General features: G+C 71.7%; 47 protein-coding genes and 1 pseudogene (1 of these 48 running past the window's edge). 20 read left to right on the top strand and 28 right to left on the bottom strand.

All coding sequences use genetic code 11. From position 1 onward, the window contains the following. Window positions 1–168: 168 nt before the first annotated feature. The 5 genes from ACFC09_RS06205 to ACFC09_RS06185 form a co-directional block, all read right to left on the bottom strand. The gene (locus ACFC09_RS06205) at window positions 169–3,477 is read right to left on the bottom strand and encodes a S8 family serine peptidase (RefSeq protein WP_376524315.1); all 3,309 of its coding nucleotides are present in this window, start codon (window positions 3,475–3,477) and stop codon (window positions 169–171) included. Window positions 3,478–3,726: 249 nt separating this feature from the next. Next, window positions 3,727–4,410 carry an ABC transporter ATP-binding protein gene (locus ACFC09_RS06200; RefSeq protein ID WP_376524313.1) on the bottom strand — a complete coding sequence of 228 codons (684 nt, stop codon included), beginning with the start codon at window positions 4,408–4,410 and terminating at the stop codon, window positions 3,727–3,729. A 66-nt stretch (window positions 4,411–4,476) separates the two neighbouring features. Continuing rightward, a complete protein-coding gene (locus ACFC09_RS06195) occupies window positions 4,477–5,934 on the bottom strand; it encodes an ABC transporter permease (RefSeq protein ID WP_376524311.1) in 1,458 nt (485 codons plus the stop codon). Between the two features lie 168 nt (window positions 5,935–6,102). Further along, a complete protein-coding gene (locus ACFC09_RS06190) occupies window positions 6,103–7,362 on the bottom strand; it encodes an Ig-like domain-containing protein (protein ID WP_376524415.1) in 1,260 nt (419 codons plus the stop codon). A gap of 202 nt (window positions 7,363–7,564) precedes the next feature. Next, window positions 7,565–7,909, bottom strand: a complete 345-nt coding sequence (locus tag ACFC09_RS06185; protein WP_376524310.1) for a hypothetical protein — start codon at window positions 7,907–7,909, stop codon at window positions 7,565–7,567. 109 nt (window positions 7,910–8,018) lie between these two features. On the opposite strand from ACFC09_RS06185, the gene ACFC09_RS06180 reads away from it, so the two are divergent. Then, entirely contained in the window at window positions 8,019–8,372 is a 354-nt protein-coding gene (locus tag ACFC09_RS06180; RefSeq protein WP_376524308.1) for an LAETG motif-containing sortase-dependent surface protein, read from the top strand. Window positions 8,373–8,447: 75 nt separating this feature from the next. Here ACFC09_RS06180 and hutH read toward each other — a convergent pair whose 3' ends face one another. The 3 genes from hutH to ACFC09_RS06165 form a co-directional block, all read right to left on the bottom strand. After that, the gene (gene hutH, locus ACFC09_RS06175) at window positions 8,448–10,025 is read right to left on the bottom strand and encodes a histidine ammonia-lyase (protein ID WP_376524414.1); all 1,578 of its coding nucleotides are present in this window, start codon (window positions 10,023–10,025) and stop codon (window positions 8,448–8,450) included. 120 nt (window positions 10,026–10,145) lie between these two features. Further along, window positions 10,146–11,288 carry a diguanylate cyclase domain-containing protein gene (locus ACFC09_RS06170; protein WP_376524307.1) on the bottom strand — a complete coding sequence of 381 codons (1,143 nt, stop codon included), beginning with the start codon at window positions 11,286–11,288 and terminating at the stop codon, window positions 10,146–10,148. A 109-nt stretch (window positions 11,289–11,397) separates the two neighbouring features. Continuing rightward, window positions 11,398–12,192 carry an enoyl-CoA hydratase/isomerase family protein gene (locus ACFC09_RS06165; protein WP_376524306.1) on the bottom strand — a complete coding sequence of 265 codons (795 nt, stop codon included), beginning with the start codon at window positions 12,190–12,192 and terminating at the stop codon, window positions 11,398–11,400. Between the two features lie 668 nt (window positions 12,193–12,860). Between ACFC09_RS06165 and ACFC09_RS06160 the strand changes: the two genes are divergently transcribed. Beyond that, window positions 12,861–13,430, top strand: coding sequence for a hypothetical protein (locus ACFC09_RS06160; RefSeq protein ID WP_376524305.1), 570 nt, complete (start codon window positions 12,861–12,863; stop codon window positions 13,428–13,430). Between the two features lie 12 nt (window positions 13,431–13,442). On the opposite strand, the gene ACFC09_RS06155 is transcribed toward ACFC09_RS06160, so the two are convergent. After that, window positions 13,443–14,480, bottom strand: coding sequence for an adenylate/guanylate cyclase domain-containing protein (locus ACFC09_RS06155; protein ID WP_376524412.1), 1,038 nt, complete (start codon window positions 14,478–14,480; stop codon window positions 13,443–13,445). 622 nt (window positions 14,481–15,102) lie between these two features. Beyond that, on the bottom strand, window positions 15,103–15,969 hold the full coding sequence (locus ACFC09_RS06150; RefSeq protein WP_376524304.1) for a biotin--[acetyl-CoA-carboxylase] ligase: 867 nt from the start codon (window positions 15,967–15,969) through the stop codon (window positions 15,103–15,105). Window positions 15,970–16,081: 112 nt separating this feature from the next. On the opposite strand from ACFC09_RS06150, the gene ACFC09_RS06145 reads away from it, so the two are divergent. The 4 genes from ACFC09_RS06145 (at window position 16,082) to ACFC09_RS06130 (ending at window position 19,039) form a co-directional block, all read left to right on the top strand. Next, entirely contained in the window at window positions 16,082–17,674 is a 1,593-nt protein-coding gene (locus ACFC09_RS06145; protein WP_376524303.1) for an acyl-CoA carboxylase subunit beta, read from the top strand. A 46-nt stretch (window positions 17,675–17,720) separates the two neighbouring features. After that, entirely contained in the window at window positions 17,721–17,930 is a 210-nt protein-coding gene (locus tag ACFC09_RS06140) for an acyl-CoA carboxylase subunit epsilon (protein ID WP_376524301.1), read from the top strand. Window positions 17,931–18,197: 267 nt separating this feature from the next. Continuing rightward, window positions 18,198–18,326 carry a morphogenic membrane protein MmpB gene (gene mmpB, locus ACFC09_RS06135; protein WP_376524299.1) on the top strand — a complete coding sequence of 43 codons (129 nt, stop codon included), beginning with the start codon at window positions 18,198–18,200 and terminating at the stop codon, window positions 18,324–18,326. 95 nt (window positions 18,327–18,421) lie between these two features. Continuing rightward, complete coding sequence (locus ACFC09_RS06130) at window positions 18,422–19,039, top strand: Maf family protein (RefSeq protein WP_376524298.1); 618 nt, start codon at window positions 18,422–18,424, stop codon at window positions 19,037–19,039. Window positions 19,040–19,154: 115 nt separating this feature from the next. Here ACFC09_RS06130 and ACFC09_RS06125 read toward each other — a convergent pair. Then, window positions 19,155–19,625 (bottom strand): annotated as a pseudogene (locus ACFC09_RS06125) (hypothetical protein); the annotation flags it as partial. Between the two features lie 373 nt (window positions 19,626–19,998). On the opposite strand from ACFC09_RS06125, the gene ACFC09_RS06120 reads away from it, so the two are divergent. Further along, a complete protein-coding gene (locus tag ACFC09_RS06120) occupies window positions 19,999–21,771 on the top strand; it encodes an acetyl/propionyl/methylcrotonyl-CoA carboxylase subunit alpha (protein ID WP_376524296.1) in 1,773 nt (590 codons plus the stop codon). Between the two features lie 346 nt (window positions 21,772–22,117). Further along, complete coding sequence (locus ACFC09_RS06115) at window positions 22,118–22,717, top strand: TetR/AcrR family transcriptional regulator (protein WP_376524295.1); 600 nt, start codon at window positions 22,118–22,120, stop codon at window positions 22,715–22,717. A 72-nt stretch (window positions 22,718–22,789) separates the two neighbouring features. Here the strand turns inward: ACFC09_RS06115 and ACFC09_RS06110 are convergent, their stop codons facing one another. Beyond that, window positions 22,790–23,710 carry a DeoR/GlpR family DNA-binding transcription regulator gene (locus tag ACFC09_RS06110; RefSeq protein WP_376524293.1) on the bottom strand — a complete coding sequence of 307 codons (921 nt, stop codon included), beginning with the start codon at window positions 23,708–23,710 and terminating at the stop codon, window positions 22,790–22,792. Between the two features lie 204 nt (window positions 23,711–23,914). Next, the gene (locus ACFC09_RS06105; protein WP_376524291.1) at window positions 23,915–25,363 is read right to left on the bottom strand and encodes an NAD(P)H-quinone dehydrogenase; all 1,449 of its coding nucleotides are present in this window, start codon (window positions 25,361–25,363) and stop codon (window positions 23,915–23,917) included. A gap of 312 nt (window positions 25,364–25,675) precedes the next feature. Here ACFC09_RS06105 and ACFC09_RS06100 point away from each other — a divergent pair, with 312 nt between their 5' ends. The 5 genes from ACFC09_RS06100 (at window position 25,676) to ACFC09_RS06080 (ending at window position 30,452) form a co-directional block, all read left to right on the top strand. After that, window positions 25,676–26,113, top strand: a complete 438-nt coding sequence (locus tag ACFC09_RS06100; RefSeq protein ID WP_376524289.1) for a gamma-glutamylcyclotransferase — start codon at window positions 25,676–25,678, stop codon at window positions 26,111–26,113. 139 nt (window positions 26,114–26,252) lie between these two features. Next, the gene (locus ACFC09_RS06095; RefSeq protein WP_376524288.1) at window positions 26,253–26,486 is read left to right on the top strand and encodes a hypothetical protein; all 234 of its coding nucleotides are present in this window, start codon (window positions 26,253–26,255) and stop codon (window positions 26,484–26,486) included. Beyond that, window positions 26,483–27,307 carry a purine-nucleoside phosphorylase gene (locus ACFC09_RS06090; RefSeq protein ID WP_376524286.1) on the top strand — a complete coding sequence of 275 codons (825 nt, stop codon included), beginning with the start codon at window positions 26,483–26,485 and terminating at the stop codon, window positions 27,305–27,307. Before ACFC09_RS06095 ends, ACFC09_RS06090 begins: the two co-directional genes overlap by 4 nt. A 168-nt stretch (window positions 27,308–27,475) precedes the next feature. Beyond that, entirely contained in the window at window positions 27,476–29,107 is a 1,632-nt protein-coding gene (locus ACFC09_RS06085) for a phospho-sugar mutase (protein WP_376524284.1), read from the top strand. A 151-nt stretch (window positions 29,108–29,258) separates the two neighbouring features. Beyond that, window positions 29,259–30,452, top strand: coding sequence for a hypothetical protein (locus ACFC09_RS06080; RefSeq protein WP_376524283.1), 1,194 nt, complete (start codon window positions 29,259–29,261; stop codon window positions 30,450–30,452). 180 nt (window positions 30,453–30,632) lie between these two features. On the opposite strand, the gene ACFC09_RS06075 is transcribed toward ACFC09_RS06080, so the two are convergent. The 13 genes from ACFC09_RS06075 to ACFC09_RS06015 form a co-directional block, all read right to left on the bottom strand. Next, window positions 30,633–31,448, bottom strand: coding sequence for a hypothetical protein (locus tag ACFC09_RS06075; protein ID WP_376524282.1), 816 nt, complete (start codon window positions 31,446–31,448; stop codon window positions 30,633–30,635). Then, on the bottom strand, window positions 31,445–32,323 hold the full coding sequence (locus ACFC09_RS06070) for a phosphate ABC transporter ATP-binding protein (protein ID WP_376524280.1): 879 nt from the start codon (window positions 32,321–32,323) through the stop codon (window positions 31,445–31,447). The genes ACFC09_RS06075 and ACFC09_RS06070 overlap by 4 nt, the downstream gene beginning before the upstream one ends. 47 nt (window positions 32,324–32,370) lie before the next feature. After that, complete coding sequence (locus ACFC09_RS06065) at window positions 32,371–33,333, bottom strand: sortase (RefSeq protein ID WP_376524279.1); 963 nt, start codon at window positions 33,331–33,333, stop codon at window positions 32,371–32,373. Between the two features lie 316 nt (window positions 33,334–33,649). Next, window positions 33,650–35,356, bottom strand: coding sequence for a hypothetical protein (locus tag ACFC09_RS06060; RefSeq protein WP_376524278.1), 1,707 nt, complete (start codon window positions 35,354–35,356; stop codon window positions 33,650–33,652). Between the two features lie 43 nt (window positions 35,357–35,399). Further along, window positions 35,400–36,326, bottom strand: coding sequence for a hypothetical protein (locus ACFC09_RS06055; protein ID WP_376524277.1), 927 nt, complete (start codon window positions 36,324–36,326; stop codon window positions 35,400–35,402). A gap of 87 nt (window positions 36,327–36,413) precedes the next feature. Continuing rightward, window positions 36,414–37,343 (bottom strand): hypothetical protein, encoded by a 930-nt coding sequence (locus tag ACFC09_RS06050; RefSeq protein ID WP_376524275.1) that lies wholly within the window; start codon window positions 37,341–37,343, stop codon window positions 36,414–36,416. A gap of 87 nt (window positions 37,344–37,430) precedes the next feature. Then, entirely contained in the window at window positions 37,431–38,363 is a 933-nt protein-coding gene (locus ACFC09_RS06045) for a substrate-binding domain-containing protein (protein WP_376524274.1), read from the bottom strand. Between the two features lie 249 nt (window positions 38,364–38,612). Then, a complete protein-coding gene (locus ACFC09_RS06040; RefSeq protein ID WP_376524273.1) occupies window positions 38,613–41,084 on the bottom strand; it encodes a hypothetical protein in 2,472 nt (823 codons plus the stop codon). Next, window positions 41,084–42,787, bottom strand: coding sequence for a phosphate ABC transporter substrate-binding protein PstS (pstS, locus tag ACFC09_RS06035; RefSeq protein WP_376524272.1), 1,704 nt, complete (start codon window positions 42,785–42,787; stop codon window positions 41,084–41,086). The genes ACFC09_RS06040 and pstS overlap by 1 nt, the downstream gene beginning before the upstream one ends. Beyond that, window positions 42,784–44,046: a phosphate ABC transporter permease PstA gene (pstA, locus tag ACFC09_RS06030; protein ID WP_376524271.1), complete on the bottom strand. Its 1,263-nt coding sequence runs from the start codon at window positions 44,044–44,046 to the stop codon at window positions 42,784–42,786. The genes pstS and pstA overlap by 4 nt, the downstream gene beginning before the upstream one ends. Window positions 44,047–44,125: 79 nt before the next feature. After that, window positions 44,126–45,142, bottom strand: a complete 1,017-nt coding sequence (pstC, locus tag ACFC09_RS06025; protein WP_376524410.1) for a phosphate ABC transporter permease subunit PstC — start codon at window positions 45,140–45,142, stop codon at window positions 44,126–44,128. Window positions 45,143–45,638: 496 nt separating this feature from the next. After that, the gene (locus tag ACFC09_RS06020) at window positions 45,639–45,983 is read right to left on the bottom strand and encodes a hypothetical protein (RefSeq protein ID WP_376524270.1); all 345 of its coding nucleotides are present in this window, start codon (window positions 45,981–45,983) and stop codon (window positions 45,639–45,641) included. Window positions 45,984–46,281: 298 nt separating this feature from the next. Next, complete coding sequence (locus tag ACFC09_RS06015; protein WP_376524269.1) at window positions 46,282–47,028, bottom strand: PH domain-containing protein; 747 nt, start codon at window positions 47,026–47,028, stop codon at window positions 46,282–46,284. 219 nt (window positions 47,029–47,247) lie between these two features. Between ACFC09_RS06015 and deoC the strand changes: the two genes are divergently transcribed. The 4 genes from deoC to ACFC09_RS05995 all read left to right on the top strand — a co-directional run bounded on the left by deoC (window position 47,248) and on the right by ACFC09_RS05995 (window position 53,191). After that, complete coding sequence (gene deoC / locus ACFC09_RS06010) at window positions 47,248–48,213, top strand: deoxyribose-phosphate aldolase (protein ID WP_376524409.1); 966 nt, start codon at window positions 47,248–47,250, stop codon at window positions 48,211–48,213. 3 nt (window positions 48,214–48,216) lie between these two features. Beyond that, window positions 48,217–49,647, top strand: coding sequence for an aldehyde dehydrogenase family protein (locus tag ACFC09_RS06005; protein WP_376524268.1), 1,431 nt, complete (start codon window positions 48,217–48,219; stop codon window positions 49,645–49,647). Then, window positions 49,640–50,629 (top strand): aldehyde dehydrogenase family protein, encoded by a 990-nt coding sequence (locus ACFC09_RS06000; RefSeq protein WP_376524267.1) that lies wholly within the window; start codon window positions 49,640–49,642, stop codon window positions 50,627–50,629. The genes ACFC09_RS06005 and ACFC09_RS06000 overlap by 8 nt, the downstream gene beginning before the upstream one ends. Window positions 50,630–50,908: 279 nt before the next feature. After that, window positions 50,909–53,191 (top strand): FlgD immunoglobulin-like domain containing protein, encoded by a 2,283-nt coding sequence (locus ACFC09_RS05995; RefSeq protein ID WP_376524266.1) that lies wholly within the window; start codon window positions 50,909–50,911, stop codon window positions 53,189–53,191. Window positions 53,192–53,271: 80 nt separating this feature from the next. Here the strand turns inward: ACFC09_RS05995 and ACFC09_RS05990 are convergent, their stop codons facing one another. After that, on the bottom strand, window positions 53,272–53,682 hold the full coding sequence (locus ACFC09_RS05990; RefSeq protein WP_376524265.1) for a hypothetical protein: 411 nt from the start codon (window positions 53,680–53,682) through the stop codon (window positions 53,272–53,274). A 128-nt stretch (window positions 53,683–53,810) separates the two neighbouring features. Here ACFC09_RS05990 and ACFC09_RS05985 point away from each other — a divergent pair, with 128 nt between their 5' ends. Continuing rightward, window positions 53,811–54,488 (top strand): uridine kinase, encoded by a 678-nt coding sequence (locus ACFC09_RS05985; protein ID WP_376524264.1) that lies wholly within the window; start codon window positions 53,811–53,813, stop codon window positions 54,486–54,488. Window positions 54,489–54,772: 284 nt separating this feature from the next. Here the strand turns inward: ACFC09_RS05985 and ACFC09_RS05980 are convergent, their stop codons facing one another. Beyond that, window positions 54,773–55,543 (bottom strand): SigE family RNA polymerase sigma factor, encoded by a 771-nt coding sequence (locus ACFC09_RS05980; RefSeq protein WP_376524263.1) that lies wholly within the window; start codon window positions 55,541–55,543, stop codon window positions 54,773–54,775. A 227-nt stretch (window positions 55,544–55,770) separates the two neighbouring features. On the opposite strand from ACFC09_RS05980, the gene afsQ1 reads away from it, so the two are divergent. After that, entirely contained in the window at window positions 55,771–56,448 is a 678-nt protein-coding gene (afsQ1, locus tag ACFC09_RS05975) for a two-component system response regulator AfsQ1 (protein WP_376524262.1), read from the top strand. Further along, a protein-coding gene (locus ACFC09_RS05970) for an ATP-binding protein (protein WP_376524261.1) crosses the window boundary here: on the top strand, window positions 56,445–57,671 show its 5' portion. It continues 411 nt past the right edge of the window; 1,227 of the gene's 1,638 nt are visible here — the first part of the coding sequence; the start codon lies at window positions 56,445–56,447; the stop codon falls past the right edge of the window. Before afsQ1 ends, ACFC09_RS05970 begins: the two co-directional genes overlap by 4 nt.

The raw sequence follows: 57,671 nt of genomic DNA, 5'->3' as shown, positions 1-57,671 counted from the left end.
CGTGAGGGCACGTACCCGTGAGGCGCGCCCCCGTGAGACACGCCCCCGTGAGGGGGCTCCCGTCTCGTGACGCCGGAGAGGGGCGTGGCGGACCGGATCCGCCACGCCCCTCGGGCGTACTGGGTACCTGCGTGCCTGAGTACCTGGGTACCTGTCGTCGGCGCTCGGCTACTTGCCGTAGTACGCGTTGTAGATCGACAACGCCGACTTGTTGCCCTTCTTGTCCGTGATGTCGGCGCGGAAGGAGATCGCCTTGGCCTTCGCCGGGTTCTTCACGGTGATCTTGCCCTGCCTGACGGTCGTCTTCTTCCAGGTCCTGCCGGAGTCGTACGACACGTACACCGTCAGCGACTTGAGGTTGGCGCCCGCGGCGGCACCCTCGACGGTGACCGGGAAGGTGACCGTGCGGCCCGCCGGTACCTTGCTGTCCAGGCCGGTCCTGGCCTTGAAGCGGAGGGTGGAGACCGGGAGCCTGGCCGCCTCGTTGACGGTCGGCTTCTTCGAGCGGAAGGTCCAGCTCGCCGTGATCCGGGTGGAGGCCGCCGCGACCTTGGTGCTGCGCTGCACCGAGGTGGTCAGCTTGTACGCGGCGTCACCCGCGGGGACCTTGAACGTCTCCAGGCCGAACAGCGGGTCGTGGTTGGAGCCCACCTTGGTGCTGCCCCGGTACAGGGTCGTGGTCACCGCGGTGAAGTCCGAGGAACCGGCGTTCTGGGCGCCGTCGGTGAACAGCGGCACCATGCCGTAGATCTCGTTGCCGTCGCGGAACACGCCGTAGTCGGCGTTGAGGTGCGGCCCGAAGACCGCGGTGTTGACGGTCTTCGTGTAGGTCTGGCCGGCCTTGAACGTCTGCGCCGCGCCCAGCGTGACCAGGGCGTCCGTGATCGGGAAGCCGTCCGCGTCGACGCCGCTGATCTGGTCGAAGCCCAGTTCCCACTTGGCGCCGCCCACCGCGGACAGGTGCAGGGTGCGGGTGCCCGGAGTGCGCTGCGGCACGCCGATGGTGAAGGCGTCGGAGCTGCCGGGCAGCCAGCCGTACGCGCTGACCGCGCCCTTCTTGCCGCTCGCCGACGCGCCCATGCCGATCTTCACCGTGGCCAGCTCGGCGGCCTTGTAGTGCTTGGTGTAGCCGGTGGCGAGCTGCTTGACGGTGCTGCCGGCGGTGACGTCGTACTGCTCCGTGCCGCCCTTGCTCCCGTGCGCTTCCCAGTGCTGGTAGAGCGAGCCGTCGGTGATCTGCGGGCCGAGGCCGGCGGTGCGGAAGTTGTCGTACGAGTCCAGGATCCAGCCGTAGGCGTAGTCGCCGCCGCCCGTCATGATGTCGAACGAGCCCACGGCGAGTTCCGGCTTGACGGTGGCGGGCACCGTGATGTCCACCGGCTTGGCCGTGCGCGCGTCCAGGGTGATCGTCTGGTCCTTGGTGACGCTCAGCTTCGGCTGGGCGATCCAGTCGACGCCCTTGGTGAAGTCCTCCGGGTTCACGTAGACCGCGGAGTTGAGGATGTACGTGCCCTTGGGCACGCGCGCCGTCACCGTGCCGGAGGCGTCGTACGGGTGGAACGACTTCTGCGCGGCCAGGCCGGCGACGCCGTCCAGGCCCGCCTCGTAGTACGGGGCCGGCTTGCCGTCCCGTCCGACGGCCTTCAGCGTGACGTCGTACGACTCGACCTCGCGCTGCACCGCGGCGGCCGTGCGCACGTTCTGGCCGCCGCCGGTCGCCGTCACGTAGGCGGAGTAGGCGCCGTCGAGGGTGCCGCCCAGTTTGGTGTCGGCGGTGAGGTCGACGGCCGCCCTGCCGCCCGCGGGGACGGTCACCTGGGTCGCGCCGAGGGTGAAGAAGCCCGCCGGGGCCGGCCGGCCCTTGGGGTCGGTGGCGGTGACGGACAGGTCGAGCGTGACGTCCTTGTCGCCGAGGTTGCGGTACGTCACCTGCTTGGTGACCGGCTGGTCGTCGGTGTGCGGCCACTGCTGGGTGGGGAAGCCCACCGACACCGGGTCGGCGATCACCGACTGCCCGATGGCCTTGTCCACCTGGATGCGGCCAGAACCCTGCTCGAACGGCGTGTAGTTGCCGCCCTTCGTGGAGCCGGTCAGGGCGCCCTTCAGCTCGGCGTAGCCCCAGTCGGGGTGCTGCTGCTTGAGGAGCGCGGCGGCGCCCGCCACGTGCGGGGTGGCCATCGACGTACCGGAGATGGTCAGGTAGCCCGGCGGATTCTCGCCGACCTCCTTGTCGATGACGCTGCCCGGGGCCGCGGCGGCGGTGATGTCGACGCCGGGCGCGGTGACGTCGGGCTTGATGGCGCCGTCGCCGACCCGCGGCCCGGTGGAGGAGAAGTCGGCCAGCGCGTCCTTGTCGTCGACGGCGCCCACGGTGAGCGCGGCGTCCGCGCTGCCCGGCGAACCGATGGACTCGGGGCCCTCGTTGCCCGCGGCGATCGCGAACAGGATGCCCTTCTGCTCGGAGAGCTTGTCGACCTCGGCTTCGAGCGGGTCGATGCCGGGGCTGTCGGGGCCGCCGAGGCTCAGGTTGACGATGTCGGCGCCCTGCTGGGCCGCCCACTCCATACCGGCCAGGATGCCGGAGTCGTCGCCGAAGCCGCTGTCGTCGAGCACCTTGCCGTTGAGGATCCGGGCGTCGGGCGCGACGCCCTTGTACTTACCGCCGGACTTGCTGCCGGTGCCGGCCACGATGGACGCGACGTGCGTGCCGTGGCCGAAGTGGTCGGTGGCGTCGGCGGCGGCGCTGAAGTTGGCGGACGTGACGACCTGGCTCTTGAGGTCCGGGTGGCTGGTGTCGACGCCGGTGTCCAGGACGGCGACCTTGACGCCCTTGCCGGTGTAGCCGGCCGCCCACGCGGTGGGGGCGCCGATCTGCGGCACGGACTTGTCGAGGCTGGCCTCGCGGACGCCGTCGAGCCAGACGTGGGAGATGCCGGAGGCGGACCGGTCGCCGTCGGTGATCGCGTCCCACAGCCGCGGGACGGCCGCGAGCGTGGTCTGCACGGCGTCCGCGTCGAGAGCCTTGAGGCTGTGCCGCAGGGTGCCCGCGTCACGGACGTCGGCCTTGGCGGCGGTTGCCGCGCCGCGGTAGCCGACGATGACCTTCAGGCCCTTCCGCTGCGCCTTGCGGGTGGCGGCCCTGTCGAGTTCGGTCACGTCGAACAGCCGCTGGTCCAGCGTGCCGGAGGCGACCAGGCGGGCCGCGTCGGCGGGCACCACGAGGGTGTGCCCGGCGGCCTTGCGGATCTCGTACGGTATGTGCTCGCGTCCCTTGGCCCGGTCCAGTCCGACGACCCGGCCCTTGGCGTCGAGGGCGACCCGGTCGCCGGTGATCAGGGTGACGCGGTGCTCGGCCGTGAACGAGCCGGCGGCGGCCCGCTGCTGACCGGGCTTCGCCGACGCCGGGTTGGTCATTCCCGCGGCGAGGGCGACGGCGGCGGCGGCGGCGGCCACGGTGGCCACCGCCGCCCTTTTCATGTGTCTGCGCAAGACTCCCCCTGGGAGATGGAGTACCGGGTGAATTCCCCGTTCACCCGTCCGGGGGTATTTCCGTACGCATGTGCGTCACCCCCCGGCATACGGAGTATGACGGGGGGTGATCAGCGCGCTCAAGAGATGAAAGAAGGATGAGAAAACCGCGCGGAAAATGTTACGCCGCGGCCGGAACACCGTTACGAAACCGCGTGGTTGACGGGCCGTCATCGGTGTTAGGCGGCCGTCGTGCGGTCAGGCGCCGGCATTCTCCTTGACGGTGATCTTCCCCTTGCGGATGGTCGCCAGGCGCGGGGCCTTCTTCGCGATCGACGAGTCGTGGGTGACCATGATGAAGGTCAGCCCGTGCTCCTTCCACGTGCGTTCGAGCACGTCCATGATCTCGTCGCGCATGCTCTCGTCGAGGTTGCCGGTGGGTTCGTCGGCGAGCAGCACCTTCGGCTGCTTGACGAGCGCCCGCGCGATGGCGACGCGCTGCTGCTGGCCGCCGGACATCTCGGAGGGCAGGTGGCCGAGCCGTTCGCCGAGGCCGACCGACGCCAGCGCCTCGGCGGCCCGCTCCCGCCGGTCCTTCGTGTTCACGCCGAGCGGGACGAGGGCGGTCTCGACGTTCTCCTGCGCGGTCAGCGTCGGGATCAGGTTGAACGCCTGGAAGACGAAGCCGATGTTCTCGCTGCGCACCTTCGTCAGCTTGGCCTCGGACAGCTTGCCGAGGTCGACGCCGTCCAGGATCACCTCGCCGGAGGTGGGCCGGTCGAGGGCGCCGAGCATCTGCAGCAGCGTCGACTTGCCGCCGCCGGTGGGGCCCTGGATGACCAGGCGGTCTCCGTCCCCGATGGTCAGGTCGACGCCCTGGAGGGCGTGCACGGTGTCCTTGCCGCGCGTGTAGCGCTTGGTGACGTCTCTGAGTTCGTACATGGTGGGACAACTCCTGGAAAACGGGTGGGGGTTGGGTCGAGGGCGGGGCGCCGGCCTGCGGTTCGCCTACTCGACCCGGCGCAGCGCGTCCGCGGGACGCAGCCGCGACGCCCGCCATCCGCCGAACCCGCCCGCGATCAGTCCGCCGGCCACGGCGAGGCCGACCGCGACGACGATGGTGGTGACGCTGACCGGCGCGGTGAGGGCGACCTCCAGGGACTTCGAGGCGGTCTGCCGGGCCCCGCCGAAGCCGCCGCCGCCACCGCCGGGACCGCCGCCCGCGTTGCTGGTGGTGCTGCCGAGCTGTGCCTTCAGGGTCGGGCTGATCGCGTTGACCACCTCGGCGCCCGCGATACCGATCACGATGCCGAGGACACCGCCGACCAGTCCGTTGACGATGGCCTCGCCGACCACCTGCCGGGTCACCCGGCTCGACTTCCAGCCCAGCGCCTTCAGCGTGCCGAACTCGCGCACCCGCCGTGAGACGGCGGACGAGGTGAGCAGACCGGCCACCAGGAACGCGGCGATGAGCACGGCGATCGACAGCCACTTGCCGACGCTGGTGGCGAGGCTGGAGGCGGTGGACAGCGAACCGGAGACGGTCTTGGCCATGTCGGCGGAGGTGGTGACCGTCGTACCCGAGACGTTCTTCTGGATGTCGCTCTTGACGGCGTCGATCTGCTTGGAGTCGGCCGACTTGACGTAGATCGTGGTGACCTTGTTCTTCTCGTCGGACAGCGTCTGGGCCTGCTTGAGCGGGATGTACAGGTTGGCCGCCGAGTCGCCGCTGTCGGCGGTCGCGATGCCGATGATCTCGTACTTGGTGTCCTTGACGGTGACGGTGCTGCCGACCTTGTAGTCCTTCTCCTTGGCGTAGGCCGAGTCGGCCACGGCCACCTTGGCATCGGTCTCGGAGGTCTTGAAGGTCCGGCCGCTGGTGATCTTCGAGGAGGTCAGCGGGCCGAGAGCGGTCTGGGTGACGTCGGTGCCGTAGACCGAGTACGAGTTGATGTCGAAGTTGGCTCCGCCGCCCTGGACCGAGCCGCCACCGCCGCCGGCGCCGCCGCGCATGCCACCGCCGCCGCCACCGCCGCCGTTCTCCTGGAACTGGCCGCGGGTGAACTGGCCGCTGACCTTCATCACGTTGAGGTTGAGACCGCCCACGGCGTTCGAGACGCCCTTCTGGTCCTTGACCTTGGTGATGGTCGAGTCGGACAGGGTGGTGAAGCCCTGCACCATGACCCGGTCACTGCTCTGGGTCTTGTCGGAGCCGCTGTCCTGGGCGTCGAAGTTGAAGCGCGGGCGCTGCGAGTCGCCGGTGCTGGGGTCCGATGCCTTGGTGACGGTCATGTCGGTGCCGAGGCCGTAGAGCGACTGGAGCACCTTGTCCTGTGCCTTCCCCATGCCGTTGGACACGGAGTTGACCACGATGACGAGCGCGATGCCCAGCGCGAGCCCGGAGGCGACGACGAGGGCCGCCTTTCTGCGGCGGCGCAGTTCGCGCCTCAGGTAGGTGAAGAACATGCCCGCAAAGTAGGGACGGACCGTGATGGCAGCATAAGGCCGAAATAAAAGAAGGATGAGAACACCGCCGTCGCGGTTCCAAACCCCTTGACTTTGCCCGGACATGACTGATGCCACCCCGGAGGGTGGCATCGGTCACTGGACGGTCGGCTGCCGCGGCGCCCGGCCTCAGACGGCCGAGCCCGCCTTCCACTGCGCCCAGTCCATGTTCCAGCCGTTGAGGCCGTTGTCCGGGGCGACCGTCTTGTCGCCGGTGTTCTGGACGACCACGACGTCACCGAGGATCGAGTGGTTGTAGAACCACGAAGCGGGCGTGTTCGGGTCGTTCGCGCCCTTGGTGTCGGACAGGCCGACACAGCCGTGGCTGGTGTTCACCGAGCCGAAGATCGACTTCGCGCCCCAGTAGTTGCCGTGCACGAAGGTGCCGGAGTTGGTGAGCCGGATGGCGTGCGGCACGTCCTTGATGTCGTACTCGCCCTTGCCGTCGTCGTCGGTGAAGCCCACGGTCGCGCCGTTCATGCGCGTTTCCTTGTACTTCTCCGACATCACCATGATGCCTTCGTACGTCTTGTTGTCGGGCGAACCGGCGGAGATCGGGATGGTCTTGACGGTCTTGCCGTCCTGCGTGATCTTCATCTGCTTCGTCTGCGCGTCGACGTAGGAGATCTGGTTGCGGCCGACGTGGAAGGTGACCGTCTTCTGCTGCACGCCGAAGACGCCGTTCGCACCCTCGACGCCGTCGAGGGCGAGCTTCAGGGTGACGGTGGAGTTCTCGGCCCAGTAGTCCTGCGGGCGGCAGTCCATGCGGTTGGCGTTGAACCAGTGGCAGGCGACCTCCTGGCCGCTGCTGGTGGAGACCGTGATGCCCTTCTGGACGGCAGCCTCGTTGGTGATCGCCTTGTCGAAGTTGATCGACACGGGCATGCCGACACCGACGGTGGAGCCGTTCTCCGGCGTGAAGCTTCCTATGAAGCTGTTGCCCGGGGAGACCGTGCTGAAGGAGGCGTTCTCGTGGGCGACGCGGCCCTCGGTGTCCTTGGCCTCGGCGGCGACCTTGTAGGTGGTGGAGCGCTCCAGCTGGGCGCTGGGCTCCCAGCTCGTCCGGTCGGCGGAGAGCTGCCCCTTGACGTCGGTGCCGTCGGCCGTCGTCACCGTCACCCCGGTGAGCGTGCCCTTCGTCACCTTGACGATGCCGGAGTTGTTGATGGAGGCGTTGTTCGAGCCGTCCTTGGGCGTGATCGCGATCTGGGCCTCGGACGTCTTCTTGGCCGCGGCCTCGTCGACCTTGGCCTGCGAGGTGTCCTGGTTGCCGTCGGCGCTGGCGTTGCTGCCGGAGCATCCCGAGAGCACCAGCACACTGCCCAGCACAGCGGACGCGGCCATCAGGCCCCTGCGCCGCTTACTGTCCGTCATCACACGCTTCTCCATCATTGCCGATTCCGCGAAAACCCCGAGAGCTCCATGAGAGCTTTTAACGCTACGACCGGTTCGTCCCGTTCCACACCCTTCGCGGGTGTGGGGCACACCACGTTCGCCGGAGCCAGCGGTGCCGTACCGGTCCGCGCGCTCCTTGAGACGACAAAACCCCGGACGGCGGTTGCCGTCCGGGGTTACGAATTCCCCCGAACGCTCAGCCGATACGGTCCTCTTCGTCGTCCTCCCCACCATCATCCTCGTCGAGGTCCCACTCGGGCGAATCCGGGTCGTACTCGATCCGCTCGCTCGACCAGGACGCCTGCTGGAGTTCGACCCCGGGCACCTCATTGACCAGGTCGAACGGATCCACGAGATACGCAAGGGCCTCCGCCGTGTCTTCCGTCACAGCGCTCTCGGCCTGCGTGCGCTCGTCGTCCGGCAGCTCCGGATCCTCCGCGACCCGGCGCACGGCGGCCTTGGTCACCGCGTCCGCGTCCTCCACTTCGAGGACCAGCTCCACCCGAAGGCGCACAAAACGTGATGTCTCTGGAGTGCTCATGACGGGAGGGTACGGCCGAAACCTCCCGTGACTTTCCCGTGACCCGCCACTTTCACTAACATCGCTCCGCACGGCCAATTCGCCAGCGCCACAAGGGGATCGATATTCCGTGTCATCCGCTCGCCGTTCGCTGCTGACCGCCACTGCCGCGGGCACCCTCCTGGGGGCCCTGTGGTTCGTCCCGTCCGCCACCGCCACGCCGGACACCCCGGCGCGCGCCGACTTCGCGACGACGCAGGTCACCCAGCAGGCCAGAGCCGTGTCCGCGGCGGACACCCGGACCGCGGACGGGACCGGGGACGGGGCCGCGGCCGGGACCGGCGAGCAGACCGGGGACGGCGTCCGGCTGGCCGACACCGGAAGCTTCGACACCACCCCGTACGTGGCCGCGGGCGCCGCGCTCCTCGTCGTGGGCGCGGGCTTCGTGGGCTACTCGATACGGCGTGAACGGCTCGATTTCTGAACCCGCTTGACGCCGCACCGGCAGCGGGGCGGGGGCCGGGAGCCCGCACGCCGGCACCCGGCCCCCGCCCGTCGGCTACTGCAACGGCCCGGTGACCGTCTCCACCGCGGCGACCAGCCCCCCGCTCCGTACGAACGCGTCCGCGGCGGCCAGGTCGGGCGCGAGGAACCGGTCCGGGCCGGGCCCCTGCACCCCCGCCGCCCGCACCGCCTCGACGACCGCCTGCGACGCGGGCGCCGGGACCGCCCCCTCGCGCAGTTCTATGGCCCGGGTCGCGGCGTACAGCTCGACGGCGATGATCCGGGAGAGGTTGTCGACGGCGGTACGCAGCTTGCGCGCGGCCGACCAGCCCATGGACACGTGGTCCTCCTGCATGGCGGAGGACGGGATGGAGTCCGTGGAGGCCGGCACGGCGAGCCGCTTCATCTCGCTGACCAGGGCCGCCTGGGTGTACTGGGCGATCATCAGCCCGGAGTCGACACCGGCGTCGTCCGCGAGGAACGGCGGCAGGCCGTGGCTGCGGTTCTTGTCGAGCAGCCGGTCGGTGCGGCGCTCGGCGATGGAACCGAGGTCGGCGGCGGCGATGGCGAGGAAGTCGAGGACGTAGCCGACCGGGGCGCCGTGGAAGTTGCCGTTCGACTCGACGCGCCCTTCGGGCAGCACGACGGGGTTGTCGACCGCCGAGGCCAGCTCCCGCTCGGCGACCAGCCGCGCGTGCGCGACGGTGTCCCGTCCGGCGCCCGCGACCTGCGGGGCGCAGCGCACGGAGTAGGCGTCCTGGACCCGGGGCGCCTCGTACGGGATGGAGCTGCCGCCGGTACGGGCGGCGCCGGCCGTCCGGGGGAGGCCGGTGAGCTGGGAGCCCTTGAGCACGGCGAGCATGTTGGCGGCGCTCGCGGCCTGGCCGGGGTGCGGCCGGATGGCGTGCAGTTCGGGCGCGAGCACCCGGTCCGTGCCGAGCAGGGCCTCCAGGGACAGGGCCGCGGTGACGTCGGCGGACTTGTAGAGGGTGTCGAGGTCGGCGAGGGCCATGAGCAGCATGCCGAGCATGCCGTCGGTGCCGTTGAGGAGGGCGAGGCCCTCCTTCTCGCGCAGTTCGACGGGCCGGATGCCGTGCTCGGCGAGCAGTTCGCCGGCCGGCCGGACACTCCCGTCGGGGCCCTCGGCGTCGCCCTCGCCCATCAAGGTCAGCGCGCAGTGCGACAGCGGGGCCAGATCGCCGGAGCAGCCCAGTGAGCCGTACTCGTGGACGACCGGGGTGATCCGCGCGTTCAGCACGTCGGCCATGGTCCGGGCGACCTCGGGCCGCACGCCCGTGTGCCCCGTGCAGAGGGTACGCAGCCGCAGGAACATCAGGGCCCGTACGACCTCGCGCTCCACCCGCGGACCCATGCCCGCGGCGTGCGAGCGGACGATGTTGCGCTGTAGCCGGCCGCGCAGTTCGGGGCCGATGTGCCGGGTCGCCAGGGCGCCGAAGCCGGTGCTCACGCCGTAGACCGGGTCCGGTTCGGCCGCCAGCGCGTCCACGATCTCGCGCGCCGCCGCGAGGGCCGCCACCGCCTCCGGCGACAGCTCCACCCGAGCGTCGGCGCGCGCCACGGCGAGAACGTCGGACGCGGTCACGCCGGACGTCCCCACCACCACAGTATGCATATCCATATTCAGGAGCGTACGCATTGAATGCCATGGTGTCACTAGTGGTGGACAGGTTCACCCCTTACCGCGGGACGCCCCGCGGGAGGAGTCGGCGCCGCCGTGCCGCCCGCTCACGGCCTACGGCCTGCGCCCGCGGAAACGGCGCCGCTCGGCCCGCGCGGGCGACGGCTCGTCGGCGAGGCGGACGACCGGGTCGTCCGGACCCTCCCCGCCGGCGACGACCGGCCGGTCCGCCCGCACCGCCTTGGCCCGGTACTGGGCCGCGTCGGCGAGCCGGAACAGCCGGCGCGCGGACCGCACCGGGCCTATGGCGTGCGCGGTCGAGGCGACCCCGCACGCGACCCCCTCCCCCAGTTCCAGTTCGGCGGCGCGGCGGCACAGTTCGTCGGCGGCCTTCACCACGTCGTCGGCGGGCGGCCCGACCGCCAGCAGACAGAACTCGTCGCCGCCCAGCCGGGCCACGAGGGTGCCCGGCAGTATCGCCCCGCACAGCGACAGCACGGAGCCGAAGCGTTCGAGGAGACGGTCCCCGACGGCGTGCCCCTGGGTGTCGTTGACCCGCTTGAGCCCGTTGAGGTCGCAGACGACGAGGCTGACCACGACGCCCTCCGCGCGATGCCGCTCGATGGCCTCGTCCATGCGCATGTCCACCGCCCGGCGGTTGGCGAGCCCGGTGAGCGCGTCGGTGTACGCCAGCCGCTGAGCCTCCTCCAGCCGCTCGGTCTGCGCGATCCCGGCGGCGACGACCGCCGCCAGCACGGTGGCGAAACCGGCGTCGGACCGGTCGAAGACCGCCGCCCCGACGGCGCGGGCCACGTACAACTCGCCCCAGGCGCGGCCGTGCAGCACGACCGGCGCGACCACACAGCAGCCGCGCCCGCGGCGGCGCAGCGCGGTGACCCGCTGGTGGTGGTGGCCGGGGCGGCCGGCCGCGGTCCCCTCGGCGGTCTCCACCCAGGCGTGCGGGCCGCCGCCGAGCGCCCAGCGCTCGTGCAGGAACTCGGTGATCTCCGGGAACTGGTGGACGGGGTAGGTCTCGTTCTCCGGGAACTCCTCCTCGTCCGGGGCCCGCTCCCCCACGTTCACGAGGACCCGCAGCCGGCCGCGTTCGCGCTCCCACACCGACAGTGCGGCGAAGCTCCCGTCCAGCGCCCGGCACGCGCCGCCCGCCGCGGCCCGCCAGGACTCCGCCGGGGTGTGCGCCGCCGCCATCCCCTGGGCCAGCGCCACGACGGCCGCGAGCCGCTTGTCCTCACCCATCACTCCAGGTTAGGGACGTTTGGTATGAATGGGGACATCGGAGTGCCGAACAGGTGTCTTCAAGAGGCGCCGTCCCGTCGGCCCGCCACCCGGCCGCTCCCCACGCCGCTCACTCGCCCGGCCACCTGGGCGTCCGCTTCTCGTTGAACGCCGCGACCCCCTCCGCCCGGTCCCCGGAGAACGCCACCGAGCGCCAGGCCGCGTCCTCGACCTCCAGCCCGGCCCGCAGGTCGAGACCGTGCCCGAGCCGCAGCGCCCGCTTGGCCGCGCGCAGGCCGACCGGCGAGTTGCCCGCGATCCGGGCCGCCAGGGCCAGCGCCTCCGCGCGGTCCTGACCCTCGTCCACCAGCTGGTCCACCAGCCCCAGCGCACGGGCCTCGGCCGCCGCCACCCGCCGCGCCGAGAAGATCAGCTCGGCCGCCCGCGCCGCACCGACCCGGCGCGGCAGCAGCTGGGTCCCGCCGCCACCCGGAATCACCCCGACGGACACCTCGGGCAGCCCGACCACGGCCGTGGCGTCGGCCACGATCAGATCGCAGGACAGCGCCAGCTCGAAGCCCCCGCCGAGCGCGAAACCGTGCACGGCGGCGATCGTCGGCACGGGCAGCTCCAGTACGCCGGTGTAGGCGCCCCGCGCGACCGGCCGCTGCCGCACCAGGTCCGCGTCGCTGAAGGAGTTCCGCTCCTTGAGGTCGGCCCCGACGCAGAACGCGCGCTCGTGCGACGACGTCAGCACCACCACCCGTACGTCCCGGTCGGAGGCGAGCGCCGCGCAGGCGCCCGCGAGGGAGCGGGCCATCTCCGTCGAGACGGCGTTCATGGCCTTGGGCCGGTCCAGTACCAGCTCCGCGACGTGTTCGTGCCGCCGCACCAGCACGAACTGCCCGAACCGCTCCTCGCTCATGACACCCTCCGGTTAACGCGGGTTAACTCCTCGACGCACCGATCATCGCAGTCTGCCCCCGCCGGGGAAAGAGGCGGCCCCGGCTCCTCGTTCGAGTGACAATCCGCCCGACTCCGCCTCGACCGCCCAGGGGAGCGCATAGCGTGCGCTCCGCCACGGCGCATCGGGGGCGCGAGCGGGGAGGGATCGCGATGACGCAGACGCACACGGGTGCGCACACGGACGACACAGACGACACGGCCGCCATACCCGGGGCAACGGTCGCTCCGACGGGGCCGGAGACCACCGCCGAGACCGAGACCCAGACCCAGACCGAGACGGGTGTCGACGTCGATACCGCCACCGATACCGATACCGATACCGATACCGACGACGATGACGGCGACGGCGACGGGGACGGCGACGGCGACGGCGACGGCGACGGCGACGGCGACGGCGACACGGTCCCTCCGGACGGACCGGATGATCCGGCCGGTCCCGCCGAACCGGCGGGGTCGGGCGTGGCTGGAAGGCCGGGCGGGCTGCCCGAAAGGCCGGAAGGACCGGGGAAGGGCCCAGGGGGCTCAGGAGGATCAGGGGGCCCAGGAGACCCAGGAGACCCAGGGGTATCAGGGGGATCAGGAGGTGCGAATGGACCGGGCGTCAAGGGTGGGGTCCGCCCCCTGCTCGTGACCCGGCGCGGGCGCCACCGGCGGCCCCGCCGCCGGCCGCTCCTGCTCGCCGTCGCAAGTCTCGCGCTGGCCGTCGGCGTGCTGGGCCTCGTACGGGTCGCGCCCGAGCCACCGCCCGGCGGTCCGGTCACCGCGCAGGCGGAGTCCCGGCCGGGTAGGGCCGCCACCGCCGAACGGCCACCGCACGAGTCCGCCCCCGGGGTCGGCACCATCCCGACGGACCCGGCCGCGACCTCCGCTCAGGGCCTGGCCGACGGTGCCCGCGTCCCGGCCGCCACATCCGGCGCTCCGGTGGGCCCCGCTGCGGGCCGGGAGTCGATCCCGGCACCAGGCACCATCCCGCGGGCGGATCCGTCCGGCACCGCGTCCGACACCTCTACGTCCCCCACCGCCCCGTCGCAGTCGCCGACGACCGCTCCGAGTTCGCCGCACCGGCCCGCACCGGCGCCGAGCCGGACGACCGCCGCCCCGGCTCCGGCCCCGAGTCCCAGGCCGAGCCGACCGGGCGGCGTGTGCGTGCCGATCATCGGCCTGTGCATCGACGCGCCGCTGCCCGGGAGGCGGTGACAGCGGCTCCGGTCAGCCTTCGCCGTCGCGCCGGTTGAGCAGCCAGGGCTCGACCACACCGAGCCCGCGGACCGGGCGCTGCCACATCGGCTGGAGCGCGAAGCGGTACGCCGGCGGTTCCTCGCCCTCCTTCTCGGCGGTCGCCGCCACCTCGGCCGCCTCCGCCTCCGAGGCGGGCGCCTCGGAAGTGCGGATCAGTTCCTCGGCGAACGCGCTGTCGACGAGGACCGCGTCACGCGGCGCTATCGAGGTCAGCCGGGAGGCGAGGTTCACCGTCGTACCGAAGACGTCGCCCATGCGGGTGGTGACCGTGCCGAACGCCATGCCGACGCGCAACTCGGGCATGGTCTCGTCGTTGGCCATCGTCTCGATGAGACGCAGGGCGATCTCGGCGGCGGTGCCCGCGTCGTCGGCGGCGTACAGCACCTCGTCGCCGAGGGTCTTGATGAGCCGGCCGCCGCGGGCGGCGACCAGGTCGGCGGCGGTGGTCTCGAAGGCTTCGACGAGTTCGCCGAGTTCCTCCTCCTCCATCCGCCGGGTCAGGCGGGTGAACCCGACGAGGTCGGCGAAGGCGACCGCGAGCCGCCGGTCCACCATCTCCTCGTCGTCGCCGGCCTGCACGACCCGGCCGGTGGCGGCGGCGAGCTGCCGGCGCCAGACGTAGACCAGGAACTCCTCCAGTTCGGGCAGGAGCAGCTCGACCAGTGGATACGTGACCTCGGTGCGGGTCATGCCGGGCTCGGGCGGTTCGGTCAGCCCCTCCAGGAAGGAGTCGATCTGCCACTCGGCGAGCCGCGCGGTGGTCTGCCCGGTGGACCGGGCCACCTGCACGGCCATGGCCTCGCTGAGCAGGCCCGCCTCGACGAGGCCGGCGAGCCGGCGCAGCGCCAGGACGTCGGCCTCGGTCAGGGCCTTGGCCTGGCCGATGTCGGCGAAGCCCATGGCCCGCCAGAAGCGCGAGGCCAGCTCCATCGAGACACCGGCGCTGCGGGCCGCCTGAAAGGGGGTGTAGCGCCGCTCGGCCCCCAGGATGAGTGTTTCCAGCCGCAGGGTGAGCGGGTCCTCGCCTGCGCCGAGGTGCTGGGGTTCCCCCCGGTCGAGAGCGGCCGGGGCCGGCTGGTCGTCCTCCCGGTCGAGCGAAACCGGGCGGGAGCCCTCCCGGTCGAGCGGGGCCGGGCGGGTTTCCTCCCGGTCGAGTCGAGCCGGGTGGGAGTTCTCCCGGTCGAGCGAAACCGGGCAGGAGTCCTCCCGGTCGAGTGGAACCGGGTGGGAGTCCTCCCGGTCGAGTGCAGCCGAGACCGCGGGCGGATCCACCCGGCGGCCCGCGTCCGCACCGGAGCCCGTGTCGTCGACGGTCACGCCTGCTGCCCTTCTGATCTGCCGCGGTCACGTATCGACCGGCCTCAACTCTACGGCAGGTGTGCGCCAGCTCACTCCGTCAGGTTCCGCGGGATGGCACACCGCCCGGTGCCGCGTTGTCGGGTCCGGACCTGTGGTGGACGCCCACCGGGGCTCGCAGCCCCCAGGCCCCCCGCCATCAGTCTGAGGGCACTGGCCGCCGTACGCAGCCGCAGGCCCGTCGTGGCCGTTCGCGCGGTTCCCCGCGCCCCTTCGAAGGCGGCCGACCGCCCATGCGGAAGGGGCGGCCTGCCCTCGTCGTCGTTCGGCCGTGTCAGGCCGGCCGCAGGTGCACGATGTCCCCGGCGCCGACCGGCTCCTGCACACCCGCCGCCGTCGCGATCACCAGGCGGCCGTCACCGTCCACCGCCACGGCCTCGCCCGTGATCGCCCGGTCGCCGGGCAGCTCCGCCCGCACGGTGCGGCCCAGCGTCGCGCAGCCCGCCGCATAGGTCTCCTGGAGGCCGGCGGCAGCGGGATCGCCGCCTGCCGCGCGCCAGCGGCCGTACCAGTCCTCCAGGGAGCGCAGCACGGCCCGCAGCAGCGGGTCCCGGTCCGTGCTCACCGCCCCGGCCAGCGCCAGCGACCCGGCCTGCGGCACCGGAAGCTCCGCGGCCCGCAGGGTGACGTTGATGCCGACGCCGACGACCACGCCGTCGTCCCCGGCCCGCTCGGCGAGGATGCCGCCGGCCTTGCGCTCCTCGCCGCCCACCGTCACCAGCAGGTCGTTGGGCCACTTCAGCGCCGTGTCGACGCCCGCGGCGCGGGCCAGTCCGGTGGCCACGGCGACGCCCGTGAGCAGCGGCAGCCAGCCCCAGCGGGCCACCGGCACCTCGGCGGGCCGCAGCAGCACCGAGAAGAACAGGCCGGAGCGGGCGGGCGCGGTCCACCGGCGGTCCAGCCGGCCCCGGCCCTGCGTCTGCTCCTCGGCGACGAGCACCGTGCCCTCCGCCAGGCCGCCCGCCGTGGCTCGGGCCGCCAGGTCGCTGTTGGTGGAACCGGTGCGCTGCACGACCTCCAGGTCGGTCCACAGACCGCCCGCGCGCAGCAGTCCGCGCCGCAGCGCCGTGCCGTTCAGGGGCGGGCGGTCGAGGTCGGACCACCGGTTGTCGTTCGCGTCTGCTGGGTCTCGCGGCGTCATGCAAGCCACCCTAGGTGTGGTAAACACCGCACTGCCGACCGGTAGGGCCACCACTACGCTACGGATGAGTAGCCGTCCTCACTCTTTTGAGCAGGCAGGGAGCCGCATCCCGATGTCCGAGCCGGAAGCGCGTCAAGAGATCGACATTCATACGACCGCCGGGAAGATCTCGGATCTCAGGCGCCGTATCAAGGAGGCGACGCACGCCGGCTCCGCTCGCGCCGTCGAGAAGCAGCACGCCAAGGGGAAGCTGACGGCCCGTGAGCGGATCGAGCTGCTGCTGGACGAGGGCTCGTTCGTCGAACTGGACGAGTTCGCCCGGCACCGCTCCACCAACTTCGGTCTCGACCAGAACCGGCCGTACGGGGACGGCGTCGTCACCGGCTACGGAACCGTGGACGGACGCCCCGTCGCCGTCTTCTCCCAGGACTTCACCGTCTTCGGCGGGGCGCTGGGCGAGGTCTACGGCCAGAAGATCGTCAAGGTGATGGACTTCGCCCTGAAGACCGGGTGCCCGGTCATCGGGATCAACGACTCCGGGGGCGCGCGGATCCAGGAGGGGGTCGCCTCCCTCGGGGCCTACGGCGAGATCTTCCGCCGCAACACCCACGCCTCCGGGGTGATCCCGCAGATCAGCCTGGTCGTCGGTCCGTGCGCGGGCGGCGCCGTCTACTCCCCCGCGATCACCGACTTCACGGTCATGGTCGACCAGACCTCGCACATGTTCATCACCGGCCCGGACGTCATCAAGACGGTCACCGGCGAGGACGTCGGCTTCGAGGAGCTGGGCGGGGCCCGCACCCACAACACCGCCTCGGGCGTCGCCCACCACATGGCCGGTGAGGAGAAGGACGCCTTCGAGTACGTCAAGCAGCTGCTGTCGTACCTGCCGTCCAACAACCTCAGCGAGCCCCCGGTCTTCCCGGAGGAGGCGGACCTCTCCGTCACCGACGAGGACCGCGAGCTGGACACGCTGGTGCCGGACAGCGCCAACCAGCCGTACGACATGCACACGGTGATCGAGCACGTCCTGGACGACGCCGAGTTCTTCGAGACGCAGGCGATGTTCGCGCCGAACATCCTCACCGGGTTCGGCCGGGTCGAGGGGCGGCCGGTCGGCATCGTCGCCAACCAGCCGATGCAGTTCGCGGGCTGCCTCGACATCGACGCGAGCGAGAAGGCCGCGCGGTTCGTGCGCACCTGCGACGCCTTCAACGTCCCGGTCATCACCTTCGTCGACGTACCGGGCTTCCTGCCGGGCGTGGACCAGGAGCACACGGGCATCATCCGGCGCGGCGCCAAGCTGATCTACGCCTACGCGGAGGCGACGGTACCGCTGATCACCGTGATCACCCGCAAGGCGTTCGGCGGGGCCTACGACGTCATGGGCTCCAAGCACCTCGGCGCGGACATCAACCTGGCCTGGCCGACCGCCCAGATCGCGGTGATGGGCGCGCAGGGCGCCGTCAACATCCTGCACCGCCGCACCATCGCCGAGGCGGAGGACGCCGAGGCGACCCGGGCGCGGCTCCTCCAGGAGTACGAGGACACCCTGCTCAACCCGTACGTCGCGGCCGAACGCGGCTATGTCGACTCGGTGATCCTGCCGTCCGACACGCGCCGCCACATCGTGCGCGGGCTGCGTCAACTGCGTACCAAGCGGGAATCCCTGCCCCCGAAGAAGCACGGCAACATTCCGCTGTAGAGATCCATCCTCTCCAGATTCCCCTCTGGACCCGTTGGGAGGCGGCATGAACATCAAGGTCGTACGGGGCAATCCGACCCCGGAGGAGCTGGCCGCCGCACTGGCGGTGGTCCAGGCCCGCGCCGCGGCGGCAGCCGCCGAACCGTCCGGCGCGGCAGCCCACGGGGACGCGTGGTCCGACCCGTCCCGCATCACCACCACCCACGTCCCCCACCCCGGCCCCACGTCCTGGACCCGTACGTACTGGCCGTCCTAGAGAGCCCCCGGCTCCGGAGGGGTCGCGGGGCCCGTCGCGCGGGCCGCGCGACCCCTCGGGAGGCGCGAGGAACCGCGCACAGCACCCCGACACCGGCCACCACTTCCCCACCTCCAAGGGGCGCGAGGAACCGCGCACGGCCCGGCAACCCCGCCGACCGGCCAAGCGCCCCCGGCCCACACACCCAGCAGCCCAGCGGCCCAGCGGCCCAGCGATTGAGTACCCGTACTCAGGCGCCCGCCCCGCCCCGGCCCCACGCTTGGTGGCATGCTGTGGTCCGACCCGGAGAACGAACCGCCCGAGGAACTGCGTCGCACGCAGGCCATGCTGCGGCGGCTCGGTCTCCTCGTGGCGCTGGCGATGGTGCTCGCGATGCTCGTGGCGGGCCTGAGATGACCTGTCCGGGCCCGTCCGGACCGGCGAGAGCACGCCTGTCCGGGCCCGTCCGGACCGGCGGGAGCGCGCCGGATCCACGCCGTTACGCTGACCGCATGACAGACCACCCGCGCCGTCGGCTCGTACTCGCCTCCCAGTCCCCCGCCCGGCTCGGTCTGCTCAGGCAGGCCGGGTTCGACCCCGAGGTGATCGTCAGCGGCGTGGACGAGGACGCGCTCAGCGCGCCGACCCCCGCCGAGCTGGCGCTCGCCCTGGCCGAGGCGAAGGCGTCCGTGGTGGCGGCCCGGCCGGAGGCCCAGGGCGCGCTGGTGATCGGCTGCGATTCGGTGCTGGAGCTGGACGGCCGGGCGCTCGGCAAGCCCGCGGACACCGAGGAGGCCACCGCCCGCTGGAAGTCGATGCGCGGGCGGACCGGGATCCTTCAGACGGGGCACTGCGTCTGGGACACGACGAGCAAGCGGTACGTGTCGGCGACCGCGTCCACGGTCGTACGGTTCGGCGAGCCGACGGACGCCGAGGTCGCCGCCTACGTCGCGTCGGGCGAACCGCTGCACGTCGCCGGGGCGTTCACCCTGGACGGCCGTTCGGCCCCGTTCATCGACGGGATCGACGGCGACCACGGCAACGTGATCGGCATCAGCCTGCCCCTGGTACGCCGGCTGCTGTCCGAACTGGGCGTCAGCATCACGGAGTTGTGGGCGCCCACGCGGTGACGCCGGAGGCGGCCGAGGCGGGCACGTCGTCCTGCGGCTCGGGCTCCACGGCGTCCTGTGGGCGTCCGGCCCCGGCCGCCGGGTCCGCGGTCCCGGTCGCCGGCTCCCCGGCCCCCGCCCGCGGGCCGTCCACGGCCCGCGGCGCGCCACCGCCGTCGCCGGGATCGCCGCCGCCCGCCGGCCGCGCCGGACCGGGCAGTCCGTCGTGCGTCATCAGCAGCAGTACGACCAGTGCCAGCACGAGCACCATCAGCAGGAACGCCGCCACGCCCAGCAGCCCCCAGACGACCGCACCGAGCAGCCCGTGCACCACGGCGACGCTGACCAGCAGGGCGCGGCCGAGGCCGGACGGGGCCCGGTCGCGGACCGCGACGAGCAGGGCGACCAGGCCGCACAGCGCGAAGTAGACGGCGAAGACCACTCCGCCGATCTTCGAGGAGGTCACCATCACGTCCGGGTCGAGGCCGGCCAGGGACATGTCCTGGCGGTCGACGACCACCGCCAGGATCCAGTTGAGCGCCACGACGGACAACGCCTCGACGAAGAGGACGACCGCCACGATCCACGCCACCGGTCGGCGTACCACCGGCCCCACCCACTTTCGGCCCACCCGGGCAAGAATTGCTGTTACCTGGAGTACGTCCGGGACCTCGCGAACGCTACTCACCGGTAAACCGGGGCACAAGGGTTCTGCCGACGCCAGTAAACCGTTGGGCCATTCGTAGGGACTCCACAAAGAAACGAAGTGCGCCGCAGCACGCTCTCACAGAGACCTTGACCACATGACAGGACTAGGGTTTTCCGGTGGAGTCCTGCGTACCGCGGTGCGACTAGGGCTTTCGCGGGTCGAGCGGGCCTCGTATCACGCTCCGTGTGGGCAAGCTCACCAGTGGGGACGGGTCGAAGTGCCGTGTCGGCAGTCCCTAAACTCGGCTTGTTTCAAGGAGGGAGCCTCAATCGTGCGCAAGGTGCTCATCGCCAACCGTGGCGAAATCGCTGTCCGCGTGGCCCGGGCCTGCCGGGATGCCGGGATCGCGAGCGTGGCCGTCTACGCGGACCCGGACCGTGACGCTCTGCATGTCCGCGCCGCGGATGAGGCATTCGCCCTGGGCGGTGACACCCCGGCCACCAGCTACCTGGACATCGCGAAGGTCCTGAACGCGGCGCGCGAGTCGGGCGCGGACGCCGTCCACCCGGGCTACGGCTTCCTCTCCGAGAACGCCGAGTTCGCCCAGGCGGTCCTGGACGCGGACCTGATCTGGATCGGCCCGCCGCCGCAGGCCATCCGCGACCTGGGCGACAAGGTGGCCGCCCGGCACATCGCACAGCGCGCGGGCGCCCCGCTGGTCGCCGGTACGCCCGACCCGGTGAACGGCGCCGACGAGGTCGTCGCCTTCGCCGAGGAGCACGGGCTGCCCATCGCGATCAAGGCGGCCTTCGGCGGTGGCGGACGCGGCCTGAAGGTCGCCCGGACCCTCGAAGAGGTGCCCGAGCTGTACGACAGCGCGGTGCGCGAGGCGGTCGCCGCCTTCGGCCGGGGCGAGTGCTTCGTGGAGCGCTACCTGGACAAGCCGCGGCACGTGGAGACCCAGTGCCTGGCCGACCGGCACGGCAACGTGGTCGTCGTGTCGACGCGTGACTGCTCCCTCCAGCGCCGCCACCAGAAGCTGGTCGAGGAGGCCCCCGCGCCGTTCCTGTCGGACGCCCAGCTCGCGGAGCTGTACTCGTCGTCCAAGGCGATCCTCAAGGAGGCCGGCTACGTCGGCGCCGGCACCGTGGAGTTCCTGGTCGGCGCGGACGGCACGATCTCCTTCCTGGAGGTCAACACCCGCCTCCAGGTCGAGCACCCGGTCACCGAGGAGGTCGCCGGCATCGACCTGGTACGGGAGATGTTCCGCATCGCCGACGGCGAGGAACTGGGCTACGGCGACCCGGAGCTGCGCGGCCATTCCTTCGAGTTCCGTATCAACGGCGAGGACCCGGGCCGGGGCTTTTTGCCCGCGCCGGGCACCGTCACCCGTTTCGACCCGCCGGCCGGTCCCGGTGTCCGCCTGGACGCCGGGGTCGAGGCGGGCTCGGTCATCGGCCCCGCCTGGGACTCGCTGCTCGCCAAGCTGGTCATCACCGGCCGTACCCGCAAGGAGGCCCTGGAGCGGGCCGCCCGCGCCCTGGACGAGTTCCAGGTCGAGGGCATGGCGACGGCGATCCCGTTCCACCGCGCGGTGGTCAGGGACCCGGCGTTCGGCCCCGAGCTGACCGGCTCCGCCGCGCCGTTCACCGTCCACACCCGGTGGATCGAGACGGAGTTCGTCAACGAGATCAAACCGTTCGCGGCGCCCGCCGACGTGGAGGCGGAGGAGGACGGCGCCCGCGAGACCGTCGTCGTCGAGGTCGGCGGCAAGCGCCTTGAGGTGTCGCTGCCCGTCTCGCTCGGCATGAGCCTGGCCCGTACGGGTCTGGCCGCGGGCGCCAAGCCCAAGCGCCGGGCGGCGAAGAAGTCCGGGCCGGTGGCCTCCGGCGACGCCCTCGCCTCCCCGATGCAGGGCACGATCGTCAAGATCGCGGTCGAGGAGGGCCAGGAGGTCAAGGAGGGCGACCTGGTCGTGGTCCTTGAGGCGATGAAGATGGAGCAGCCGCTGAATGCGCACAAGGCGGGGACCATCAAGGGGTTGAGCGCCGAGGTCGGTGGGTCTCTTACCTCTGGTGCGGTGATCTGCGAGATCAAGGACTGAGCGGCTGCGCGACTGCGCGACTGCGCGTCCGCGCGGTTGCGGTTGTGCGTACGCCCCACGGACCGATCCCATCGGTCCGTGGGGCGATTCCACTCCGTGGGGGTGGTGGGTACGAGCGGGTGGGTGGGGGCTTGTCGCGCAGTTCCCCGCGCCCCTTAAGAGGTGGTGGGTACGTGCGGGTGCGTGGGGGGTAGTCGCGCAGTTCCCCGCGCCCCTTAAGAGGTGGTGGGTACGTGCGGGTGCGTGGGGGGTAGTCGCGCAGTTCCCCGCGCCCCCTAAGGGGGGCTGGGGTGGTGGGGCGGTGGCATGCTGGGGGGAGTTTTGGGGTGGGGAAAGGGAGGGTGGCATGGCGGGTGTGATCGTTCAGGAGGGCGGTGGAGCCCCGCGCGCCATGCGTGCCGATGCCCGACGCAACTACGAGCGGCTGCTGACGCAGGCCCGTGCCGCGTTCGCCGAGCACGGTACGGACGCGTCGCTGGAGGACGTCGCCCGGCGCGCGGGGGTCGGGATCGGCACGCTGTACCGGCACTTCCCGAACCGGCACGCGTTGCTGAGCGCGGTCTTCGAGGACGCGGTGGGCGAACTCGTCGCCCGCGCGCGTGAGCTGCTGCACGCCCCCGAGCCCTGTTCGGCCCTGGTGACGTGGTTGCGCGAGGTGGTCGCGCACGCCGGGGCGTACCGCGGTCTCTCGCTGGCGCTGATGTCGGTGTCGTCCGACTCCGCCGACTCCGGTTCGGCGCTCGCCCGTTGTGGCGGGCCGATCCGTGAGGCGGGTGGCGCGCTGCTCGCCCGAGCCCGGGATGCGGGCGCCGTACGAGCCGAGGTCACCATCGGTGACCTGCTCCAGCTCACCCATGCGATCGGGCTCGCGGCGGCGGAGTCGCCGGGAGACCCGGCCCTGGCGGACCGGCTCCTGCGGCTGACGCTGCGCGGCCTGACGCAGTAGGAGGACATCGGCCGCGCGCCGCGAGCGGCGGCGGCCCGGTGGTGGGGCTCGGCACCCGGGCCGAGCCGTGGTTCAGCGTCGGCGCAGGTCCGCGACGCGGGCGCGGTCCGCGGCCGTCGGCGCTTCACCGCCGAGCACGGCGGCCGTACGCAGCCCGGGGGCCGGGACCTGACCGCGCCGCTGGCCTGGCAGGGGCACGTCCCGGCGCTGCTGGCGCGCCGGGACCTGGTCACCCCCCGGGCTTCCCGACGCCCCGGCCACGGCGATCTGCACCCCCTGGTCGGCCAGGGCCTGGAGTTCGGTGCCGGCCCGGTCGTCGTGGGCCGGGGGCTCGTCGGTGACCAGGCGGGTGATGACGTCGGTCGGCACCGTCTGGAACATCGTGTCCGTACCCAGCTTGGTGTGGTCGGCCAGCACCACGACCTCCGCCGCGGCCTGCACCAGTGCGCGGTCGACGGACGCCGACAGCATGTTGGACGTGGACAGTCCCCGTTCGGCGGTCAGACCGCTGCCGGAGAGGAATGCCTTGGAGACCCTGAGCCCTTGCAGCGACTGCTCGGCACCGGAGCCGACGAGGGCGTAGTTGGAACCGCGCAGGGTACCGCCGGTCATCACGACCTCCACGCGGTTGGCGTGCGCCAGCGCCTGGGCGACCAGCAGCGAGTTGGTGACGACGGTCAGTCCGGGCACCCGGGCGAGCCGACGGGCCAGCTCCTGCGTGGTGGTCCCGGCGCCGACCACGATGGCCTCGCCCTCTTCGACGAGTCCTGCGGCGAGATCGGCGATGGCCGTCTTCTCGGCGGTCGCGAGATGTGATTTCTGCGGAAAGCCGGACTCCCGCGTGAATCCGCCCGGCAATACCGCACCGCCGTGCCGGCGGTCTAGGAGTCCTTCTGCCTCCAGTGCGCGCACGTCCCGTCGTACGGTCACTTCGGAGGTCTGGACGACGCGGGCGAGTTCACGGAGCGACACGGCTCCGTTCGCTCGCACCATTTCAAGGATCAATTGGCGACGTTCTGCAGCGAACACGAAACTGACAGTAACCCCAACGACCGTCTGCTTTCAGCAGTTTGCGCCGAATAACAGAAGTTGTTCGCAACACAGGTCGCGAGGTGGTATAAGCCCTGTCAGCACCGACTATGCCGTACGCATGTCCGCCAACTCCCCGTGACCAGCGGGGAGTCGGGCCGCCCGGCGTCAGCCCTCGCCGGTCTCCTTGCGGGTGTGGAGCTGGCGGGCCACCTCGGCGATCGAACCCGAAAGTGACGGGTACACCGTGAAGGCGTTCGCGATCTGCTCGACCGTCAGATTGTTGTCGACGGCGATCGAGATGGGATGGATCAGCTCCGAGGCGCGCGGCGCCACCACCACACCGCCCACCACGATGCCGGTGCCGGGGCGGCAGAAGATCTTGACGAAGCCGTCCCTGATGCCCTGCATCTTGGCGCGCGGGTTGCGCAGCAGCGGGAGTTTCACGGCTCGGGCGTCGATCTTGCCGGCGTCGACGTCGGCCTGGGTGTAGCCGACGGTGGCGATCTCCGGGTCGGTGAAGACGTTGGAGGAGACCGTCTTCAGGTCCAGCGGGGCCACCGCGTCGCCCAGGAAGTGGTACATGGCGATCCGCCCCTGCATGGCGGCGACGGAGGCGAGGGCGAAGACGCCCGTGACGTCACCGGCCGCGTACACGCCGGGGGCGGTCGTGCGGGACACCTTGTCGGTCCAGATGTGCCCGGACTCGCTCAGTTTGACGCCCGCCCCCTCCAGGCCGAGTCCGGCGCTGTTCGGGATGGCGCCGACGGCCATCAGGCAGTGGGTGCCGCTGATGACCCGGCCGTCCGCGAGGGTGACCTCGACGACGTCGCCGACCCGCTTGGCGGCGGCGGCGCGGGAGCGGGCCAGGACGTTCATGCCGCGGCGGCGGAAGACGTCCTCCAGGACGGCGGCGGCGTCCGGGTCCTCGCCGGGCAGCACCCGGTCGCGGGAGGAGACGAGGGTGACCCGGGAACCGAGGGCCTGGTAGGCGCCGGCGAACTCGGCGCCGGTGACGCCGGAACCGACCACGATCAGTTCCTTCGGCAGTTCGGTGAGGTCGTAGACCTGGGTCCAGTTCAGGATGCGCTCGCCGTCGGGCCGGGCGTCGGGCAGCTCGCGCGGGTGACCGCCGGTCGCGATGAGCACGGCGTCCGCGGTGAGCGTCTCCTCGCTGCCGTCGGCGGCGGTGACGACGACCTTGCGGGAGCCGTCGAGGGCCTGCATGCCCTCAAGGCGGCCCCGGCCGCGCATGACCCGGGCGCCGGCCCGGGTGACGGACGCGGTGATGTCGTGGGACTGGGCGAGCGCGAGCCGCTTGACCCGGCGGTTGACCTTGCCGAGGTCGACGCCGACCACCCGGGCGGCCTGTTCCAGCGGCGGGGTGTCGTCGGCGACGATGATCCCCAGCTCCTCGTAGGAGGAGTCGAAGGTGGTCATCACCTCGGCGGTGGCGATCAGGGTCTTGGACGGCACGCAGTCGGTCAGCACCGACGCGCCGCCCAGGCCGTCGCAGTCGACGACGGTCACCTCCGCGCCGAGCTGCGCGGCCACCAGCGCCGCTTCGTATCCGCCGGGTCCGCCACCGATGATCACGATCCGAGTCACGTACCCCATTGTTCCGCACCCATCAAAGGAGTACGGGCCGGGGGCGGCGGTGGTGTGCGTTCCGTTATCTGGGGCGCGGTGGTACGGGGCGGAGGGGGACGGCCCGCGGGGAGGCGACCGCTCCGCGCCCGGCCCGGCTGCGGGCGGCACCGAGCGACGACATCATGCACGGAAGCCTACGGTCCGGCGGCCGAGGGACGTCATCCACCGGTTCACGGGCGTCATGGGGCGCGCGCGGGTCGAAGAAAGCATCAGAAACAGGTACAGAAGGGACACCCGGGACTCGCGGGACGGATGTTTCCGCTGCCGTACCCTCGACCCATGTCGCTCTATGCCGCATACGCCGGCAATCTCGACGCGCGGCTGATGTCCCGCCGCGCCCCGCACTCGCCGCTGCGCGCCACCGGCTGGCTGAACGGCTGGCGGCTGACCTTCGGCGGCGAGCAACTCGGCTGGGAGGGTGCGCTGGCGACGATCGTCGAGGATCCGCTGTGCCAGGTCTTCGTCGGCCTGTACGACATCGCGCCCATGGACGAGGAGCCCATGGACCGGTGGGAGGGCGTGGGGCTCGGCATCTACCGGCGGCTGCGGCTGAGGGCGCACACGCTGGACGGGGAGGAGATGGCGTGGGGGTACGTGCTCAACGGGTACGAGGGCGGGCTGCCCGCGGCCCGCTATCTGGGTGAGATCGCCGACGCGGCGGAGTCCGCGGGCGCGCCCCACGACTACGTGATGGAGCTGCGGAAACGCCCGTGCTGAGGGCGGACCGCACGGTCCGGCTCGCGCAGAACATCCGGCTCGCCCAGGACAGCCGACCCGCCCAGGACAGCTGACTCGCCCAGGGCATCTGGCGGAGTACACGGTCAGCCGCGGACGTCCGCCGGTCTGCGTCGTCGGCGTGTTCGGCGCGTTCGGCGTGTTCGGCGTGTTCGGCGTGTTCGGCGTGTTCGGCGTGTACGACGTCCGCGTGCTCGGCGTGTTCGGCGTGTTCGGCGACGAGGGCGTCCTCGTCACGGGCGTCCGAGCCGCCCCGCACAGTGTTTTCGTTGGAAACGACAAGACAACGATCGCCATTCTCACGCACCCTTCATCTACGCGCGTAGGCCCGAACCGGCTACCCTCGTCCGCGTGAACGCATCTCTTCCTACGGACGACATCCAGGGCGACCCGCACGCCGCCGCCGACGCCGCCGCCACGCGCCTGCGTGAACTCACCGGCGCCGAGACCCACGACGTCGTCCTCGTGATGGGCTCCGGCTGGGGTCCCGCCGTCGCCGCCCTGGGCGCTCCCGACGCCGAGTTCCCGGTCACCGAACTGCCCGGCTTCCCGCCGCCGGCGGTCGCGGGACACAGCGGCAAGGTCCTCTCGTACGCCGTCGGGAACCGGCGGGCGCTGGTCTTCCTGGGCCGTACCCACTACTACGAGGGCCGGGGCGTGGCCGCCGTGGCGCACGGGGTGCGCACGGCCGTCGCGGCGGGCTGCAAGACGGTGGTGCTCACCAACGGCTGCGGCGGGCTGCGCGAGGGCATGCGGCCGGGGCAGCCGGTGCTGATCAGCGACCACATCAACCTGACGGCGGCCTCCCCGATCGTCGGAGCGAACTTCGTCGACCTGACCGATCTGTACTCGCCCCGGCTACGGGCCCTGTGCAAGGAGATCGACCCGACTCTGGAGGAAGGGGTCTACGCGCAGTTCCCCGGCCCGCACTACGAGACGCCGGCCGAGATCCGGATGGCCCGGGTGATCGGGGCGGACCTGGTGGGGATGTCGACGGCCCTGGAGGCCATCGCGGCGCGCGAGGCGGGCGCCGAGGTGCTGGGCGTCTCGCTGGTGACGAACCTCGCGGCGGGCATGACCGGGGAACCCCTCAACCACGAGGAGGTCCTCCAGGCCGGCCGGGACAGCGCGACCCGGATGGGTTCGCTGCTGACGCAGGTGCTGGGCCGGCTGTAGGGCGGCAGGAGCGGGTCGCGGCGGGCGTCCGGGGCGGGCGGGGCCCCGGACGCCCGCCGCGGCCCGCACGCCCCCGTCGGCAAGACGCCCCCGGCTCGCCGAGCGGGGGTACCCCGATGTGCCGGACCCGTTCGACCGGCATGCACGAGCAACGGAGGTTGACCGACCGTGCACGACGAACTCCTCGCGCGGGCCCGAGCGTGGCTGGCCGAGGACCCCGACCCGGACACCCGCGCGGAACTCGCCCGGCTCATCGACGCCGGTGACCACGCGGAGCTGGCCGCCCGCTTCAGCGGCACCCTCCAGTTCGGCACCGCTGGCCTGCGCGGAGAGCTGGGCGCCGGTCCGCAGCGGATGAACCGCTCGGTCGTCATCCGTGCCGCCGCCGGTCTCGCCGCGTACCTGAAGAAGCAGGGCCGAACCGGCGGGCTCGTCGTCATCGGCTACGACGCCCGGCACAAGTCCGCCGACTTCGCCCGCGACACCGCGGCCGTGGTGACCGGCGCCGGGCTGCGCGCGGCCGTGCTGCCGCGGCCCCTGCCCACCCCCGTCCTCGCCTTCGCGATCCGGCACCTGGGCGCCGTCGCCGGCGTGGAGGTCACCGCCAGCCACAACCCGCCCCGGGACAACGGCTACAAGGTGTACCTGGGGGACGGCTCGCAGATCGTGCCGCCCGCCGACAGCGGGATCGCCGCCGAGATCGACGCGATCGTCTCCCTCGCGGACGTCCCGCGCCCCGAGGCGGGCTGGGAGATCCTCGACGACTCCGTCCTGGACGCCTATCTGGCCCGTACGGCCGCCGTGCTCACCGACGGCTCGCCGCGCACCGCGCGCACCGTCCACACGGCCCTGCACGGCGTCGGCACCGAGGTGCTGTGCGCCGCCTTCGCCCGCGCCGGTTTCCCGGCCCCCGTCCTCGTCGCCGAACAGGCGGAGCCCGACCCGGACTTCCCGACGGTCGCCTTCCCCAACCCGGAGGAGCCCGGCGCGATGGACCTGGCCTTCGCCGCGGCCCGCGCGAGCGAACCGGACCTGGTCATCGCCAACGACCCGGACGCCGACCGGCTCGCCGTCGCCGTCCGGGACGGCGGCGCGTGGCGCATGCTGCGCGGTGACGAGGTCGGCGCCCTGCTGGCCGCGCACCTGGTACGGCACGGCGCCACCGGCACCTTCGCCGAGTCCATCGTGTCCTCCTCGCTGCTCGGCAGGATCGCCGGGCGGGCCGGGCTGCCGTACGAGGAGACCCTGACCGGGTTCAAGTGGATCGCCCGGGTGGCCGGTCTGCGCTACGGCTACGAAGAGGCCCTCGGCTACTGCGTCGACCCGGAGGGCGTGCGGGACAAGGACGGCATCACCGCCGCCCTGCTCGTCGCGGAACTGGCCTCGGAACTCAAGGAGCAGGGGCGGACCCTGCCGGACCTCCTCGACGACCTGGCCGTGGAGCACGGGCTGCACGCCACCGACCAGCTCTCGGTCCGGGTGCGGGACCTGTCGGTCATCGCCGACGCCATGGCGCGGCTGCGCGCGCACCCGCCGACCGGTCTCGGCGGCCTCGCCGTCACCCGGGCCGAGGACCTGTCCCGGGGCACGGACCGGCTGCCGCCCACCGACGGCCTGCGGTACACCCTGGACGGCGCCCGGATCGTCGTACGGCCCAGCGGCACGGAGCCCAAGCTGAAGTGCTACCTGGAGGTCGTCGTCCCGGTCGCCGACCGCGCCGGGCTGCCGGACGCCCGTGCCCGCGCGGCCGGGCTGCTGGCCGGTCTCAAGCGGGACCTGTCCGCGGCCGCCGGCATCTGAGGCACCGGTCGTCCCTTTCGGGGTGCGCCGGGGACCGGGGGGCACCCCAAAGGGTGATTTCGGGGCTACGGCTGCTGCACCGGCCGCACTCCGGCGCGCTCTGCGGGAACGGTGAACCGTACCGCCGCCCGCCGAGTACTGGAGCCGCCGCGTGTCCTCCACCGCCCCCGAAACCGCCCCCAGCGGACACATCCCGGGCACCCGGCGGCCCCCCGTCCCGGCCGGCGCGCCCTCCCGGGCGCTGCTGCGCGGGCTGCGGCGCGCGGCGCCGGCGCTGGCTGCCTTCCTCGCCGTGCACGTCGCGGGGCTGCTGTTCCTGGCCGTCTGGGCGCACGAGCGGGGGCGCGGCGTGTGGCCGATGCTGGCGACGGAGTGGGACTCCCGCTGGTACCTGGGGATCGCCGGCCACGGGTACACGCACGAGCTGGGCGTCGCGTTCGACCACAACAACCTGGCGTTCTTCCCGCTCTACCCGCTGCTGGTGCGGGCCGTCGCCGTCGTCACGCCGGGCAGCCTCGCCAGCACCGGGCTGGGGATCGCCGTGCTGGCGTCGCTGGTCGCGGCCTGGGGTGTGTTCGCCGTCGGTGACCGGCTGGCCGGGCGGACGGCCGGGTTCCTGCTCACCACGCTGTGGGCGGCGCTGCCGGTCGGCCTGGTGGAGTGGATGGGGTACACCGAGTCGCTGTTCACGGCCTTCGCGGCGTGGACGCTGGTCGCGATCCTCGACGAGCGCTGGCTGTGGGCGGCCGCGGGCGCGTGTCTGGCCGGGCTGACCCGGCCCACCGGGATCGCGCTGGCCGCCGCGGTCTCCGTGGCCGCCCTGCTCTCGCTGCGCCGCCGGTTCTCGGGCCGGGCCCTGGCCGCCGCGCTGCTGGCTCCGGCCGGCTGGTGCGCGTACCTCGGCTGGGTGGGGCTGCGGCTCGGCCGCTGGGACGGCTACTTCGCCGTGCAGCGGATGTGGCACAACGAGCTGGACGGCGGCCACGAGACCCTGCGCCGGCTGCGCGAGCTGTTCAGCCACCAGTCGCGGCCGGAGCTGTTCCTGATCGTGGTCACCCTGACGATGCTGGTGTCGGTGGTGCTGTTCGCGCTGACGGTGTGGGACCGGCAGCCGCTGCCGCTGCTGGTGTTCACCGGGGTGCTGCTGGTGATCGTCCTGTTCAGCGGCGGCGTGTACTTCCCGCGCGCCCGCTTCCTGCTGCCCGGTTTCCCGCTGCTGCTGCCGCTGGCCGTGCATCTGGCACGGGCCTCCGACCGGTACCGGGCGCTGGTGCTGGCGACGGCCGTGGCGGGTTCGGCGTACTGCGGCGCGTACATGCTGCTGGTGTGGCCGAGCGCGCCCTGATCCACGGCAGGGGCGGGGGCGGGGCCGCGGCGGGGCCGCCGACGGGCCGGGTTTCGCCCGGGTGGCCGAGTCCCGGCGCTCCGGAGCCACGGCGTCCGCCGGACACGCTCGGGCCCTCGTCCTGCCGCGCCCCGGCCGCTCGCCGGCGCGGCCGACGCGGCCGGGCCGGACACCGCGGGCTCAGAGGCGTACGAGGTAGCTGAAACCGGTGTCAGGACCCACGCAAGACTGAAGGGTCAGGTCCCCCCAGTACAGGCCCGCGGCGGGGGCGCCCCGGCCGGGGGTGAGGTAGCTGGCGTACACCTCGTAGGTCCAGGTCCCGTGGACGGTGCTGAGCGTGATCCGGGTGCCCTTCGGCAGCGTGGCGAAGCGGTCGAAGCCGTTGCAGTAGTCGTGGCCGACGATCACCACGGTGCTCATCTCGTACCCGTCCTCGGTGCCGACCTCCGGTCCGGTCCACTGCACGGCGTCCCGGCAGGCGTCCACCTCGTCCTGGCCGCCGCGCATGACGTACGAGGACCAGTCGCCGATCCGCAGAACGGCACGGCCCGGTGTCGGGGCCGGGCCGGCGGCGGCGCGCTTCGGGGCGGTGGACGGCGACGGCGACCGGGAGGGCGGCCGGGAGAGGTCGGGGCCCTTGGTCCGGCCGGTGGCGGCGGGGGCCGGCACCGGGGGTGTGCGGGTGCCGGCCGGGTCCGGTGCGGGCGGGCGCGCGCTGCCGGTGGGACGCGTCGGGCGCGGGGCGGGCACGGACCCGGTGGCGGGCGCGGTCGGGGCCGGCCCGCTCCGCCGGCCGGCAGCGCCGGAGGCGTCGGCGGAGGCGTCGGCGGCGAGGCCCGGCGGGACGCCGGTGGCCTGCGCCCGCGCGGCCGGGACCCCGGGCGGGCTGCCGCCCTGGCCGCAGGCCGCGAGCGGGACGGCGGCGAGCAGCCCGGCCAGCGCCAGCAGGACGGGACGGCGCCGGGTGCGGGAGGTACGACGGTGCGGGCCCGTCACCCGAACCGTCCGTTCACGTAGTCGGAGGTCCGCTCGTCCCGCGGGGCGTTGAACATCGCGTCCGTGTCCCCGTGTTCGACGATCACGCCGGGCGTGCCGTGCGAGGCGAGGAAGAAGGCGCAGCTGTCCGAGACGCGGGCGGCCTGCTGCATGTTGTGGGTGACGATGACGATGGTGACCTCGGACTTGAGTTCCGCGATGGTCTCCTCGATGCGCCGGGTGGAGGTCGGGTCGAGGGCCGAGCAGGGCTCGTCCATGAGCAGCACCCGGGGGCGCACCGCCAGCGACCGGGCGATGCACAGGCGCTGCTGCTGTCCGCCGGAGAGCGCGCCGCCGGGCTGCCGGAGCCGGTCCTTCACCTCCTTCCACAGGCCCGCCTTGGTGAGGCACTCCTCGACCAGGTCGTCCTTGCCGTCGCGGGTGGCCCTGATGGCGTTGAGCTTGAGGCCGGCCAGCACGTTGTCGTAGATCGACATGGCCGGGAAGGGGTTGGGCTTCTGGAAGACCATGCCGATCTGGCGGCGGGCGTGGGTGATGCGCCGCCCGCGGTCGTAGATGTCCTCCTCGTCGAGCAGCACCCGGCCGGCCAGCGAGGCCGTGCCGATCAGCTCGTGCATGCGGTTGAGGATGCGCAGGAAGGTCGACTTGCCGCAGCCGGAGGGGCCGATGAGCGCGGTGACCTCGCGGGCGGGCATGGTGAGCGAGACCCGGTCGAGGACCTTGTGGTCGCCGAACCAGGCGGAGACGGAGTCGGCCCGCAGGGTGGCGGGACCGTCGGCGAAGAGGGTGCCGGTGGCGCGGCGGCCTCCGGCGGCCTCCCTGACGGGCGGCTGGACGGCGGTGTCGACGAGGTCGGGGTTCTCGGTGGTGGACATGTCCTGGTGTCACCTTCCGTGCGGGGTGCGGTGGTTGGTCCGGTGGTTCAGAGCAGGTTCGGCAGGAGCGCCGTGATGGCCTGGGAGTCGGCGAGGCCGAGGGCGAGCAGCAGCGGGCCCGCGCAGATCCAGGTCTGCCAGCGGCCCCAGACGCGGAAGGAGAACACCGCGAGCAGCGCGGCGATCAGCAGGCCCTGCGTCCACAGGAAGACGGCGAGCCAGGCGCCGGAGTCGGTGCCGAGCGCCTGTTCGGAATCGGCGATCCAGCCCGACTGGAGGTCACGCGGCGGGTTGGGCTGCACCGGCGTGATCAGCTTGGCGTCGACGCGGATCACCCCGCTCGGTGTGTACGGCGCTCCGGTCGCGGTGATGAGGGTGAGCCGTCCCTGTCCCCCGGTGACCGGGGCGGGCAGTTCGTCGCCGGCCCGGCGGACGCCCGTGACCTCGTAGACCGACTTGCCCTGGCCGGTGGTGATCTCGATACGGGATCCGACGGGCAGCTTGTGCAGGTCGAGGAAGGGGCTGCCGTACGCCCACTGGCGGCCCATGACGACCGACGTGCCGGCCTGTCCGGGCAGCGGGGTGTCCCGGCGGTGGCCCGGTCCGGCCATCAGCACCTCGGAGGTGGTGCCCTCCGCGACGACCTCGTTGAGGCCGAGGGCCGGGATCTTCAGCAGCGCCACGGGCGCACCTGGCTCCAGGAGCTTGCCCTCGTAGTCGCGCTGGCCCACCGGCGCGGTGCCCAGGGCGAGTTCTCTGCGCAGTTCGTCGTAGGCCGTCTGCTGGTCACGGGCGTGCTGGAGGTGCCCGACGATCGTGAGGTTCGCGGCGAAGCCGAGGAGCACGGCGGCGAGAACGCACAGGGCCGCCCCGGCGAGTGCGAGCCCGGGGCGGGCGGGGGGCCGCGGGGTTTCCTGGCGCGGCTCTCGTGCGGTCGGGGGCGGTGGTGGTGCGGGCGGGCCGTCGGTGGGCGCCGACGCGTCGGCCGGGGGCGGGGCGAGCGTGGTCACGGGGTGCGCTCCTCGAAGCGGGACGGTTTCCTTCGTACGAGGCCACTCGTCCGGCGTGTCTCGTACGACGGTTTCGTACGGCGGTTTCGTACGGCGGTTTCGTACGGCGGTTTCGTACGGCGGTTTCGTACGGCGGTTTCGTACGGCGGTTTCGTACGGCGGTTTCGTACGGCGGATCTCGTACGACGGGTTGCCAACGACGGGTTTCGTACGGCGGGCCTCTCGTACGACGTGTTGCGTACGAGGGGTCTCGTACGGCGGCCGGACGGGCGGGCCCGGGGGCGCATCGGTGCGCGCCCCCGGACCGCCCGGCCGGTCAGTGGTGCTGCGGGGTGTCGCCGCCGAAGGTCAGCAGGCCCTTGCGGCGCATGTGGAGCACGAGCGCCGAACCCGCGGAGAGCAGCGCGAGCGAGGCCAGGCCGATCGCGCCGACCTGGGCGCCGGTGGACGCCATGGAGCCGCCGCCGCCGCTGCCGCTGCCGCCGCTGTCACCGCCGGACAGGCCACCCGTGCCGGTACCGCCGTTGCCGGTGCCGCCGGTGTCCGTGCCGCCGGTGTCCGTGGCGGACGGGCTGGGCTCGGGGGACTCGGTGGAGCCGGCACCGGTCGTGAAGGCGAAGTCGACGCTGTGCCCGTCGGTCTTGTCCTCGGCGAGCGTGAGGGTGTGGTCGCCGTCGGCGATGTCCTTCGGGACGGTGAACTCGTACTTGTCGACGGTCCCGGCGGCGTTCGCCTTGGCGTCCTCGAAGGTCGCCTCGCTGTCGGCGAGGGTGACCTTGACCGCGGCGTCCTTGGTGTAGCCGCGGGCGGTGATCTTCACGGTCTGGCCGGGTTCGAGGTCGGGGTTGACGTCGAGGGCTTTGCCGTCCGCGTCGGTCACGTCGAGGTCGGGGTTCTGGGACGGGGGTGGGGAGGAGGCTTCGTCGGTGCTGATGAAGGTGAAGCTCGCCCGGTTGTTGTTCGAGCCGCCTTCGGCGAAATACAGGTCCGTTTCACCGGGGATAGTGCGGTCGGGAACCGTGAACGCGTAGTCGACGACCGCTCCGTCGGAGTTCGCGGTCGCGTCCGGGAAGGTCGCGTCGGACACCTCCTGGCTCACCTTGACCGTGGACCCGGGGGTGAAGCCCTGGACGGTGATCTTCGCGGACTGGCCGATGGCGAGGGTCGGCTTGTCCCCGAGGGGGGCGCCGTTGGTGTCCTTGGCGGTGACGAGGTACGTGATGCCCGCATCATCACCACCCGTCGCGTCGGTGTAGGCATCGAGGTCGGAGGTCGTGAAGACGGCCGTGTAGGTGTAGGCGCCGCCGATGGCCGGTGCCTTGACGGTGAGTTCGGCCTTGCCGCCGGTCACCGGCGCGGTTCCGAGCGAGGTGTCACCCTTCTTGAATTCCACCGAGCCCGGGGCGCCTGAGGGTGTCACCGTCGCGGTGAGTTTGAGATCGCCGTTGACGGGGACGCCGTCGGGCGCGTCCAGGGCGACGGTCGTGGGCTGCTGCTGGAGCTGGGTCCAGGTATCACCCGCGACGCGGACCTTGGCAAGGAACCGAGCGACGAGCGGGTTGTTGACTCCGGCCCTGCACAGAAGAGCAAGCGTGTATGTGCCATCCAGTGACGGTGAGGTGACATAGGTTCTCAGCGCCGTCTCCAGGCTCACCGGGCCCGGGAGGATGGGCGACTTGAGGTTCACAGTGAAGGCGTCCGTGCCGTTCGGTATCTTCGCCGTGGCCTGGGCCACAGCTGGCCCGTCGCTGTCGTTCTGCGGATTGAGAACGTAGAGCCAGGGCTGGTTCCCGCTCTGTCCGCTCGCCGGGTCCGGGCAGCCCGTGCTCGATGTCGCGGACGTGGCCATTAGAGGGTCGGAGATCTTCCCCGTGGCCGGGCTGAGGGTGAACGAGCCGAGGTTGGTCCCCGCGGCGTTGGCACTGCCTGCGAAGGCGACGATCCCGGCCAGGGTGGCGCACAGCAGCGCGAAGCATGACAGCAGTGCCACGGGTGATCTGAGTTGTGCCAGACGATGGTTCATGTGGTGCTCCCCCCAAGGGGTTTCGGTTGCGGATGGATCCGGCTCAGTTCTCGCCCGTGAGGACGGTGCTGCCACAGCCGGGGATGGTGGTGAATGCGTACTCCGTGATCGTTGCCGTGGCTTGGCAGACCTTGGAGTTCTGCCTGACGAAGGTGGCGGCCATGACGGGGTCGGTCAGCCTGGCGGTCGAAACCGCGTTGTAGACGTTACGGCTGTAGGCGCCGCCGTCGATCGCGCCCAGAACGGTGTCACCGTGCACGTCGTCGATCAGACCCTTGACCTGGGAGACCCACTTCGCCACCGGGTACGGGGCGAGGTCCGAGCCCAAGGTGAGCGCCTCACCGTTGTGATCCTGCGTCTCGCGGACGCAGTCACCCAGGGCCGGGTTGCCGATCTGGCCGAGGAAGAAGCCACGGGTATCGGAACCGCTCTGGGAAATGAGCGGGGTGACGGGATGTTCCTGGCCGTCGGCACCGGTCAGCGTGGTCAGCGTGGTCTTGGTGCACGCGTAGACGGCACGCAGGTCGGCCGTGGAGACGTTCACGTCGGCCAGCGGGCCGTCCTCGCAGGCCGCGACCGTGACCCTGTGCGACGCGAACGAAATCCAGTTCAGGTCCGTACCGGCGGTCTGAGGGCCGCGCGAGGAGCTGACGAAGTCCAGACAGCGCGTGTCGTTGTCGATCGCGTTGTTCAGCGCGGCGATACCGGCCCACGAGCCGTTCGGACGGGCGATCTCGCAGCCGTCCGGGCGGGTCTTGATGGTCGTGGAGCCGGTCGCGTCGTACGACGCGATCAGCAGGCCGCCGTCGATCGAGTCGGCCAGGCCGTTGAGGACGTCCTCGGTCGTGTCGTCAGCGACGCCGACAAGCTCACGGTAGACGCAGGGGGCCGGGTCGGCCGAGGCGAAGGGGGCCATGACACTGAGACCCAGGGCGGCGGCACCGGCGGAAGCACGGGACTTGACGTTCACTTCTGCTCTCCTCACTACAGACGAATACGCCGCCGGACTGGGCACCCACCGGGTGCCCGGATGTTGCACGGGGTTACTGCGCGGTGGTCAGTTCTCACCCTTGAGGAAGACGTCGCCGCAGTCGGAGGCGGTGCCGAAGCTGAACCTCGTGATCGTGGCCGTGGCCTGGCAGACCTTGGAGCCCGAGCCGACGAAGGTGGCGGCGATGGTGGGGTCGGTCAGCTTGGCGGTCGAAACCACGTTGTAGACGGGGAAGGAGTACTGGCCGCCGTCGATCGTGCCCAGGACGGTGTCACCGTGCAGGTCCTCGATCAGACCGCGCGTCTGCGAGATCCACTTCGCCACCGAGTACGGGGCGATGTCGCCCACGGTGTCCAGCGCCTTGCCGTCGCTCGCCTGCGTCGTGCCGACGCACGAGCCCAGGGTCGGGTTGCCGATCATGTTCAGGAAGACGGTGCGGAGGCCCGAACCGGACGGCGGCAACTTGGGCTCAAGGGTGGTGTGGTTGAGCTGCGTCAGCGTGCACGCGTAGATGGACCTCAGCTGGGTCACGGTGAGGTCCAGACCGTCGGAGTCGTTCAGCAGGCTGTCCTGGCGGACCGCCATGGTCAGCTTGTCCGTCGCGAACGGGATCCAGGTCAGGTTCGGGCCCCAGTTCTGAGGGCCGCGCGAGGAGCGGGCGAAGTCCAGGCAGCCGGTCTTGCTGTCGATGTCGTTGTTCAGCGCGGTGATGCCGGCCGACGAATCGTTCGGACGGTCGATCTCACAGCCGGCCGCGCGGGTCTTGATCTTGGCCGAACCGTAGATGGTTGCGTCGTACGACGCGATCAGCGAGCCACCGTCGACGTCGTTGCCCAGGCCGCTGAGGACGTCCTCGGTCGTGTCGGAACCGACACCGGCGAGGACACGGTAGACACCGGGGGCCGGGTCGGCCGAGGCGACGGGGGCCATGACACTGAGACCCAGGGCGGCGGCACCGACAACGGCACCGGCGAAAGCACGGGACTTGACGTTCACTTCTGCTCTCCTCACTACAGACGAATACGCCGCCGGGCCGGGCACCCACTGGGTGCCCGGCCGTTGTGCGGGGTTACTGCGCGGTGATCAGTTCTCGCCCTTGATGGAGGTGTCGCCGCAAGGGATGGAGGGGGTGGCGCCGAAACCGAACTTCGTGATCGTGGCCGAGTCCTGGCAGACCTTGGAGCCCGAGCCGACGAAGGTGGCGGCGATGGTGGGGTCGCTCAGTTTGGCGGTCGGAACCACGTTGTAGACGTCACGGCTGTAGGCGCCGCCGTCGATCGCGCCCAGGACGGTGGCACCGTGCACGTCGTCGATCAGACCCTTGACCTGGGAGGTCCACTTCGCCACCGAGTACGGGGCGATGTCGGAGCCCTGGGTGAGCGCCTCACCGTTGTGCTCCTGCATCTCGTGGACGCAGGAACCCAGGGTCGGGTTGCCGATCTGGGTGAGGAAGAAGCTACGGGTACCGGAACCGCTCTGGGGGATCAGCGGGGTCACGGGGCGGGCGACACCGTTGACGGTCACCGTCGTCTTGGTGCACGCGTAGATGGCACGCAGGTCGGCCGTGGAGACGTTCAGGTTGGCCAGCGGGCCGTCCTCGCGGGTCGCGACCGTCAGCTTGTCCGACGCGAACGGGATCCAGGTCAGGTCCGTGCCGGCGGTGGCGACACCGCGCGAGGAGCGCGCGAAGTCCAGGCAGCCGGTCTTGCTGTCGATGTCGTTGTTCAGCGCGGTGATGCCGTTCGACGAGCCGTTCGGACGGTTGATCTCACAGCCGTTCAGGCGGGTCTTGATGGTCGGCGTGCCGGTCGCGTTGTACGACGCGATCGTCGCGCCACCGTTGACCGAATCGCCGAGGCCGTTGACGACGTCCTCGGTCGTGTCGGAGCCGACACCCGCGAGGACACGGTAGACGCCGGGGGCCGGGTCGGCCGAGGCGACGGGGGCCATGACGGTGAGACCCAGGGCGGCGGCACCGACGACGGCACCGGCGAAAGCACGGGACTTGACGTTCACTTCTGTTCTCCTCCGTGGAAACGGATTACGAGCATGGGACGGTCAAGCGGAATCCGGATTTTGCTGCTTTTACCGGCCCGTCGGCCGGCGGCTAAAAACTTTCCATGGATCCGCACCGGCGACCACCAATTCCATTCGCTCATCAGGTTACGAGACCATTTCCTAGGTGAATCCAAGGGAATCCACAGAACGGTGTACGGATTCCCCGGGACGGATTGCGTCCCGGGGAATCCGGATGCCGCCGAAAGGTCAGCCGCCACCGGCCGTCCGCCGGGCCGAGAGCCGGAGCATGACCGGGCCGGCGAGGGCCGCCACACCGCCCGCGATCAGAACGCCGAGCAGCACCCAGCGGATCAGTCCGAGCACCTCCGACGGCGTGAGTCCGCCGGAGGCGGCCACGTTCTGCTTGGCCGGATCGGTCTCGCTCGGCACGGGGGAGGGCGGGTTGCCGCCGGAGGCGCCGGCGCCGGCCGCGGTGCCCGCCGTCCCGGCTCCGGTGCCGCCGTCCGCGCCGCCGCCCGACACCCCGCCGCCGCCCGGTGAACCGTTGTCACCGGTGCCGCCGGCGTCACTGCCGCCGGAGGTGCCGCCGGAGGAGGACTCGCCGGAGTTCGACACGCCCTTCTCCAACCGGTCGGCCGCCTGCTTGGCCTGCTGGCGCAGGGCGGTGGTCAGCGGGACGTACCCGTAGGGCAGCCGGCCCCGCTCGGCGCCCTGGGTCTGGCCCTGGTCGGCCGCGTACCGGATCACCCGCGCGTAGTCCTGGCGCGCGTCCTTCGCCTGGTCCAGCGGGGCCGCCGCGTACACCAGGGCGGCCAGCGGATAGGCGCCGTCCTTCATCTCGGCGGGAGCGGGCTTCTTGACGCCGGCCACGTCCGAGTCGGGCATCTCGGCGACCGCCTTGAGCAGCGAGTCGTCGGTCGGTTGGACATAGTCCCCGTCGGCGTTCGGCAGAGCCGCGGTACCCAGCTGGTAGCGCACGGCGGACGGGTTGTCCACGACGCCCATCTGGCGCTGGTCCACCGGGGACGGCCGCCCGAGCTTCGTCAGGCTGGCGGTACTCGTGTTGGCCATGCACTCGTAGGCCGTGCCGATGTCACCCTGGCGGATCGCCACCGCCGCACTGTGCATGCTGTCCGCGTAGGGAACCACGTCAAGACCGCTGCGGTTCAGCGTCTGCGGGGCATTGGGGCCGCCGTTCTTGCAGGGGACGGCCGTGGCCGTGAGGTCCGCCTTCGGGAAGTAGTCCAGGGAGTCCGAGATCACCCCGTCCGCAAGGTACGCGGGGTTGACCTTCATGCCCCAGGGGTCCTTCTGCCCTTCGATGAACTTCCTCGCGTCCGGGTCCGCCAGAATGTAATTCCAGAGCATGCCGGCCGAGTCGGTGTTGTCATCGCTGACGACCAGTCCGATCGGCGATTGATAATCAGCTCCCACGAAATCGGGATTGAGCTTCTTGAATTCTGGATCCCCCCCGATGTACTCCGGATTTCCGGACAGGTAATCGGGCGTGCCTTCGATCCGTGGGAGCAGGCTACTGGCGTAGGACTGGGTGAGTACCTTGGCCAGCAGTCTCTGGTTGAGTTTCAGCTTTTTCAGCGGTACGTACTCGAAGGTCGACTTCTCGAACATCCAGACGAAGCCGATCGTCACGCCGGTGATCGCGGCAGGTGCGTGCACCACCTGGACCCCGCCCTCGGCCGACTCGACGGGATTCACCGTCATGGCGAGGCCCCCGGCGCCCGGTGTCGTGATGGCGGCACGCGCCTGCGGCTCACCTTGGGTGGCGTAGGTGAACCTGCTGTCTCCGGTCCTGCACAGTTGGCTCTGCCACGAGGTGACCGCGTCGGTCGCCAGTTCGGAGCCCATGATCGGGCGCTCCGACTGGTCCGCGGCGCAGTTCTGCTCGATCGGCTGGAAATCGAGGCGGAAGACGATCCGCTGGTCCCAGTTCGACTGGCTGAGCGCCGAGGTGACGGTCGCCTTGTTGGCCGCCGAGGAGCCGTCCGGCTCGTACTCGCCCCTGGGCACCACGACCAGCCAGCACGGCTCGATCTCGCCGCTCGCGTTCCTGCGCGCCCCGCACCCCAGGTACTCCGACTCGCCCGCGGACCTCAGCTCGAAGACCATCTCGCCCGATCCGTTGCCGTCGTTGGGTATCCACGAGACGGAATTGGTGTTTTCGGAGCTGAAGTAGGTGGTGTCGTACGCCCCCGAGGTCTCGGCCCCCGAGACCGGCCGGAAGGGCACGAAGGTGCCCGCACCGGCCGAGTCCTGCGGGAGACCGTCCGTCTCCGCGGGGTCGGTCGCGGGCGAGGCCAGTCGCAGGGAGCCCGGCGGCGTCCCCTTCTCCTGCCCGAACTCGCACTGCGTCCGGTCCGGCCCCTTCGCCGGATCGTCGCCCCAGCACTGCATGAACTGCATGAAGTTCAGCTTCTGCGCGTTCTTCGGCGCGGGCGCCCCGCCCGTCCACGACACCTTGACGCCCTGCCAGGTCAGGCCCTTCGTCTGGTGCACCGTGACCTTCAGCTTGGAGAAGTCGTCGTACTTCCCCTTCGTCCCGCCCTTGGTCACCGCCGAACTCCCGGTGGTGGCCGCCTGCGCCTGCTCCGCGCCCCTGGGCAGCGGCAGCACCGCGAGCAGCAGCGCGGACAGCAGGCAGATGACGCCCGCGTTCGCCCGCCGCCGCACCGGAGGTCTCCGTATCGTCAACCGTCCCATCACAGCTCTCCCTTGCGGCGCGAACGGGCTGCCAGCGCCCGCGCGGTGAGCGGTGGTCCCACGACCACCGCGACGAGCAGTACGGCCGACAGGGCCATCAGGGCGCCGCGCATCCCGAGGGTGTTGTCGGAGGCGAGGCTCACCGGGTTGGCGGCGACGGACGTGTCGCCGGTGCCGGTCCCGTCGCCGCTGACGACCTGGCCGGTGTCGGGGTCGACGACGCCACCGGAGGTACCGGCGGCAGCCGCGGCGCTCGCGGTGCTGTCGGGCTTCCCGTCACCGTTGGTGTCCGTACCGCCGGTGCTGCCGCCCGTGGCGGAGGAACCGCCGGAGGACGAGCCGCCGGACGACGAGCCGGAGCCGCCCGAGCCGCTACCGCCCTGCGCGCCCGGCTTCACCGGGGTGTCGGTGCCCGCGGCGCCCGCGGTACCGGTGGTGCACTGGGTGGACCCCTTCTTGTCGCAGCTCTTGGGGTAGGGAGCGTTCTTGATCAGGGTGTTGACGCCGCCCGAGAAGGTGGGGTTGCGGCAGTCGTTGATGTTGATGGAGGCGGTGGGCGCGCCCGGCACCTTGCGGAGCTGCTCGAAGCCCGCCTCGACGAGGTTCTTCGGCAGCGGTGAGTAGCCCAGCCGGTCCGCCTGCTGCTGGCCGTCGCAGAGGAAGTAACGGCCGAACGTGCCGAGGGAGTTGCCCTTGGCCTTGGTGAAGCCGGCCTCCTCCTTCGTCGGCAGGATCATGTAGCTGTAGCTGGACAGCGGGTAGGTACGGGGATCGCCGTAGGTGTAGACGTTGTCGAGTTTCTGCGTCAGGTAGTTGACGGAGCGCGAGTCCTGGTTGATCTCCGCCTTGGTCAGGGCGACCGCGACACTGGAGGCGGTCGGCTCGACGTAGTAGTCGGCCTTGTTGAGCACCTTGGCCACCGGGAAGTTGGCGTTCCTGGCGTAGGAGTACTCGACGTAGGTGATCGCGCCCTCGCCGGACGCCTGGCGGACGAAGCCGGCGACGTTGAGCGAGCTGGCCTTGGAGATCATCGCGGAGCCGCCGAGCAGCGGGTAGTTGGAGGTCATGCCGCAGTTGCCGCTACCGCGGCCGGTGCGGGAGCAGTAGTCGCCCCACAGGTCCGGGTACTCCTTGGACATCCACATGGTGAACTGGGCGCTGGTACCGGATCCGTCGGAGCGGACCACCGGTACGACCGGCGTGGGCGGCAGGTTCAGCCCCGGATTGTCCGCGGCGATCGCCCGGTCGTTCCAGCGGGTGATCCTGCCGGTGAAGATCTTGGTGATGACGTCGCCGGACAGCCGCAGGTTGGTGACCATCTTGCCGTTGATCTTGAGGTTGTACATGAACGCCGTACCACCGGCCACGATCGGCATGTAGGCGTAGCCACGCCTCGGCGGCACTTCCGTGACGCCCTGCTCCTTGAGGCCGTAGGGGATCTCGGAGACCGCGAAGTCGGTGGTGTTGTTCTTGAACTGCTCACGGCCCGGCGAGGAACCGTTGGCCGAGAAGTTGACCGTCAGGCCGTAGTTGGCCTTGACGTTGGTGATCCACTGCTGGAGGGCGTTGGAACTCCAGGTCGAACCGGAGCCGGTGATCTTGGCGTAGGTGGCCGCGCCGGCGGACGGCGTCTGGACGGCCAGCAGGACGCACAGCAATGACAGCACGGTGGCCGCCAGACGGAAACGAGTGGCGGGTTTCACGACGGACTCCCGGGTTCGGTACGGCGGACGGAGGGCGGGGTGGATGCGGGGGGCGCCGGGCGTTCGGCGAATCGACGCGCGTCACGCCGCGAGGCGAGTACGCGCCGGTGTTCCTGACGGCGGGACAGCCGGCCCGGTCCGCGGCCGCCGATGACGCGGGCCGCGACGAACAGCAGCAGCACCAACGCCAGCAGCAGGGCCGCCGTGCCGAAGCCGCGCGAGATCATCGTCGGCTCGGGCGACTTGACGAACTCGAAGGTGGCGAGCGGCAGGGAGACCATCGGGCCGTGCATCGGATCGAGGTTGAGTTCGTTCGTGAAGCCCGCGGTCAGCAGCACCGGGGAGGTCTCGCCGATGCCGCGCGCGGTACCGAGGATCACGGAGGTGGTCAGACCGGAACGACAGGTCGGCAGCACCACGTGCCAGACCGTGCGCCAGCGGCTCGTGCCCATCGCGTAGCTGGCCTCGCGCAGGGTGCCGGGCACCAGCCGGATGATGACGTCGGCGGCCCGGATGATGATCGGCAGCATCATCACCGAGAGGGCCAGGGCGGCGGCGAGTCCGGACTGGTCCAGGCCCAGACCCAGGATCGCGGTCGCGTAGATGAACAGACCGGCGACGATCGACGGCAGCGCGGTCATCGCCTCGACGATGGTGCGCACGAACCGGGCGAACGGACCGGGCACCTCGCTCAGGAACACCGCGCAGACCAGTCCGACCGGCACCGTGATGACCAGCGCGATCGTGATCATGATCAGGGTGCCGGCCGCCGCGTGCAGCGCCCCGCCCACGCCGAGCGGCTCCAGCGGGCCGGCCAGCTTCATGTCCTCGGTGAAGAAGTTCAGGTGCACGAGCGCGTTGCGGCCCTCGACGAGCGCGTAGAACACCACGAACGCGAGGATCGCCACGAGCAGCAGGCCCAGCGACCGCACGACCGCCGCCGCGATCCGGTCGACGATGGCGGGACCGTCCTCGTCGAAGGAGACCACCAGGGCGTAGATCAGGAGGAAGAAGCCGTACGCCATGACGACGAAGCCGACCGCGCCGTTGAACGGCAGCAGCCAGGCGAACAGCAGCCAGGTCAGCGACAGCGCGGCGCCGACGGCGCCGACCATCGCGTAGGTGTCGGTGGCACGCAACTGCGTCAGGACACGACGGCGCTCCCCGCCGGGTTCGGCGCTGCGGGCCGGGCCCGGCAGCGTGGTACGCGGGCGGCCGGTCGCCTGACGCGCACCGGGCGCTTCAGGGGCAACGGTCATGGTCGCTCATTCCTGTGTGGCGTAAGGGACTGCGGGCGCGCCGTGGGGGGTTGGCGGTGCGGGAGAAGGAGCCGCGGCATCAGGCGTCGCTCGCCGCGCCCGAACGGGAGCGGGCGACGATGGTCGAGGCCACGAAGTTGACGATCAGCGTCATGACGAACAGCGTGAAACCGGCCGCCATTAGGGCGGACATGCTGAACTCGCTCGCCTCGCCGTAGCGCAGGGCGATCAGCGAGGAGACCGAGCTGGTGCCGGCCTGGAGGACGTGCCACTGGATGTCGAAGGTCAGCGAGATGATCATGTAGACGGCGATCGTCTCGCCGAGCGCGCGGCCGAGCCCGAGCATCGTGCCGCCGATCATTCCGCCGCGCCCGAAGGGCAGCACCACGCTGCGGATCATCCCCCAGCGGGTCGCGCCGAGCGCGTAGGCGCCCTCGCGTTCACCGGCGGGCGCCTGGGAGAAGACCTCCCGCATGATCGAGCAGACGATCGGGGCGATCATCATGCCGACGACCAGTCCCGCGATGAAGGTCGAGGAGGTGTAGACGCTCGGGGATGCCAGCGGGTCGTCCGGCTCGGCCCCGTTCACGCGGAAGACGGGGATCCAGCCGAAGTACGCGGAGATCCAGCGGGCGGTGGGCAGGACCTTGTCCTGGAGGAAGAACGCGCCCCACAGGCCGTAGACCACCGACGGCACCGCGGCCATCAGGTCGACAACGCTGATCAGCGTCTGGCGCAGCCGCGGCGGGGCGTACTCGGAGATGTACAGCGCCGCGCCGGTGGCCAGCGGCACGGCCACCAGCACGGCGACGACGGCGATCAGCACGGTGCCGACGAGCACGGCCGCGATGCCGAACCGCCCGGCGTCCGGCGCCCATTGGGCGGTGGTCAGGAACGACAGGCCGGCCCTGTCCAGCGCCAGCCAGGCCCGGTAGAGCAGGAAGCCGCCCACGAGCAGCATGACGGCCAGCACGAAGCCACCGCCGGAGCGCAGCACCCAGCGGAAGATCCGGTCGGGCAGGCCGGGGTCGGCGTACAGGCGTCTCGGTACGTCATCGGCCCCCGCGGACGCGGGCAGGGGCTGTCTCTTCAACATGGGCACGCCCCCGACGCTGCGGTCGGCCCATTGACATGCGCATCCCGAGAGGTTAACTACAGCCCCCTTAAGGGGAACATCCGTCACCCTCCGCCGCGCCCCTCCCACCCTCAACCGGCGCCCGAGCAGGGCCGGTCGGGATCCGGGTGCCGCACGGCCACCGTCCGGCACCCGGACTCCGCCCGCGCCCACCGCCCCGTGCCCACGCCCCGCACGGACCGCCCGCGCGAGCGGTACGGCGTTCCGGCCGGGCAGGTCCAGGCCGGACGGCGGTACCGGACGGCGGTACCGGACGGCGGTACCGGGCCGCGCCAGTGCGTCGGCCCCGCCAGGGGCCCGTAGCGGGGCCTGCCGGTACACAGGTACGCAGGTACGCCGGTACGCCGGTACGCCGGTACGCCGGTACGCCGGTACACAGGAATGCCGCGGACACCGGTCCGTCGACGGGCCCGCTCGTCCGGGCGCCGCGACGCCCCGGAGATCCGTCAGAAGGGCCCTAATCGCCCCACAGGTCCGGCCCCGCCACGGCCAGTTCCACCAGCAGGCCGCGGAAGCGGTCGTAGGAGGCACGGCACGTGGCGTGCCGTTCGTAGGTACGCGCCGAACCGGCGAGATGCCGGCCCGACTGGTCCCACACGGCCCACACCCAGCCGCCGCCGTCGGAGCTGTGCTGCACACCACCGCCCATGTCGGCGTGGCACGTGCACAGCCGGTGTAACGCGGCGCGACATCGGGCGTGGGTGTCGTGCCAGGTGAGCGACACCGCCACCGACCGCCCGTTGGGCGCCACCAGACGCCAGCCGAATCTGCCCTGTCCGTCGATGTCGACCTGACATCTCATTCCCGCCGCGGTGACGGCGGGTCTCGCCGTCTCTCCGGACCGCTCCATGTCCCCACCCCCGCCGCCCAATAGAAGAGTAAAACCCGCAGGTACGGCGTTATGGGCGACAGATGCAATCTACTGAGACAGGAGTACGGGCGCGCGGACAAAACTGACGGCCGCGGCCACGCTTCATCCGGATGTATCCCCTTGGCAACCCCTAGGAAAGACACGGGGAAAGCGCTCACCGAGGCGTCGGGACAACGTTGCCGCGGCGGACGGCCGACGGGCCCGGCCGCCCATGGGCGACCGCCCCGGCTCAGCCCACGGCGAGCAGGATCGCCAGCAGGACCGCCCCGGCCACCGCCGGCCCCGCGACCTCGTACGCCCAGCGCACCGTGACCTCGCCCTGGGCGGCCTGCTCCGGCCGGCGGCGCTCCAGCGTCTCGCGCAGGTAGTCCATGATCTGGTCGGTCTCCGCCCGCGCCGGACCGGACGGCTCGGCGCCGTCCGGCCGGCCGCCGCCGAAGCCGAAGGCGGCGCCGCGGCCCGCACCGGCCACCGTGCCCGTCCGGCCGCGGCCGGAGGTGCCGGACTCGCCCGCCCCGCCGGACCGGCCGCCGGGACGCGCCGCCGTCTCGGCCCGCGCCTGCCGCCGGACGGCCTTCTTACGGGCCCGCAGCGAGACGGGGATGGCCCACAGCTGGTACTTGGCGCCGGACTCGGCGACGACCTCGTTCGAGTAGCCGGAGCGCAGGCCGGCGATCTCGCCCCAGGGCAGGGTGATCACCCGGAACGGGTTGCGCACCCGCAGCCGGTCCTCACCCGCGAACACGGCCGGGCGCAGGGTGAAGGCGGCCACCAGCGGCACGAGGAGGATCATCGCGGCGAGGGCCAGCCACGGGGCCCGGCCGTGCCCGGTGAACAGCGCGTCGAAGCCGAGCCACAGGATGAGGGCGAGCAGCAGCACCCCGCCGGTGAGCGCGGCGGGCGACCGGTACACCCGGTCCTTGGCGGTGGGCACCGGGGGCTGTGGCGCGGAAGACGGGTGGTCCGGGGTCGTCATGGTCCCGATTCTGCACGACGCCGCCCGCGGCCCTCCCCGCGGCATCGGTTCGGCCCCGGGGCCGCGGACCGGACGGGGGAGGTCCGCGGGGCGAAACGGGACCGTAGGCCCACGGAACGGCCGCCCCGGGCCCACCCCGGCGGCAGCCGGCCCCCCGCATCCGCCCCCGCTACGGGGCTGTACAGCCGCTACGCGCGTAGATATGCTCGTCTGGTGACCATGCCCACCACTGATCCCGCACCCGCGGCCCACGCTCTCGCCGACGTCACCGCGTCCGACAGCACACTGCGCCGCTTCCTGCACGGGCTGCCCGGCGTCGACGCGGTCGGCCTGGAGGCGCGCGCCGCCTCGCTCGGCACCCGTTCCATCAAGACCACCGCGAAAGCGTACGCCCTCGACCTCGCCATCTCGATGGTCGACCTGACGACGCTGGAAGGCGCGGACACCCCGGGCAAGGTCCGGGCGCTCGGCGCCAAGGCGGTCCACCCGGACCCGACGGACCGTACGGCACCGACGACCGCGGCCGTCTGCGTCTACCCCGACATGGCCGCCGTCGCCAAGGAGGCCGTCGCGGGCTCCGGCGTCAAGGTCGCCTCGGTCGCCACCGCCTTCCCGGCCGGCCGTGCCGCGCTGGAGGTCAAGCTGGCCGACGTGCGCGAGGCCGTCGCCGCGGGCGTCGACGAGATCGACATGGTCATCGACCGCGGCGCGTTCCTCGCCGGCCGGTATCTGAAGGTGTACGACGAGATCGTCGCCGTGAAGGAGTCCTGCGGCGGGCACGCCCGCCTGAAGGTCATCTTCGAGACGGGCGAGCTGGCCACGTACGACAACATCCGGCGCGCCTCCTGGCTCGGCATGCTGGCGGGCGCCGACTTCATCAAGACCTCCACGGGCAAGGTCGCCGTCAACGCCACGCCCGCGAACACCCTGCTGATGCTCCAGGCGGTGCGCGACTTCCGCGCCCAGACCGGCGTGCAGGTCGGCGTGAAGCCCGCCGGCGGCATCCGCACCAGCAAGGACGCGATCAAGTTCCTCGTCCTGGTCAACGAGACGGCCGGCCCGGACTGGCTGGACAACCACTGGTTCCGCTTCGGCGCCTCCTCGCTCCTGAACGACCTGCTGATGCAGCGTCAGAAGCTGGCCACCGGCCGCTACTCCGGCCCCGACTACGTAACGGTGGACTGACTCATGGCATTCGAGTACGCACCCGCGCCCGAGTCGCGCGCGATCGTCGACATCGCCCCGTCGTACGGCCTCTTCATCGACGGGGAGTTCGTCGACGGCTCGGGCGGGGACCTGGTCAAGACGGTCTCCCCGGCCACCGAGGAAGTGCTCTCCGAGTACACGCAGGCCACCGCTCAGGACGTCGACCGCGCGGTCGGCGCCGCCCGGAAGGCGTTCGAGACGTGGTCGGCGCTGCCCGGTGCCGAGCGCGCCAAGTACCTCTTCCGCATCGCCCGGATCATCCAGGAGCGCAGCCGCGAACTCGCCGTCCTGGAGACGCTGGACAACGGCAAGCCCATCAGGGAGACGAGGGACGCCGACCTGCCGCTGGTGGCCGCGCACTTCTTCTACTACGCGGGCTGGGCGGACAAGCTGCACCACGCCGGTTTCGGCCCGTCGCCGCGGCCGCTGGGCGTGGCCGGCCAGGTCATCCCCTGGAACTTCCCGCTGCTGATGCTGGCGTGGAAGATCGCCCCGGCGCTCGCGACCGGTAACACGGTGGTCCTCAAGCCCGCCGAGACGACGCCGCTGTCCGCCCTCTTCTTCGCGGACATCTGCCGCCAGGCGGGCCTGCCCAGGGGGGTCGTGAACATCGTGACCGGTGACGGCAGGACCGGCGCCGCCCTCGTCGCGCACCCCGGCGTCGACAAGGTCGCCTTCACCGGTTCCACGGCCGTCGGCAAGGCGATCGCCCGCACGGTCGCGGGCACCCGCAAGAAGCTCACCCTCGAACTCGGCGGCAAGGGCGCCAACATCGTCTTCGACGACGCCCCGATCGACCAGGCGGTCGAGGGCATCGTGACCGGCATCTTCTTCAACCAGGGCCAGGTCTGCTGCGCAGGCTCGCGGCTGCTGGTCCAGGAGTCGATCCACGACGAGCTGCTGGACTCCCTCAAGCGCAGGCTCGCCACCCTGCGCCTCGGCGACCCCCTGGACAAGAACACCGACATCGGCGCGATCAACTCCGCCGAGCAGCTGGCCCGGATCACCGCGCTCGCCGAGCAGGGCGAGGCGGAGGGCGCCGAACGCTGGTCCCCGGCCTGCGACCTCCCGTCCGCCGGCTACTGGTTCGCCCCGACGCTGTTCACGAACGTCACCCAGGCGCACACCGTCGCCCGCGACGAGATCTTCGGGCCGGTGCTGTCGGTGCTCACCTTCCGCACCCCGGAGGAGGCCGTCGCCAAGGCCAACAACACGCCGTACGGCCTGTCGGCGGGCATCTGGACGGAGAAGGGCTCCCGCATCCTGGCGGTGGCGAACCGGCTGCGGGCCGGGGTGATCTGGTCCAACACGTTCAACAAGTTCGATCCGACCTCGCCGTTCGGCGGCTACAAGGAGTCGGGCTTCGGCCGCGAGGGCGGTCGCCACGGCCTGGAGGCGTACCTCGATGTCTGACCACATGGCCATGAGCGGCTCCGCCGCGCGGCTTCCCGACACCCGTCCCGACAACCGTCCCGACAACCGTCCCAGCAACCGTCTCAGCGTCTTCAAGACCTACAAGCTGTACGTGGGCGGCAAGTTCCCGCGTTCCGAGAGCGGCCGGGTGTACGAGGTGACAGCAGGAGCATCAGCCGCGGACGCGGCGGGGAAGGGCGAGTGGCTGGCGAACGCGCCCCTGGCCTCCCGCAAGGACGCCCGGGACGCGGTGGTGGCCGCGCGCAAGGCGTTCGGCGGGTGGTCCGGCGCGACCGCGTACAACCGGGGCCAGGTCCTCTACCGCGTCGCGGAGATGCTGGAGGGCCGCCGCGAGCAGTTCGTGCGCGAGGTCGCCGACGCCGAGGGCCTGTCGCCGGCGCGGGCCGCCGCGCAGGTGGACGCGGCGATCGACCGCTGGGTCTGGTACGCGGGCTGGACCGACAAGATCGCCCAGGTGGTGGGCGGCGGGAACCCGGTCGCGGGCCCCTTCTTCAACCTCTCCTCGCCGGAGCCGACGGGCGTGGTCGCCGTGCTCGCCCCGCAGGAGTCGTCCTTCCTCGGCCTGGTGTCGGTGCTCGCCCCGGTGATCGCGACCGGCAACACCGCGGTGGTCGTGGCGAGCGAGCGGTCCCCCCTCCCGGCGCTCTCCCTCGCCGAGGTGCTGGCCACGTCGGACGTGCCCGGCGGCGTCGTCAACGTGCTCTCCGGCCGTACGGCGGAGATCGCGGCGCCGCTGGCCGCGCACCAGGACGTCAACGCGATCGACCTGGCCGGCGCGGACGCCGACCTGGCGAAGGAGCTGGAGATCGCGGCGGCGGACAACCTGAAGCGCGTCCTGCGTCCACAGCCTGTGGACGACTGGTCGGCGACCCCGGGCACCGACCGCCTGACGGCGTTCCTGGAGACGAAGACGGTCTGGCATCCGACGGGTTCGCTGGGCGCGTCGGGCTCGGCGTACTGAGCGCCGCCCGCACCCCATGACCGAGAGCCGCGACTCCCCTCCGTCCGGGGGAGGCGCGGCTCTCCTCCGTTCGGGGGAGGCGCGGCGCTCCTCCGTTCGGCCGCCCCGGCCCGCCGCCCCGGCCCGCCGCCCCGGCCGGACACCGAGACGACGCCGACGGAGACAGCGACACCGACGACACGATTACCACATGCCACACACAACTCCCCCATATCCGCGTATCGTTGCCCGGGTTTGCATCGCAAGGTGCATGCCATCGGTCAACACTTGGGGGGTCAGGTGTTCCATCACCTGCGCACGAACGGCCGTACCCGGCGCACTCACCGTACGGCCACCGCCACCGCCACCGCCGTCGCCGCCGTCCTCGCCGCCACGCTCACCACCGTCCTGCCGGTGACGGCGCACGCGGCCGACGCGGCCGAGGTGCTGATACCCGCGCCCGACGCCTACGGCGACGGTCCCGAGACGGTACTGGCGACCGGCAGCCAGGGCGTCCTGCACCGCGAGGGCGGCAGCTACCTCTGGACGACGACGTACAACCGCACCACCAAGTCCGTCCCCGCCCTCGACGGCGTACCGCAGGACGCCATCGTGCCCACCCACGACGAGTACAACCGCGTCGACTACCTGGCGCCGCGCGCGGACGGCGGCACGGACCTCGTGCGGATCGGCATCGAGGACCCCGCCTTCACCAGCACCATCAGCCTGCCCGCCGGCTACCTGAACCCGCGCGTCGCGAACGGCTGGGTACTGGCCACCGTCGATCAGGGCGACGGCACGTACCAGTTGCGCGTGGCACGCGGCGGGAGCCCGGCGAGCGACCCCGTCGTCAAGCTGCCCGCCGGGGCCACCACCGGCGCCGAGCCCGAACTGCTCGGCGCCTACTACAACCAGCTCGTCATCGGCTACCGCACCGCCGACGGCACCCCGGGCTACGGCATCCTCACCGCGTACAACGGCGCGGTCACCCCGCTGCCCGTGACCGGCGAGGCGAGCAGTTTCCGCATCACGCAGACCACGGTCAGCTGGTTCTCCCGCGGCGACCAGCCGGGCGTGCGGGTCATGCCGCTGGGCAGCACGGCCGCCCCGCGCGTCGTACCGCTCGCCACCCGGACCCCGGACAGCCGGGTCACCACCTTCGTGGTGGGCGACAACGTGCTCTGGTACGAGGGCGACGGCGGCCCGCTGCACCTGACGCCGTTCGCCGGGGCGGACACCGAGCGGACGCTGCTGAGCGACGTCCAGCAGGTGTTCCTGCGCAGTGAGGGCAAGGGTTCGCTGGTCGCGCTCGGCAGGGACGCCGACGGCAGCCGCGCCGTGCACCTGTTCAGCGTGGACGGCCTCGGACTCGTCGCCGGCCTGCCGCTGCGCCAGGTGGCGGACGTCAAGACGGCGGACGGCACGACCGAGGCGCTGAGCCTCGACCGGGGGATGCTGCGGTACGTCAACTCCCTTGCCGGAACGAGGATGTTGAACGGCAAGGACATCGGCACCGCACCGGATCCGGCGGACGGCCCGGCGCTCGCGGCCTTCCCGGGCCTGGCGGCCGGCCGCTTCGCCGACGGCCCCGACGAGGGGCCGGCCCGGCTGGTCACCGACCCCGGCACGGGCACCGACGCGCTGGTGACCGGCGACGACCCGGACCACCCGGCGGACAGCTTCCCGCTGCCGGGCCAGTACGGCCGGATCCTGGACGCGGCACCGGAGTTCGTGCTCTACGAGGCGGACGGGGAGCAGTACGTCGTGGACACCGCCCGTGACCTGATCGTCCGCGAGCAGCCGGCGCAGGCCGCCGTGCTGGACCAGAAGCGGCTGCTCAAGCCGGCGCTGAACCAGCCCGGCACGGTGAAAGTCATCAACGTACGCTCCGGCAGCCTCCTCGACACCGTCGACCTCGGCAGCGCCTGCGTCCCGGACGAACTGCAACTCGGCGGCACCCTGCTGTACTGGAGCTGCGCCGCGCAGCACACGGCGGGCGTACGCGATCTGGCGACCGGGCAGACCTTCCCCGCCCCGGCGTCCGGCGTCCTGCTGGGCGACCGTTTCCTGGCGCATCGCGAGGCGTCCGGCGAACTGCGCCTCACCGGCCTGGGCACGGACGGCGCCACCGCCGACCTGGGCACCGTCACGGGCCTGAAGCAGCCCGCGGACGGCGACGGGCGCGGCACCACCTGGGCCGTCGACCCGGGCGCGGGCAAACTCGCCTGGGTCGACGCGGACGACACCGTCCACGTCACCGCGCCGCAGCACGACGTCTCCGCGCTGCGCGTCGCCCGCACCGCCGCGCCCGGCACCACGACCGGCGCGTGGTCCGCCACCTGGTGGCTCTCCAAGCCCGCGGCCTCCTGGCAGGTGACGCTCACCCGCCGCGCGACCGGCGAGGCCGTCCGCACCTGGACGGGCGAGGGCACCCGCAGCGCGGTACGGGTCACCTGGGACGGCACGGACGGGTCCGGCGCCCCGGCGGCGGCCGGCGGCTACACCTGGCGGCTGACCGCCGCCCCGGCGGACGGCACGGGCCCGGACGTGACGGCCTCGGGCGTCGTGACGGTCACCGGCTGAGCACAGCGGCACCGGGCGGCCGGTCCCTTCCCCGGCGTGCGCAGGACGGGACCGGCGCCCGGTACACCGCCGGACGGACCTCAGCGCTGCGCGCCCTCGACCAGCCCCGCCGCCTGCCCCACCACCGGCATCTCACCGACCGACTGCGCCTGTGCCACCGGTCGGGTCAGGGCCTGGCTGGTCAGCGGCTTGAAGTCGGCGAGCTGGGTGCCGACGCCGTTGTCGAGGGGATCGACGCCGGTGCCCGCGAGGGGGTTGGGCTTGAGCGCGGTGACCGGTCCGGTGACATGGGGGACCGAGCCGGTGACGCCCGCCAGGCCCGCCTGCGCATCGAGGCGGCCGAGCGAGGCGGGCCGGTGCGGCAGGTCCACGGCCGGATCGGTGGCCGCGGCCGCCGTCGCCGCACCCGCGCCCAGGGCTGCCGAGGCGGTCGCGAGGGCGATCAGGGCGCGCTGCGCCGCGGGGTGCTGGGAGGAGGTGCGTCCGGCCATCACTGATGCCACCTTATGAGTGCAAAGAGTAACAATTTCGACACATAGGGTAGTTGAGGTGTGCCGCGTGCTCCAAAGCCGACCCGCGGGGTCGGCAAGAGCCGGGTCTTACGTCAAACTGGTGTTCCGTGAGCATTCATCCCCCGCCTCCCGCCCGCGTCGTCCTGCTGTGCGGCCCCTCGGGCTCGGGCAAGTCCCTCGTCGCCGCCCGCTCCGGACTGCCCGTGCTGCGCCTCGACGACTTCTACAAGGAGGGCGACGACCCGACGCTGCCCCTGGTGGCGGGGAGTTCGGACATCGACTGGGACCATCCGCTGTCCTGGGACGCGGACGTCGCCGTCGAGGCCGTCGCCCGGCTGTGCGCCACGGGGTCGACGACCGTCCCGGTGTACGACATCGCGCGCAGCGCCCGCACCGGCGAGACCGCGCTGCACATCGGGCGCACCCCGCTGTTCGTGGCGGAGGGTGTCTTCGCGGCCGAGATCGTCTCACGCTGCCGTGAACTCGGTCTGCTCGCCGACGCGCTGTGCCTGAGCCGCGGTCCGCTCACCACGTTCCGCCGCCGCTTCCTGCGGGACCTGAAGGAGGGCCGCAAGTCGGTGCCCTTCCTGCTGCGGCGCGGCGTCCGGCTGATGCGCGCCGAGCGGTCGATCGTCGCCCGCCAGGTGTCGCTCGGCGCCCACGCCTGCGACCGGGACGAGGCGCTGGGCCGGCTGGCGGTCGCGGCGACGTCCCGGCGGCCCCGGCCCGCGGCGGGAGCACACCCGCGGACGCAGCCGGAGAACCAGACGCAGACACCGGCGTAGCCGCGGCGGCCCGGCATCCGGCGCGGCCACCGCGCCCACGGGAAGCGGAACCGAGCGGGCATGAGGCCGGGCGGAACCGGACGGACATACGGGCGGGCGGAACCGGACGGACCTGTGGCCGGGCCGAACGAGACGGACCTGCGGGCGGGACTGAACGGGCACACGGGAAAGCGGGACTGGACAGACCCCCCGGCCCTCCAGTCCCGCTCATCCCCCGTGATCTCCCCCGTGATCCCCGTGGTCTCCCCCGTGCACCCCCTCGGGACCCCCGTGTCCCCCAGCCTTCAGGCGACCAGTTCGCCGAAGGCGCTCTCCTCGTCACGGCCGAAGCTGAGGACCTCGTCCTCACGCAGCCGGCGCAGCGACCGCCAGATGCTGGACTTGACCGTGCCGACACTGATGCCGAGTATGTCCGCGATCTCCGGATCCGTACGGCCCTCGTAATAGCGCAGGACCAGCATGGTGCGCTGGAGTTCGGGCAGCCGGGCCAGCGCCTGCCACAGGACCGCGCGCAGTTCGGTGCCGCGCATCGCGTCCGTGTCGGTGGGCGTCTCCGGCAGTTCCTCGGTCGGGTACTCGTTGAGCTTGCGGCGCCGCCAGGCGCTGATGTGCAGATTGGTCATGGTGCGCCGGAGGTATCCGCCGACCGCCGCCTTGTCGCTGATCCGGTCCCACGCCCGGTACGTCGAGAACAGCGCGCTCTGCAACAGGTCCTCGGCCTCGAACCGGTCGCCGGTCAGGTGGTAGGCGGTGGCGTACAGGGAGGCGCGGCGCTCCTCGACGTAGGCGGTGAACTCCGCCTCGCTGGAGGAACGGCGCTCCCCCGAGTCCTCCCTGTACGCGGCTCCCCCGTGAGCCCCCGTGGTGCCCGCCCCCGTACGTGCGTCGACCACCGTCATGTACGCGGTGTGCTGACGCCCGGCGCCGCGTGCGCAGCCCCGCCCTCCCCCGAGCGGAGCGGAGCCCGCACCGGCACCGGATTTCTCCGAACCCCGGTTCACGTCGTGCAGACGCGTGACCACTGCGGTGGTGCTCATACCGTGCAGCGTGTTCATCTCGCGCCCCCTGTCGTGGACTTCGGTGTTCGGTTCTTCCTTGCCTGTGCCGAGAAGCCTGCCGGGGCGACTTCATGGCCGTGTCCCCCGACTGTCACAGACGTGTCACAGGGGCCCGGCACACTGGACTCACAGAGAGTGCATGGGCTGTGGCGGTATCGGGGTTTCCGGCAGCCGCCGGACCCGCAGGTCGTACGACACCCCCTCCATGGGCCAGAATGAGCCTCGTGCCTTCCCTGTTGCTGATCGAGGACGACGACGCCATCCGAACGGCCCTGGAGCTCTCACTGACGCGCCAGGGACATCGGGTGGCCACCGCTGCCACCGGCGAGGACGGTCTGAAACTGCTGCGTGAGCAGCGGCCGGATCTGATCGTGCTGGACGTGATGCTGCCCGGCATCGACGGCTTCGAGGTGTGCCGGCGGATCCGGCGCACGGACCAGTTGCCGATCATCCTGCTGACCGCGCGCAACGACGACATCGACGTGGTGGTCGGGCTGGAGTCCGGCGCCGACGACTACGTCGTCAAGCCCGTCCAGGGCCGGGTGCTCGACGCCCGGATCCGGGCCGTGCTGCGCCGCGGGGAGCGGGAGTCCAGCGACTCGGCGACGTTCGGGAGCCTCGTCATCGACCGTTCGGCGATGACCGTGACCAAGAACGGCGAGGACCTCCAGCTCACCCCGACCGAGCTGCGGCTGCTGCTGGAGCTGAGCCGGCGGCCCGGCCAGGCGCTGTCCCGGCAGCAGTTGCTGCGGCTGGTGTGGGAGCACGACTACCTCGGTGACTCGCGGCTGGTCGACGCGTGCGTCCAGCGGCTGCGCGCCAAGGTCGAGGACGTGCCGTCGTCCCCGACGCTGATCCGCACCGTCCGTGGTGTCGGCTACCGCCTGGACGTTCCTCAGTGACGAACGCGCAACAAGGGCTCCGCGGCTGGGCCGACGGTCGCAGGGGAGCCTTGTCACGGCTGCGTTTCACCAGTCTGCGGCTACGGCTGGTGGTGGTCTTCGCACTGGTCGCGCTGACGGCCGCGGTGTCCGCGTCCGGCATCGCCTACTGGCTCAACCGGGAGGCCGTGCTCACCCGGACCCAGGACTCGGCGCTGCGCGACTTCCGGCAGGAGATGCAGAACCGCGCGAGCGTGCTGCCCGTGCAGCCCACCCAGGACGAACTCCAGCACACCGCGAGCCAGATGGCGGGCAGCAGCGAGCGCTTCAGCGTGCTGCTGGTCGGCCAGGACACCACCGGCCGGACGGTGTACGGCAACTCCGGCGGGCTGAACGGGTTCTCGCTGGAGGACGTGCCCAAGTCGCTGCGCACGACCGTGGGCAAGCAGCAGCCGCTCGGCGACGGCAACAAGTCCCCGTACCACCTGTACTGGCAGCGCGTCGACGCGCACGGCACGCCGTACCTGGTGGCCGGCACGAAGGTGATCGGCGGCGGTCCGACCGGCTACATGCTCAAGTCCCTGGAGCCGGAGGCGAAGGACCTCAACTCCCTCGCCTGGTCGCTCGGCATCGCCACGGGCCTCGCGCTGATCGGCGCGGCGCTGCTCGCGCAGGCCGCCGCGACGACCGTGCTGAAGCCGGTGCACCGGCTGGGCGTGGCCGCCCGGCGGCTCGGCGAGGGCCGGCTGGACACCCGGCTGCGGGTGTCCGGCACGGACGAACTGGCCGATCTCTCCCGGACGTTCAACAACGCGGCCGAGGCGCTGGAGAAACGGGTCGCCGACATGGCCGCCCGGGACGAGGCGTCCCGGCGCTTCGTCGCCGACATGAGCCATGAGCTGCGTACGCCGCTGACCGCCATCACCGCCGTGACGGAGGTGCTGGAGGAGGAGCTGGAGTCGGAGTCCGGGAGCGTGGATCCGATGATCGAGCCCGCGGTGCGGCTGGTGGTGAGCGAGACGCGGCGGCTGAACAACCTGGTCGAGAACCTGATGGAGGTCACCCGGTTCGACGCGGGCACGGCCCGGCTGGTCCTGGACGACGTGGACCTCGCCGACCAGATCACGGCCTGCATCGACGCCCGTGCCTGGCTGGACGCGGTGGACCTGGACGCCGAGCGCGGCATCCACGCGCGGCTCGACCCGCGCCGCCTCGACGTCATCCTCGCCAACCTGATCGGCAAC

Source organism: Streptomyces sp. NPDC056161 (assembly GCF_042268025.1).
Classification (GTDB): Bacteria; Actinomycetota; Actinomycetes; order Streptomycetales; family Streptomycetaceae; genus Streptomyces.
Note: the sequence above shows the minus strand (reverse complement) of the source record. Positions and strands in the feature narration are given on the sequence as shown.

Coding starts and splice junctions, on each gene's coding strand:
- ACFC09_RS06100 (WP_376524289.1), top strand. CDS start 25,676: ATGTCGCTCTATGCCGCATACGCCGGCAATCTCGACGCGCGGCTGATG.
- ACFC09_RS06165 (WP_376524306.1), bottom strand. CDS start 12,192: ATGAGCGAGGAGCGGTTCGGGCAGTTCGTGCTGGTGCGGCGGCACGAA.
- ACFC09_RS05980 (WP_376524263.1), bottom strand. CDS start 55,543: ATGAACACGCTGCACGGTATGAGCACCACCGCAGTGGTCACGCGTCTG.
- ACFC09_RS06195 (WP_376524311.1), bottom strand. CDS start 5,934: ATGTTCTTCACCTACCTGAGGCGCGAACTGCGCCGCCGCAGAAAGGCG.
- ACFC09_RS06115 (WP_376524295.1), top strand. CDS start 22,118: ATGGCGGGTGTGATCGTTCAGGAGGGCGGTGGAGCCCCGCGCGCCATG.
- pstA (WP_376524271.1), bottom strand. CDS start 44,046: ATGACCGTTGCCCCTGAAGCGCCCGGTGCGCGTCAGGCGACCGGCCGC.
- hutH (WP_376524414.1), bottom strand. CDS start 10,025: ATGCATACTGTGGTGGTGGGGACGTCCGGCGTGACCGCGTCCGACGTT.
- ACFC09_RS06015 (WP_376524269.1), bottom strand. CDS start 47,028: ATGACGACCCCGGACCACCCGTCTTCCGCGCCACAGCCCCCGGTGCCC.
- ACFC09_RS06020 (WP_376524270.1), bottom strand. CDS start 45,983: ATGAGATGTCAGGTCGACATCGACGGACAGGGCAGATTCGGCTGGCGT.
- deoC (WP_376524409.1), top strand. CDS start 47,248: ATGCCCACCACTGATCCCGCACCCGCGGCCCACGCTCTCGCCGACGTC.
- ACFC09_RS06130 (WP_376524298.1), top strand. CDS start 18,422: ATGACAGACCACCCGCGCCGTCGGCTCGTACTCGCCTCCCAGTCCCCC.
- ACFC09_RS06205 (WP_376524315.1), bottom strand. CDS start 3,477: ATGAAAAGGGCGGCGGTGGCCACCGTGGCCGCCGCCGCCGCCGCCGTC.
- ACFC09_RS06005 (WP_376524268.1), top strand. CDS start 48,217: ATGGCATTCGAGTACGCACCCGCGCCCGAGTCGCGCGCGATCGTCGAC.
- ACFC09_RS06040 (WP_376524273.1), bottom strand. CDS start 41,084: ATGGGACGGTTGACGATACGGAGACCTCCGGTGCGGCGGCGGGCGAAC.
- pstC (WP_376524410.1), bottom strand. CDS start 45,142: ATGTTGAAGAGACAGCCCCTGCCCGCGTCCGCGGGGGCCGATGACGTA.
- ACFC09_RS05990 (WP_376524265.1), bottom strand. CDS start 53,682: ATGGCCGGACGCACCTCCTCCCAGCACCCCGCGGCGCAGCGCGCCCTG.
- mmpB (WP_376524299.1), top strand. CDS start 18,198: ATGCTGTGGTCCGACCCGGAGAACGAACCGCCCGAGGAACTGCGTCGC.
- ACFC09_RS06070 (WP_376524280.1), bottom strand. CDS start 32,323: ATGTCCACCACCGAGAACCCCGACCTCGTCGACACCGCCGTCCAGCCG.
- ACFC09_RS06105 (WP_376524291.1), bottom strand. CDS start 25,363: ATGGGGTACGTGACTCGGATCGTGATCATCGGTGGCGGACCCGGCGGA.
- ACFC09_RS06200 (WP_376524313.1), bottom strand. CDS start 4,410: ATGTACGAACTCAGAGACGTCACCAAGCGCTACACGCGCGGCAAGGAC.
- ACFC09_RS06185 (WP_376524310.1), bottom strand. CDS start 7,909: ATGAGCACTCCAGAGACATCACGTTTTGTGCGCCTTCGGGTGGAGCTG.
- ACFC09_RS06110 (WP_376524293.1), bottom strand. CDS start 23,710: ATGGTGCGAGCGAACGGAGCCGTGTCGCTCCGTGAACTCGCCCGCGTC.
- ACFC09_RS06145 (WP_376524303.1), top strand. CDS start 16,082: ATGTCCGAGCCGGAAGCGCGTCAAGAGATCGACATTCATACGACCGCC.
- ACFC09_RS06190 (WP_376524415.1), bottom strand. CDS start 7,362: ATGGAGAAGCGTGTGATGACGGACAGTAAGCGGCGCAGGGGCCTGATG.
- ACFC09_RS06060 (WP_376524278.1), bottom strand. CDS start 35,356: ATGAACCATCGTCTGGCACAACTCAGATCACCCGTGGCACTGCTGTCA.
- ACFC09_RS06170 (WP_376524307.1), bottom strand. CDS start 11,288: ATGGGTGAGGACAAGCGGCTCGCGGCCGTCGTGGCGCTGGCCCAGGGG.
- ACFC09_RS06150 (WP_376524304.1), bottom strand. CDS start 15,969: ATGACGCCGCGAGACCCAGCAGACGCGAACGACAACCGGTGGTCCGAC.
- ACFC09_RS06000 (WP_376524267.1), top strand. CDS start 49,640: ATGTCTGACCACATGGCCATGAGCGGCTCCGCCGCGCGGCTTCCCGAC.
- ACFC09_RS06140 (WP_376524301.1), top strand. CDS start 17,721: ATGAACATCAAGGTCGTACGGGGCAATCCGACCCCGGAGGAGCTGGCC.